This window comes from Campylobacter sp. 107, assembly GCF_002383835.1.
Taxonomy (GTDB): domain Bacteria; phylum Campylobacterota; class Campylobacteria; order Campylobacterales; family Campylobacteraceae; genus Campylobacter_D; species Campylobacter_D jejuni.
In genome coordinates this window covers 112982-169402 of record NZ_NXBA01000081.1, presented here as the reverse complement: position 1 = coordinate 169402, position 56421 = coordinate 112982, and the positions used below count along the sequence as shown (strand labels likewise).

The window sequence follows — 56421 nt, the reverse complement described above, 5'->3', positions numbered from 1 at the left end:
TTAAAGCCTTAAAAAGCCAAATTTTATACTGCTCTAGTAAAGGCTTATCAAGCCCTAAATTTTGTTCTATTCTTTGAATAAATTCTTTACTTTGTGAATTAACTCCATTAGCATAAGCTATACTACCTTTGCTAAAATGAAGTAAAACAAAACATAAAAAAGTACTAAAAAATGCTATGAAAATACTAAAAACTAAGCGTTTTAGCACTATTTACTCCACTCATAAACATTCCAAGTAAAACCCACTCCGTGATGACCTAAAGTCCTTGTTTTGATACCTTTTAAATCGTTATTATAAACCAAAGCAAAATCAAGATAGGCCAAGAAAATAAAAGGTGGATTTTCATACAAAGCATCTATAAAATCTTTATAATATTTTTTTCTCTCTTCTAAATTTGAAGTATTTCTTGCTTTTTGCAAGGCTATATCCACTTTTTTATCATGATAATGTCCAAAATTCCAACCCTCATCATTTAAAGCACTATCTTGCGAACTTTCAAATACCCTAAAAGTGTGAAAATCAGGATCCAAAGGACTTCCCCAGCCTATTAAAAAACTATCTACTTTAGAATAATCAAAACTTCCAGCAGGTTTAGCCACCACCTTGCTTACAACTCCTATTTTTCTAAATTCGCTTTGCAAAATTCCAGCCAAACTTACCCTTAAAGGATCATTACTCATCGCCCAAATTTCAAATTCTAAAATTTTCCCATCTTTTTCAAAATTTCCATCTTTATTTTTCTTAAAACCTGCACTTACAAGTAAATCCTCGGCTTTTTTAGGATCATATTTGTAAATTTTAAAATTCTTAGAATTTGCCCAAGAACGCTCTAAAGGGTGATTAGCTACAAAAGCATAATCATGTAAAAGATTTTTTACTATACTTTCTTTATCAACTGCGTAATTTAAGGCTTGTCTTACTTTTAAATCTTTTAAAAATTCATTATCAAAATTAAACATTAAAGCCCGATAATCAGCCGATTTTTCACGTAAAATTCCAAAATTTTCATCATTTTTAAAAATATTTAGCAGAGAAACATCGATTAAAGCTGCGTCTATCTTGCCATTTTTAAGCTGAGCACTAGCTATAGAAGGATCAAAAATGTGTTTTATAATAAGTCTTGGAGTTTTTACCTTATCAAGATAAAAATGTTCATTGGCTTTAAATTCAACATATTCACCTTTTTTCCATTTTACAAATTTATAAGGACCTGTACCTATAGGATTTTGATTAAAAGAGCTTGTGTTTAAATTCTCATTTTCAAGCAAATGTTTAGGAAGCATACCTATGCTTAAAGCATCTAAAAATGCAGGATAAGGTTTAAAAAGTGTGATTTTCACATGAGAAGGATTTAAAATTTCCACACTTTTAATGTCTTTAAAATTGACATAAATAGAAGAATTGTTTTTAGGATCTTTAAAGGCTTCTATACTAAATTTCACATCATCAGCACTAAATTTGACTCCATCATGCCATAAAACATCATCTCTTAAAAAAATATCATAAACAAGCCCGTCTTTACCAACATCCCAAGACTTAGCCAAATCAGGTTTTAAACTCATATTTTCATCAAAACGCGTAAGCCCTGAAAATACAAGATTAATCACTGCATCATGATCCTCACTATAAGCAGGATTTATCCTTGCGATTTCATTTTCAACTACTATAATAAGTGTATCTTTTGGGATTTTTGCTTCTAAATTCGCAAACAACAACATTGCAAAAATTAAAAATCTCAACATAAAAAACCTTTTTATTTTAATAACGCACAAAATTATAAAACAAAAAAGCTCAACTCGCAAGCCTATACGGGGGATAAAGCTATATTTTAGTTATAAATTTATATTTAAATACTATTTTAATAAATTTTTATCATTATATTATTCAAATTTTTATTTTTTGATGTTAAATTCATAAACGAAAAATTCATTATAAAGCCTATATTTATGAGTTTTAAAGTCTTAATTTTAATTGAATAAAATTATTATTTGTACTATAATCGCAATTACTTTTTGTCACATAAATGTAAGGAGATAACATGGAACAAAATCGTAGAGATTTTTTAAAATGGAGTTCTTTGTTTGGCGGCTTAACCTTAAGTCCTATAAGTCTAAGTGCAAATTTATTAAAAACTCCACCATTGATCAGCAAATGGGCTGGATGTAATGTAAATTGCGGAACAAAATGTCCTGTAAAAGTGCATACTCAAGATGGAATTATTAAATATGTCAGCACTAATAATGAAGGTGATGATAGCTTTGATAATCGTCAAGCAAGAGCCTGTATTAGAGGGCGTAGTTCAAGATATAAAGTTTACAATGCAAATCGCTTAAAAAGACCTTTAAAAAGAACGGGAAAAAGAGGCGAAGGTAAATTTATGCCTATTTCTTGGGAACAAGCTTTTGATGAAATTTCTGCCAAAATGCAAGAAATTAAAGAAAAATACGGCAATGAAGCCTTTTATATAAATTATGCAACAGGAACAATAATCAATCGCTGTACACAAGGTCCATGGGCTAGACTTTTAAGTCTTTATGGTGGTTATTTAAATTATCATAATTCTTATTCTACGGCTCAAATTTCAAATGCTATGAATTTTTTCTATGGTGGATCTCCTGCTAGCGATATATACACTTTACGCTCTGCAAAATTAGCTATATTTTTTGGAGCAAATCATGTTGAAACTAGAATGAGAGGTGGTGGAGTAGGCTATGCTTATCAAAAAGCCTTAGAAGAAAGTGGATGTAAAATAATTCACATTGACCCAAGATACAATGATTCTATGATAGGGCATTGCGATGAGTGGATACCTATAGCACCAGGAACCGATGCAGCTTTAATTGCTGCACTAACTTATGTGATGATAAAAGAAGATTTACTTGATAGAACTTTTCTTGATAAATACACCATAGGCTTTAGCGAAAATACTCTGCCACAAGATGCAGCCAAAAACTCAAGCTATGAAAGCTATGTTTTAGGACTAAGCGATGGAGTAGAAAAAACTCCTGATTGGGCTAGCAAGATTACAAAAATTCCAGCACGCCGCATAGTTCAACTTGCAAGAGAAATTGCCACCATAAAGCCTTGTTTTATAGAACAAGGTTGGGGAAGTGCAAAGACATTCAAATGGAGAACAAAATGCAAGGGCGATAGCAACTCTAGCTTGTATTACAGGAAATATTGGCATAGAAGGGACAAATACAGGATGTCGAACAGGGTCAAGTAAAACATATGATATAATGGGCATGCCTTTTAAAAATCCAATAAAAGATTCCATTCCTTGTTTTTTATTTACAGACGCTATTTATCGCGGAAAAGAAATGACAGATATTAGTGATGGGGTGCGTGGCACAACACAATTAAAACAAAATATCAAATTTATTTTCAATACAGCAGGAAATTGTCTTACAAATCAACACAGCACCATTAAAGAAGTGCATGATATTTTAAGCGATGAGAATTTGTGTGAGTGTATAGTAGATGTTAATGTAACTAGAACTCCGTCAAATAACTACGCAGATTATATCTTACCTGATGCAACTATGCTGGAGCAAGAAGATTTTATAAGACCTAGCGCAGGATATTATAGCAATAAGCCTTATATTATTTATTGTCAAAAAGCTATCGAGCCAGTTGGTGAAGCAAAACCTATTTATGAAATGTGTCTTGAACTTGCTAAAAGACTTGGCATAGAAAAAGAATTTAGCGAAGGAAGAACACAAAAAGATTGGCTAAAATACCTTTATGAAGAAAATATGAAAAAAAATCCACTTTTGCCTAGTTTTGAAGAAATGTGCGAAAAAGGACTTGTAAAATTTGAGCCTGTAAAACCTGTAGTGGCATTACAAAGTTTTATAAAAGATCCTATCAATAATCCTTTAAAAACTCCTAGCGGAAAGATAGAAATTTATAGCACAAAACTCGCACAAATGCAAAAAACTTGGAAATTAAAAGAAGGACAACAAATAGTGCCTATTCCTGTTTTTGAAAGCCAAAGAGAAGGGATTTTAGATCCATTAAAACAAAAGTATCCTTTGCAATTTTTTGGCTATCACTACAAAGGCAGAACGCATTCTAGCTTTTGGGAAATTCCACAAATTAGAGAAGCTAATCCGCAAGAAATTTGGATAAATACCATAGATGCAGAGCAAAGAAGTATCAAAACGGGCGATGTGGTGCAAGTAAGAAATGACTTAGGAATCATACAAGGCATAGCAAAAGTTACTCCAAAAATCATACCAGGTTGTGCAGTAACCCCACAAGGTGCATGGGTAAAATATGAAAATGGTATCGATATGGGAACTTGTGTAAATTCTTTGGCAAGTATAGTACCAACTGCTATTTCTAAAGGAAATGGACAACATTCTATTTTAGTTGAAATTGCAAAAGTTTAAGGAGAAAAAGATGAAATTAGAAGAAAATTCACAATTTGGTTTTATGCTAGATCAAAGCAAATGCGTAGGCTGTAGGACTTGCTCACTTTCTTGTAAGGATTATAAAAACATGCCTGTGGGGGTTAATTTTCGCCGTGTATTTGAGACTGAAGGGGGAAATTGGACAGCTAAAGAAGATGGAAGTTTTGAGCAAAATGTTTTTGCTTACTACACTTCTATTTCTTGCAATCATTGTTCTAATCCATCTTGTCTTAAAGCTTGTGCTATGGCATGTCCTTATGGCGCACCTCAATTTAACCATGAAAGTGGTCATATGAGCAAATGCGATGGGTGTTATGAGAGATTAAAAGAAGGTAAAAATCCAATTTGCGTGGACTCTTGTCCTTTTAGAGCATTAAAAGCAGGCGATATAACAAAACTGAGAGAAGAACACGGAAATTTAGCCTCTATCACACCTTTACCTGATGCTTCTATCACGCATCCGAATTTATGTATAGTGCCTGAAAAGCATAGTTTGCCTTCAGGTAATAAAAGTGCGATTTTTCATCTACCTCAAAACTACCAAGGAGTTAAAAATGACATCATTTAATCACATTTTAAGCGAAATGCCTTTGGTGTTATTTACTATTTTAGCACAAGCTGTAATTGGACTTAGTTTGGTTTATGCACCTGCATTTATAAATGGTTACAAAAATTATGCAAATTTAAAGTCTTTTGGATTAGCCTTAGGAATTGCAATGATGGTTGCTTTTATCCCTTCATTTTTTCATTTAAATGATATTACACACATTTTTAATGTATTAAATAGAATGGGTGTTTTTTATGCAAACAATGAGTGGCACATAGGCTGGATGAATAATGAAATTTTATTTGTATCTCTTGTGTGTGCTTTGGGTTTTTTACTTTATCTAAAAACTTCAAATTGGGTGTTTTATCTTACGCTAATATGTGGAATTTTAGGACTTTTCTTTATGAGTGGAGCTTATGGCTCCATGCAAGAAAGTGTGCCTACTTGGGATTTTAAGATCACTTTGCTTTATTTTTTTGCTAGTGCTATATTTTTAGGCGCTATTATTTATTATTGTTTTTTTGAAAATAGCGAACATGAAAGAAAAATGTCGTTTTTTACAGGACTTATAGGTATAGGGCTTTTAAGCACTGCTATAGTTTTGCAAACCCTACATGTAGGACAAACTTGGATTATGGGGCTTGTAAACCCTTTTGAACTTTTAGGTGGAACCTATGATTGGTTTATATCGCTTTCTTTTGCATTCTTAGGACTTGGGACTGTTGCTTGGTATTTGCATAATTATTTACATGAAAAATTTAAAAGTAAATTTTTTGCTTATTTTGCCTTACTTTGTGCATTTTTAGGGGTATTTACCACCAGAATGCTATTTTATGGACTTATAAGTACTCAAATCATGTTGGGACATTCTTAATGCAAAAATTAGCAATAGATATATTTATCAATTTTTTGCAAAATCCACCTAATCATTTTTTGCTAGAAAAACTTAAAAAAGAAGAATTCTGGCAAAATTGGTTTTTAAAAAATAATAGCAAATTGCAATGCACCGCTTTAAAGCTTTTATCATCTTCAAACGAAGATGATAAATTAATAGCAAGTGATTTTACATCTTTGTTTTTAAGCGATGTTGATTATGTAAAAGCACCGCCTTTTGCTTCTTTTTATCTTGATGAAAATAAAGAAATTTATTCAGATAATTCTGATAAAATTAAGCAAATTTTTGTGCAAAATAACTTTTTTTCTTTTTTTAATGAAGAGCCTGCAGATAGCTTGATAAATGAATTATTATTTATTAGTTTTTTAATCAAAAAACAAGATGATATAATTTTGCAAAAATTCTTAAAAGAAGAATTTTTTACTTGGTTTAACATGTGGAGTTTTGATGTTATCAATAAAGCTAAAACACATTTTTATAAAGCATTAACAATGTTAATGCAAGACTTTTTCAATCAACTAAATACAAAATTTTAACACAAGTCAATTTTTTTCTCCTTTTTAAGATATATAATATCTCTTTTACATTAAAAAGGAGAAATTATGACAAAAGAACAAATACAAATCATCAAAGATTGTGTGCCTATTTTGCAAAAAAATGGAGTAGATTTAACCAATGAGTTTTATAAAATAATGTTTAATGATTATCCTGAGGTAAAACCTATGTTTAATATGGAAAAACAAATTTCAGGAGAACAACCAAAAGCTTTAGCGATGGCGATTTTAATGGCAGCTAAAAATATAGAAAATTTAGAAAATATGAGAAACTTTGTTGATAAAGTTGCTATAACTCATGTTAATTTAGGGGTTAAAGAAGAGCATTATCCTATAGTTGGAGCTTGCCTTTTAAAAGCCATTAAAAATCTTTTAAATCCTGACGAAGCTACTCTTAAAGCTTGGGAAGTTGCTTATGGAAAAATTGCTGAATTTTATATCAATATAGAAAAAAAGCTCTATGATAAATAATATAAGCCCATTTTTTGGGCTTTAATCAAATTTTTCTACTAAATTTTTAGCTAATTCCTTTATATTCTCACCCTTTAATTCGCTGATTTCACCATTTTGAGCCAAGAAAATTCTATCAGCACTATCAAAATATGCATCATCATGTGTGATAGCAAAGATTGTTTTACCTTGCTCTTTTAGCAAAGGTAAAAGTTTTTTATAAAAAAATCTTCTAAAAACAGGATCTTGATCAGCCGCCCATTCATCAAGCACTAAAATATCCCTTTCTTCAAGCAAGGCTATAAGCATAGCTAAACGCTTTTTTTGCCCTGTAGAAAGTTTGGTTAAGGTCAGTTCATTATCTTTGACACTTGTTTTATCTTTAAGTTCTAAAAACTCCAACCAAAAAGCAATTTTTTCTTCGCTTGCAAAATTTTCTTTATTTAAGGTTTTAGTAAAAAGATGAAAATCGCTAAAAACAGCAGAAATAAGAGATCTATACTCATCTAAATTTTTATCATCTATAAGCGTATCATCAACATAAATTCCGCCTTTGCTTGGCTTAAAAAGTCCTGTCAAAAGCATACAAAAAGTGGATTTACCACTTCCATTTTTACCTATTAAAAATACCAATTCACCTTTTTTAAGTTCTATATTTACAGGATTTAAATGAAAATTTTCTTCATAAGCAAATTGAGTATTTCTAAAAGAAATTTTTTTCCATTCACTGATATAATGTGTTTTTTTAAAACCTTCTATATAATCATCTAATTCCAATTTTGCGATCTTATCCAAAGCGATTTTTGCCAAAAGCAAAGTAGGAAAAGATCCTATCATAGATACTAAAGGGGTTCGTAAAAACAAAATAGAAAGAGCTATAGTTGTAGCATCTGCAACACTTGCCCATTCAAATTTTAAAGCTAAGTAAAACTCTACACCCACTAAAGCCAAAAGAGTTACATTTGTCCAGTTGTTTGAGAGATTGTTAAAAAGATTACCTAAAGTACTATTTTTCTTTTTCAATCTTGCATTATTTTCAAATTCATCTTCATAATAAAGCTTGGCTCTATCACGATTGATCAAAAGTTCTTTATGTCCATCTAGTATATTTTGGTAATTATTTTGCAAAGCATCATCATTTTCCCTTGCCTTTCTAAAATACTGATATACTTTCATCATCAAAAAATTATTAGTAATAAAAATAACCATAATCCATACCACACACAAAGCAAAAATTTGTGGTGAAAGATAACATAAATAAACACTAGTGCATAAAATCAATATACTTGATTGTAAAAAATCAGGCAATCTTAAAAGCCCAAAAGATATATTTCTCACATCACTTCCCAAAGAAGCTAAAATTCTAGCTTTACCTACTTTAGCGACTCTTAACAAAGGGGTGTCTAAGATCTGCTTTACTACGCGCCTTTGCATTTTAAAAATAAAATTTTGTCCAAAAATACTAAGTCCAAGTTCAACTATGGTAGAACTTATAAAAAAAATCAAAAGCAAAACAATAAAATAAAAAATAGGAATGTTTTGTGCATTTTTAAGCAAACAATCATTGATAAAAACAAGAGTTAAAACTCCAACAGCGCTTGTAATAAAAGAAAAAAGCAAAAAAGAAATTAACTTTAATTTATTTTGCTTAAGTAATTCCATAATAAAAGGCATTTATAAACTCCAAAATATAATTTTAATTATAACATTTTAAGAGTGATTATCAAAATTTTATTTTATCTTTTACTATAAAAACAGCACAAATAGCTAATAACGCTAAAAAAATCATGTATATACTCATACCATATAAAAATGGATTTTCATTTTTACTCGCAAGTGTATTAAGCCAAAAAACGAGTTGCGGAGTAATACCGCCTGAAATTGCATAAGCAATATTATAAGAAAAAGAAATTCCTGAAAATCTTATTTTAGCTCTAAAAACTTCACTCATTAAAATAGGTGCGAACACATTAATCCCACCTAAAAAACAAACAATCGAATACAAAATACACACCAAAACCAAATTTTTAAGCTCATATAAAGCATAAAAATATAAAAAAGAAAAAAATACAAAAGCTAAAGAAAAGAAAATGCAAATTTTAAATAAACCAAATTTATCTACAAGATAACCCATAAAAACCCCGCCTAAAGCTATTCCCAAAATTCCTAATATCTGTAAATAACTTCCTTCAACCCCACTTAAATTTAAAATACTGGGCATAAATTTAGGCATTAATAAAACAAGCACAATAACACAACCTGTTAAAACCCAAGTCATCATCATTGATGAAAATAAATTTTTTACAATATCCTTTTCTTTAAATAAATCTTTAAGTGGAAAAGAACTAAGCGATGATTCTTTTTTCATTTGTTTAAAAACAGGAGTTTCTTGCAAAAATCTACGCAAATAAATAGAAATAATCCCAAAAATTCCACCTACAAAAAAAGCAATACGCCATGCATAAGCAGCAATTTCTTCTATGCTAAAAAAAGCATTAATGATTAGAAATACTATACTTCCTAACAAAATTCCTAAAGCCATAGCTGAATTTAAACAGCTTAAAAAGAAAGCTTTTTGTTTTTCTTGACAATACTCTCTTACAAAAACCCAAGCTCCAGGCAATTCTCCACCTATAGCTATGCCTTGAAAAATTCTTATAAGTATCAATAAAACAGGAGCTAAAAACCCAAGAGTTTCATAACCTGGAATAAAAGCTAAGACAAAGGTAGGAAGAACCATTAGTAAAATACTTAGCATAAACATATTTTTACGCCCAAATTTATCTCCAAAATGTGCCATAACTATACCACCTAAAGGACGTGCTAAATATCCAGCTGCAAATGCTCCATAAGTATTTAATAAAGCCCAAAATTCACTCATATCTTTAGGAAAAAATACATTAGCTATATATTCAGCAAAAAAGACAAAAATAATAAAATCATAAAATTCTAAAGTTCCTCCTAGCGAAGAAAGTCCTAAGATCTTAATTTCCTTTGTTTCAAATTTTGATTTTCTCATTGATTAATTACCTTAAATTTTAAAAACATTGTTTTTATTATACTATAATCATTTCCAAAATATTATCTAAAAATTTAAGGATAAATATGTTTAATTTTATAACCACTCTTTTAAAAACCAATCTTTATTTTTTAGAAGAAAAAACCACAAGCAAAAGTTCAAATCAAACCCATATAATCTCTCTTAAACAATCTGATGATGAATTTTTAAATTTATTATTTTCTTTTTTAGTGCCACAAAGCGATGAAGATAAGAATTTTATAGAAAAAACTCGCACAAAAATCAAAAGAAATGAGCATAATATTGTTCTGATAAAAAATCCAAATTTTAATGCTTTAATAGACACAGGGTTTTTGATACTATTGACACATTAAAAGAAAAATTACATATCCATAAAACCGATTTTAAAGATATCACTCATATTATCTTAACACACGCACATCCTGATCATATAGGTGCTTTAATGAGCGAAGAAAATCTTTTTCCAAAAGCTCAAATTTTAATTGATAAAAAAGAATATGATTTTTGGATCAAAAGCGATAGACAAGAAATTAAAAACACCTTGCTTAAACTTAAAAATATAGAATTTATCGATCATTCCAAAGATTTGATCTTTCAAAATTCAGGCATTAAAGCCATACCTGCTTACGGGCATACCCCAGGTCAAAATGCTATCATAATTGATGATAAAATAGTCTTTTGGGGAGATTTACTTCATCTTTATGATATACAAATCCCAAAACCTAAAATCGCTATAAAATTTGATATAGATCAAAATGAAGCTATACAAACGAGGGAAAAACTACTTAAAGAATTTAAAGAAAGAAAACTCAAAGTTATAGGGACTCATGTGCCTTTTATCAAACCTAAATTTTTAGATTAATTACTTAAAAATTACTAAAAATTAAGTAAAAATTTTAATAATTTTTGCTAAAATTATAGCCTTTTTATTTCATGAAAGGAGAAAATTTTGGCAAAAGATGATGTAATTGAAATTGATGGCACCGTACTTGAAGCATTGCCTAATGCAAATTTCAAGGTTGAACTTGACAACAAACATGTAATTTTATGTCATATTGCAGGAAAAATGCGTATGCATTATATAAGAATAATGCCAGGTGATAAAGTAAAAGTAGAACTTACACCTTATAGCCTTGATAAAGGGCGTATAACTTTTAGATATAAATAATCTAAGTTATTTAAAAGCTAATTTTAGATAAAATTAGAGTTTTTGCGACAAATTACATCGAACTATATGAAGAAGTATTTTTAAAATCCACCACTTATTTTGAAAATAGTTGGTTATTCATAAAACCTGATGTAGTCGTAAATCAAGTGGAATTCATTCAAGGAGACGCTCATGAAAGTGAGACCATCGGTTAAAAAGATGTGCGACAAGTGCAAAGTAGTTCGCCGTAAAGGCGTGGTTCGCATTATTTGCGAAAATCCAAAACATAAACAAAGACAAGGATAAACATGGCTCGTATTGCAGGTGTGGATTTACCAAAGAAAAAAAGAATTGAGTATGGACTAACCTATATTTATGGTATAGGACTTTTCACTTCAAGAAAAATTCTAGATAAAGTAGGAATTTCTTATGATAAAAGAGTTCATGAGTTAAGTGAAGATGAAGCAGCAGCTATCCGTAAAGAAATTCAAGAAAACTATATGGTTGAAGGGGATTTGAGAAAACAAGTTGCTATGGATATTAAAGCACTTATGGATTTAGGAAGCTTTAGAGGTTTAAGACACAGAAAAGGCTTACCAGTTCGCGGACAAAAAACAAAAACAAACGCAAGAACTAGAAAAGGTAAGAGAAAAACTGTTGGTGCAAAATCATAAGGATAAATCATGGCAAAAAGAAAAATCGTAAAGAAAAAAGTAGTTAAAAAAAATATAGCAAAAGGTATTGTTTATATCAGTGCGACTTTTAACAATACTATGGTTACAGTAACTGATGAAATGGGAAATGCTATCGCTTGGAGTAGTGCAGGTGGTTTAGGATTTAAAGGTTCTAAAAAATCAACTCCTTATGCAGCACAACAAGCAGTAGAAGACGCTTTAAATAAAGCAAAAGAACACGGAATTAAAGAAGTAGGCATTAAAGTACAAGGACCAGGAAGCGGTAGAGAAACTGCTGTTAAGAGTGTAGGTGCTATGGAAGGAATCAAAGTAACTTTCTTAAAAGATATCACTCCATTAGCTCACAATGGTTGCAGACCGCCTAAGCGTCGTCGTGTCTAAGATATAAGAAAAATTTAGGAGAATATTATGGCAAGATATAGAGGACCAGTAGAAAAATTAGAAAGACGCTTTGGTGTTAGCTTAGCATTAAAAGGAGAAAGAAGACTAGCTGGCAAAAGTGCACTAGATAAACGCCCTTATGCACCAGGACAACACGGAGCAAGAAAAGGTAAAATTAGTGAGTATGGACTTCAATTAAGAGAAAAACAAAAAGCTAAATTTATGTATGGAGTAAGCGAAAAGCAATTCCGTCGTTTATTTGCTGAAGCAGCAAGAAGAGAAGGAAATACAGGGGTATTACTTATCCAACTTTTAGAACAAAGATTAGACAATGTAGTATATAGAATGGGTTTTGCTACAACACGTCGTTTTGCAAGACAACTTGTAACACATGGACATGTTTTAGTAAATGGTAAAAGAGTGGATATTCCTAGCTTTAGAGTAGAAGCAGGTGCTAAAATCGAAATTATCGAAAAAAGCAAAAACAATCCTCAAATTACAAGAGCTATCGAACTTACAGCACAAACTGGAATCGTTGCTTGGGTTGATGTTGAAAAAGATAAAAGATTTGGAATTTTCACAAGAAAACCTGAAAGAGAAGAAGTTGTCATTCCGGTTGAGGAAAGATTTATCGTTGAGCTTTACTCTAAGTAATAGGGGCTAAATATGAGAAATATTACAACATCTGCTTATACGCCAACAGAATTTACAATAGAAAACATTAGTGATACTGTGGCTAAAATCAGTGCTTGGCCTTTTGAGATCGGCTATGGAATCACCCTAGCCCATCCTTTACGCCGTTTACTTTACACTAGCACCATAGGATATGCTCCAACTGCGATTCATATTGATGGCGTAGCTCATGAATTTGATAGCATGCGTGGTATGCTTGAAGATGTAGCACTTTTTATCATTAATCTAAAAAAACTACGCTTTAAAATTAAAGGCGAATCAAATAAAGAAATAGTAGAATTTAGCTTTAAAGGCTCAAAAGAAATTTACGGCAAAGATCTAAACAATGATCAAGTAGAAGTAGTAAATAAAGACGCCTATCTAGCAACAATCAACGAAGATGCTGAACTCAAATTCACACTGATCGTTGAAAAAGGTATTGGCTATGTACCAAGCGAAGAAATTAAAGAGCTTATAAATGATCCTAAATTTATAGCTTTAGATGCTTTCTTTACACCTGTAAGAGAGGCAACCTATGATATTGAAAAAGTTTTATTTGAAGATAATCCTGATTATGAAAAAGTGGTTTTAACCGTAACAACTGATGGACAAATCACTCCAAATGAAGCTTTTCAAAATGCTCTAGAAGCTATGTATAAACAATTATCAGTATTTGATAAAATTACCAATGTTAGAAGCGTAATTAAAAATCAAGCAACAAGCAATGAGTTAGAAAATACTAAATTATTGCAAAACATTACAGATTTAAATTTAAGTGCTAGAAGTTATAATTGTCTTGAAAAAGCAGGAGTAGTTTACATAGGCGAGCTTGCTTTGATGAGTGTAAGTGAACTTGCAGGGCTTAAAAATTTAGGTAAAAAATCTCTTGATGAAATTAAAAACATCATGGAAAGCATAGGTTTTCCTGTGGGAACTTCTAAGCTTAGCGATAATAAAGAAATACTTAAAAATAAAATCGCAGAATTAAAAGCACAAAACGAAGGATAAAGAATGAGACATAAACATGGATATAGAAAACTTGGCAGAACTTCATCTCATCGTGCTGCCTTATTAAAAAATTTAACTATAGCTTTAGTAAATAGCGGAAAAATCGAAACCACTCTACCAAAAGCTAAAGAATTAAGAGGTTATGTAGAAAGATTGATTACTAGAGCAAGACTTGGAGATTTTAACGCTCATAGAGCAGTTTTTGCTTTATTACAAGATAAAAACGCTACCAATAAACTAGTAACTGAAATTGCTCCAAAATTCAAAGATCGCAATGGCGGATATACAAGAATCATCAAAACAAGAATTCGCCGTGGTGATGCCGCTGAAATGGCTTTCATCGAATTTGTAGCTTAATCAAATCCTAGCTTTTGCTAGGATTAATACTTCAATTAAATATCCTAAAAATAAAAAGTTTTAAATAATTATTTTAAATAAAATTAAATTTATTTATTTTCTAAAACCCTTGCTAAAAATTCAACTACTTATGCTAATATAAGTTTTTAATTTTTAATTTCAAGGATATGTTATGCAAGAAAACACTCGTTTACGTATTGCGATACAAAAATCAGGTAGACTTTCAAAAGAATCCATAGAGCTTCTTTCAGAATGTGGTGTTAAAATGCATATCCATGAACAAAGTTTGATCGCTTTTTCTACAAATTTACCCATAGATATTTTACGCGTTAGAGATGATGATATCCCTGGGCTTATTTTTGATGGGGTTGTAGATTTAGGCATTATAGGGGAAAATGTTTTAGAAGAAAATGAACTTGAACGCCAGTCTTTAGGAGAAAATCCAAGCTATAAGCTTTTAAAAAAGCTAGATTTTGGATATTGCCGTCTTTCTCTTGCCTTACCTCAAGAAAATAAATTTCAAAATTTGAAAGATTTTGAAGGCTTAAGGATAGCTACTTCTTATCCACAACTTTTAAAGCGTTTTATGAAAGAAAATGGGATTAATTATAAAAATTGTATGCTTACAGGTTCTGTTGAAGTAGCCCCTAGGGCAAATTTAGCCGATGCGATTTGCGATCTTGTTTCAAGCGGGGCAACTTTACAAGCAAACAATCTTAAAGAAGTTAAAGTCATTTATGAATCTCGTGCTTGTTTGATTCAGAAAGAAAATGCTTTAAGTAAAGAAAAACAAGCCTTAGTGGATAAAATTATGTTGCGTGTAGCAGGAGTAATGCAAGCAAGAGAATCTAAATACATTATGCTTCATGCTCCAAAAGAAAAGCTTGATAAAATTCAAGCCCTACTTCCAGGAGTTGAAAGACCGACTATCTTACCTTTAGCACACGATGAAAAAAATGTAGCTTTACATATGGTAAGTAAAGAAAATCTTTTTTGGGAAACCATGGAGGCTTTAAAAGAAGAAGGTGCGAGTTCGATTTTAGTTCTGCCTATAGAAAAAATGTTAAAGTGAGTAAAAAATGCAAATTTTAGTATATGATAATTTAGATGAAAAACAAAAAGAAGAAGCGTTAAAACGGCCTGCTATAAGTGCGAAAGATGAAATTTCAAAAATAGTAAGTTCTATCATTAAAGAAGTGCAAGAAAAAGGCGATGAAGCTTTGATAGAACAAGCTTTGAAATTTGATAAGGCTGAAATTTCAAAGATTAAAATCACTCAAAAAGAAATCACTCAAGCAAGCAATCGTTTAGATAAAGATTTACAAGAAGCTATTTTAGTGGCTTATGAAAATATCAAAAAATTTCACGAAGCCCAAATCCCACATGAAATCGCTCTTGAAACTACAAAAGGCGTTAAATGTGAAGTTTTAACACGCCCTATAGAAAAAGTAGGACTTTACATACCAGGGGGTTTGGCACCTTTGTTTTCAACGGTTTTAATGCTAGCTATTCCTGCAAAAATTGCAGGTTGTGAAAAAATCGTTTTAGCAAGTCCTGCAAAAATCAATGATGCTGTGCTTTTTTGTGCTAAGCTTTGTGGCGTGGATGAAATTTATCAAATGGGCGGTGCAGGAGCTATAGCAGCTTTGGCTTACGGTACCCAAAGTGTTTTAAAGGTGGATAAAATTTTTGGTCCAGGAAATGCCTTTGTAACCGAAGCAAAACGCCAAGTAAGTAGCGATATAAACGGAGCAACTATTGATATGCAAGCAGGACCTAGTGAAGTTTTAGTCATAGCTGATGATTTAGCTAATAAAAAATTTGTAGCTAGTGATTTGCTTTCACAAGCTGAACATGGTGCAGATTCTCAAGTGATTTTAGTGTGTTTAAGTCAAGATTTTGCTAAAAAAGCAAGTGATGAAGTCCAAAGTCAATTAGAACTTTTGCCTCGCAAAGAACTTGCAAGCAAAAGCATTGCTAATTCACGCATTATCATAGCTAAAGATTTAAATCAAGCCTTAGAAATTTCAAATCTTTACGCCCCTGAACATTTGATCATACAAACTCAAAATCCACGAGAACTTTTAAAAAGTGTAAAACACGCAGGATCAGTATTTTTAGGAGCTTATTCCCCAGAGTCTATGGGTGATTATGCAAGTGGGACAAATCATGTTTTACCTACTTATGGACTTACTAAAACGCATTCTAGTTTAGGTTTGGCAGATTTTAGTAAAAGAATGACCGTTCAAGAGTTAAGTAAAGAAGGTTTTCTAGCTTTAGGTAAAAGTGTTGAAATTTTAGCACAAAATGAGCATTTAGATGCGCACAAAAATGCAGTAACTTTTCGTTTAGAGAGCTTAAAATGAGTCAAAAAATCCTTTTTATAGATAGAGATGGCACTTTAATAGAGGAGCCAAAAAGCGATTTTCAAATCGATACTCTTGAAAAATTGCGTTTTGAAAAAGATGCTATTCCCACTCTTTTAAAACTAAAAAAATTTGGATTTAAATTTGTTATGGTAAGCAATCAAGACGGTCTTGGAACACCAAGTTTTCCAAAGGAAAATTTTGAAATCGCTCATGAAAAAATGCTTGATATTTTAAAAAGTTGCGGTATAGAATTTCAAGATATTTTTATTTGTCCGCATTTTGAAAATGAAAATTGTGCTTGCAGAAAACCTAAAACCGCTATGTTAGAAGAGTATATCAAACACGAACTTTATGATAAGGAGCAAAGTTTTGTTATAGGAGATCGTGAGAGTGATATGATCTTGGCTTCAAATTTAGGCGTGCGTGGTTTAAAATACGGCGAACTTTCTTGGAAAGAAATAGAAAATGAAATTTTAAGTTCTTTTAGAAGCGCGAGTTATCAAAGAACTACTAAAGAAACAGATATAAAAGTAAAAGTATGCTTAAATGGGGGTAAGGTTAGCATTAAAACAGGTATTGATTTTTTTGATCACATGTTAGAGCAAATCGCTGTACATGGAGGTATAGGGCTTGAAATTTCTTGTAAAGGGGATTTGGAAATCGATGAGCATCATAGCGTTGAAGATGTAGCCTTAGCACTTGGAGCTTGTATCAAAAAAGCTTTAGGGGATAAAATCGGCATTGCAAGATATGGTTTTGCTTTACCTATGGATGAGTGTTTGGCAAGTTGTGCGATGGATTTTTGCAATCGTCCCCATTTAGTCTATAAAGCCAAATTTAAAAAATCTCATTTAGGGGCTTTAAGCACAGAAATGATCGAGCACTTTTTTTATTCTTTAAGCTATGCTATGGGCGTGAGTTTGCATTTAAAAGTTAAAGGCAAAAACGATCATCATAAAGCCGAAGGGCTTTTTAAAGCCTTTGCAAAAGCTTTGAAAATGGCAGTAAAAATAGAAAGTGAAAATTTAGCCAGCTCTAAAGGAGTGATATGAAAATCATCATCATCGATACAGCCTGTGCGAATTTAGCATCTTTGAAATTTTGTCTAGATAGATTAGGTTTTAATGCAACTATCAGTAGGGATTTAAAAGAGCTTGAAAGTGCGGATAAGCTTTTTTTACCTGGAGTGGGTACCGCAAAAGAAGCGATGAAAAATTTAGAACAATTTAATCTTATTGATTTTATTAAAAATACCAAAAAACCTTTACTTGGTATTTGTTTAGGTATGCAAATTTTAGGAAATTTTTCTGAAGAATTAAATCAAGAAACCTTAAAACTTATAGATTTTACAACCCAAAAATTTAAAGCTAAAGAAGGCTTTACTTTTCCACATATGGGATGGAATCAAGTTCATAGCTCTCATGCTTTGTTTAAAGGCTTAGAAGGGGCTTATTTTTATTTTGTGCATAGTTATTGTGTAGGACTTGGAGAATACACTATAGCAGATTGTGAGTATTCGCAAAAATTTAGCGCAAGCGTAATGAAAGATAATTTTTACGGGGTGCAATTTCACCCTGAAAGAAGTAGCGAGGCTGGGGAAATTTTAATTTCAAATTTTATTAAGGATATAGGATGACTCAAATCATACCCGCACTCGATCTTATAGATGGCGAAGTGGTGCGTCTTGTAAAAGGGGATTACGAACAAAAAAAAGTATATAAATACAATCCCTTGGAAAAATTCAAAGAATACGAAAAAGCAGGAGCGAAAGAACTTCATCTTGTAGATCTTACAGGTGCAAAAGATCCTAGCAAAAGACAATTTGCTTTGATAGAAAAATTAGCCAAAGAAGTCAGTGTCAATTTGCAAGTAGGTGGAGGTATACGCTCTAAAGCAGAAGTTAGAGCTTTGCTTGATTGTGGAGTAAAAAGAGTAGTTATAGGATCTATGGCAATTAAAGATGCGACTTTATGTCTTGAAATTTTAAAAGAATTTGGTAGTGAAGCTATAGTTTTAGCCTTAGATACGATTTTAAAAGAAGATTATGTTGTGGCTGTAAATGCTTGGCAAGAAGCAAGCGATAAAAAGCTTATGGAAGTTTTAGATTTTTATAGCAATAAAGGCTTAAAACACATACTTTGCACAGATATTTCAAAAGATGGCACCATGCAAGGAGTAAATGTAAGACTTTACAAACTTATCCATGAAATTTTTCCTCATATTTGCATTCAGGCAAGTGGTGGAGCAGCAAGCTTAAAAGACCTTGAAAACTTAAAAGGAATTTGTAGTGGGGTTATCGTAGGAAAAGCTTTATTAGACGGAGTTTTTAGTGTAGAAGAAGGGATAAGATGTCTAGCAAATTAAGTTACAAAGAACTTGCTTTAGAAATTTTAAAACAAAGCGATAAGCCTTTAAGTGCTAATGAAATTTGGCAAAAAGCTCTTGAAAAAGGCTTAGATAAAAAGCTTTCTAGTATAGGGCAAACTCCAATTGCTACTTTAGGAGCTAGAATATATGTGGATATAAAAGAATTACAACACAATTCTTTATTTATTAAAGCTTCCCAAAAACCCAGAACTTTTTGGTTAAAAGAAAGAGAAAATGAACTTTTAAAGCTTGATGATAAAAATGAAATTACCAATGAAAAACAAGAAAAAAATAAATTTCATGAAAGAGATTTACACCCCTTGCTTGTAAAATTTTTATATGAAAATTTAGATTTTAATTTAAATTGCAAAACAATTTACCACGAACAAAGCAAAAAGGGTAAGAGCGGGGAAGATAAGTGGAATTATCCTGATATTGTAGGGGTTTATTTTCCTTACGATGATTATGAAAAAGAGACCATAACACTTTTAGAAAATATCAAACAAAATAGTTATAAGCTTTTTTCTTTTGAACTTAAAATTGCTTTAAATTTTTCAAATTTAAAAGAATGCTATTTTCAAGCTGTAAGCAATTCTAGCTGGGCAAATGAAGGCTATTTGGTTGTTTTACAAGAAATTGATAGCGAAGTTTTAAGTGAGTTAAGACGCTTAAATCAAAGTTTTGGCATAGGAGTGATAAAACTTGAAAAAGATATTTCAAATTCTCAAATTTTAATTAGTGCAAAAGAAAAAGAACTTGATATTCAAACACTAAATATGCTGATTAATAAAAATCCAAATTTTAAAGAATTTATTGATGATATAAACAAACAAATTAAAGTGGGCAAAGAAGCAAAAATTCAAGCTAATTTTGATGAAATTAAAAGCGATGAAGAAATGGAAAAATATCTTAAAGAAAAATGTATTTTGGAGAAATAAATGCTTACAAAACGCATAATTGCATGTTTAGATGTCAAAGATGGCAGAGTAGTAAAAGGAACACAATTTAAAAACCATAAAGATATGGGAGATATCATAGAACTTGCTAGGTATTATTCTCAAAATGGTATTGATGAACTTGTTTTTTACGATATTGCTGCAAGCGCTAGAAAAGAACGCATATCAAGAGAATGGGTAAGTGAAGTAGCAAAAAATATAAATATTCCTTTTTGTGTTGCAGGGGGTATTAAAAGCGAAGAAGATGCAGCTGAACTTTTGGCTAATGGGGCAGATAAAATTTCTATCAATTCTCCTGCTTTAAATGATCCAAGCCTAATCACACGCCTTGCTAAAAGCTTTGGCGTGCAATGCGTAGTAGTAGGGATTGATAGTTTTAAAGATGAAAATGGAAATTTAAAAGTATTTCAATACACAGGGGATGAAAAAACAAGTAAACATAGTGGAAAAAGCACTTTAGAATGGGTTAAAAAAGTGCAAGATCTAGGTGGAGGCGAAATTGTTTTAAATATGATGAATCAAGATGGTGTTAAAAATGGCTATGATTTAGAACAATTAGAAGCTGTATATAAAATTTGTAAAGTACCTTTGATCGCAAGTGGGGGAGCGGGAAAAATGGAACATTTTTTAGAAGCTTTTAAACTAGGTATAGATGGGGCTTTAGCTGCTTCTGTTTTTCATCAAAAACTTATAGACATTAAAGAATTAAAAATTTATCTTAAAAATCAAGGCTTAAGTATAAGGATATAATATGCAAAATTTCAAAGAACTTAATGAAAAAATCGCTTGGCAAAAAGTGGATAATCTTTTACCTGTCATCATCCAAGATGCAAAAACTTGCGAAGTTTTAATGCTAGGCTTTATGAATAATGAAGCCTTAGAAAAAAGCTTAGAAAGTGGCAAAGTAGTCTTTTTTTCACGCACAAAACAGCGTCTTTGGATGAAGGGTGAAGAAAGTGGAAATTTCTTAAATATCATAGATTTAAGCTTAGATTGTGATAATGACACGCTTTTAATTTTAGCAAATCCTGTAGGGCCTACTTGTCATACGGGCGATATTTCTTGTTTTGAAAAAATTTCTAAAAATGCAGATTTTGTTTTTCTAGCCAGACTTGAAAAACTTATCAATTCACGCAAAAATGCCGATGAAAATACTTCTTATACAGCAAAACTTTTCAAAAGTGGCACAAAACGCATTGCACAAAAAGTTGGTGAAGAAGGCGTAGAAACAGCTTTAGCAGCGACAGTAAAAGATAAAGAAGAGCTTATTTGTGAAGCAGCGGATTTAATGTATCATTTAAGTGTTTTACTTACAGATGCAAATCTTAGTTTCTCAGATGTGATTTCAAAATTAAAAGAAAGACATAAAGCTTAAAGCTTTATGTAAATAAATTTATATCAATGCAAGGCTTCGTTAAGTTTGACTGCTTTTTTATTTAAAACTACTATCATAGCACCACTTATAGAATCTTGACGGAAATGTAGTCCATTTAAACCTTTAAGCTCTAAGCCTTTGTAAATTTCTTTATCAAAATTAAAATAAGGATTAAGTTTAGCAAGTTCCTCGGCATCTTTGAGTAAAAATTTCGTTCCTTCTAACACCGCAATACCTGCATCAACTATACAATTATCCCCTAAAGGAATTCCTGTAACTGAATTAGCTCCTAAAAGACAAGCCTTACCTACACTTATAGCATTGCCACTTGTTCCACTTAAAACACCTAAAATCGAAGCTCCACCACCTACATCAGAACCTTCTCCTACTATAGCACTTGAGCTAATACGCCCTTCAACCATACAAGCTCCTGTTGTGCCTGCATTAAAATTCACATAACTTGCCCCTGGCATGATGGTTGTTCCTGCTGCTAAAGATGCACCCATTCTTACTTTGGAACTTTCTAAAATTCTTGTATTATCCTCAGGGATAATATGCGCTAAAAATCTTGGGAATTTATCAACAAAATCGATTTTTGGATATTGATTGCTCATTTTTAAACGCATTTCATTTGCTCTTAAATACTCAAGCTCGATAGGCTTATCATCACTCCAAGCTACATTGCTTAAAAGTCCAAAAGCTCCATTTAGATTGATACTTCTTAAAGGTACTTTTTTAGTAGAAAGCAAATAAAGTTTTAGATAAACACTTTCTACACTTAAAGGTTCTTTATCTTCAAAAAGACAAACAAAAGCAAACTCATCGTCTTTAAATTTATCTTTGATAATCTTTAATAAATCAATATTTTGATGCCCTTCTTCTTCTAAAAAAGGTTTAAAACAAGAAAGTGCAAAATCAATATCTTCTAATTTTAAAGTTTGCACAAACTCACTCGCATTAAAATCAATCTCCACGCCCCTTTGCATAAAAGCTTCAAGCATGATTGCTGCTGAGCCAAAATTTTGCTCGTAATTAATCAAAGCAAAACTTGCTTGCAAGATTTTATTTTTATTTAGCTGTCCTCTATCAAGCCTTGCTATACCAAAAGCTTTAGGTTTTTTATAACCACGTTTTTGCTCGATTTGTTTGATTAAAAGTAAAAAATCTTCTTTAGTATTAATCATTTTCTTTTCCTTATCCACTTAATTTTTAATGCGAACACGCACTTTTTCCATTCATCACAGGTTGTATAGCAGAATTATCCGCACCACCTTCATTGTTAATCTTTTCTATAAAACTCCAAATTTTTTCGGCCGCCATTAAATAACGCCTTGAACTCACACTTTCAGGGTGATAAAAACTCACAGGCTTGCCTTCATCTCCACCTTCTCTTACTATCATTTCTATAGGAATTTGTGCTAAAACTTCACTTTTATAGGCTTTTGCCATATCTTCAGCTGTTCCTTTACCAAAAATATCATACTCTTTACCATTATCAGGACATAAAAATCCACTCATATTTTCAATCACACCCGCTATAGGAATATGAAGTTTATTAAACATATCTAAAGCTCTTTTGCTATCGTCTAAAGATACGGTTTGAGGCGTGCTTACACAAACTCCTGCAGTAATAGGAATACTTTGCGCAGAAGTAATTTGTGCATCGCCTGTTCCTGGAGGCATATCTAAAAACAATACATCAAGTTCAGGCCAAATCACATCAGCTAAAAGTTGCTCGATTGCTTTCATAATCATAGCTCCACGCCACATAAGACCTTGACCCTCTTCGATCAAAACCCCCATACTCATCATATAAACACCATGAGTTAAAATAGGCTTTAATCTCTGCCCTACTACTTCAGGCTGAGTTTTGGTTTCTCCTAGCATTCTTGGAATATTTGGCCCATAAATATCCGCGTCTAAAATCCCTACTCTTTTTCCCATTTTAGCCATGGAAATTGCTAAATTTACTGTAGTTGTAGATTTACCCACACCACCTTTTCCACTTGAAACCATGATGAAATTTTTTACTTGTGGAGCGATATTTTTTCCACTTCTTGAATTACTTTTTTCTTCAGGAATTTTTGGAGTGATGATATTAAGTTCGATATTTTTTAAAGCCAAACTCGATAAAGCTTCAGTAGCATTTTTACGAATTTCATTAGCTACTTCAGGATTTGCTGAAACGATTTCTATATCAATGAATACACCATCATCTTGAATTTTAATATCTTTTACAAAGTTAAAACTCACTATATCCTTTTCAAAACCAGGATATTTTACAGTTTTTAATTTCTCTAAAATTTGTTCTTTCATATTTTTTCCTTGTCTTTTAAAAAAATCAATTTTACTAATAAAATGATAAAATTTAGCTTTTTATAAGTGTATAATATGGTAACATTATAAAAACCAACAATATTAAAAAGAGGAATGAAAAAATGAGTGAAATTAGCCTCATTATGTTAGCAGCTGGAAATTCTACTCGTTTTAACACAAAGGTAAAAAAACAATTTTTACGACTTGGAAATGACCCTCTTTGGCTTTATGCAACAAAAAATTTAAGCTCTTTTTATCCTTTTAAAAAAATAGTTGTTACCTCTAGTAATATCACTTATATGAAAAAATTTACTAAAAACTATGAATTCATAGAAGGTGGTGATACCAGAGCAGAATCCTTAAAAAAAGCCTTAGAGCTCATAGATAGCGAATTTGTTATGGTAAGTGATGTAGCAAGGGTATTGGTGAGTAAAAATTTGTTTGATCGTTTGATTGAAAATTTAGATAAAGCAGATTGTATTACCCCTGCTTTAAAAGTTGCAGATACAACACTCTTTGACAATGAAGCCTTGCAAAGAGAAAAAATCAAACTCATTCAAACCCCGCAAATTTCTAAAACCAAATTGCTTAAAAAAGCCTTGGATCAAAACCTAGAATTTACAGATGATAGCACAGCTATAGCTGCAATGGGTGGAAAAATTTGGTTTGTTGAAGGTGAAGAAAATGCAAGAAAACTAACCTTTAAAGAAGATCTTAAAAAACTTGATTTGCCTACACCTAGCTTTGAAATTTTTACTGGCAATGGTTTTGATGTGCATGAATTTGGAGAGAATCGCCCTTTGCTTTTAGCAGGAGTGCAAATTCATCCTACTATGGGGCTTAAAGCACACAGCGATGGAGATGTTTTAGCTCACTCTTTAACCGATGCGATTTTAGGTGCTGCAGGACTTGGAGATATAGGAGAGCTTTATCCTGATACTGATATGAAATTTAAAAATGCCAACTCCATGGAGCTTTTAAAACAAGCTTATGATAAAGTCAGAGAAATAGGTTTTGAACTCATTAATATAGACATTTGCGTCATGGCACAAAGCCCTAAACTTAAAGACTTTAAACAAGCTATGCAAAGCAATATAGCTCATACCTTAGATTTAGATGAATTTAGAATCAATGTTAAAGCCACAACAACGGAAAAATTGGGTTTTATTGGAAGAAAAGAAGGTATGGCGGTGCTTAGTAGTGTAAATTTAAAATATTTTGATTGGACAAGATTATGAAAGTTTTAATTATTGAAAATGAAATTTATCTAGCGCAAAGCATTAGCATTAAACTAAGTGATGCTGGATATAGCTGTGAAATTATTAACTCGTTTGATGAATACAATGGTGAAAAATACTATGACATTATACTGCTTTCTACAAATACTAATAATTTTCTAAAAGCCGTAGGTCAATTTAAACATAGTATTATTATTTTGCTTATTTCTTATATAAGTACAGATACAGTTTCAAATCCTTTGAAATTAGGTGCTAGTGATTATATTCAAAAACCCTTTATGATAGAAGAGCTGATTAGAAAAATAAAGCATTATCAGGATTTTAGAAAACTTTCAATCCTTAATAAAGCTTATCAAAGCTATATCAAATCAAGATTAGAAACAATCAAAATTCCAGAGTATAATTATAAAAAATTAAAACTTCCATTGATATTAAAATCCAACAAGCAAAGCAGCGCTGATGCTTTTGTTTTTAATTATGCAAATGAATGTGACATTACTCTTTCTTTTATTGATTTAACATCTACAAATTCAGTTGAAAAAGTTATGAAACTTCCCACAGAAAACAATCTTTTATTTTTGAGTAATTTTCAAGCATTAAAAGCAGCAGAAAAGGAAAAACTCCTAGATTTTATACAAAACAAAAATGTTATTTTGCATACCAATTCAAATACAGATGATTTAAAAATAAACTGCATTAATTTAAATGATAATGAAAAAAATATCAATAGCAATGAAATTTTAACTATAGATGAGTATGTAAAATATGTTATTATAAATTACCAAAATATATTTCCTGATACCGATCTTTCAAAAAAATTAGGCATTTCACGTAAATCTTTATGGGAAAAAAGGAAGAAATATGAAATCAGCAAGAAAAAATAAAAACATTATCATAGATCAAAATGAATTTGGCATCTTATCACTTATTAAAGAAGGTTTGCTAGGCACTTGCACTCATTTAATGAATGAAAAAGAAGTCAATGAAATCATTAAATCAGGAAAATTTAAAGGAGAAAGCTTTCCCTATCCCTTAAGCTTTGCACCAAAAAATGCCGAAGAAGCACTAAATGATATAAAATCTGGCGATAGAATCGATCTCATGCTAGATGAAAAAGTAGTAGGACATATAGATTTTAAAAGCCAATTTAAAAATAATAAAAATTTTTCTGATATTTTCAGTCCTAACACTTGCTCTTTAGAAGACATGGGAACAACTTGCATAAGTGGAAAAATAGAAATTTATAATTCTCAAATTGAAAAAATAAAAGAGAATTTTCAACAAATCAAAAACAATCTTAATGCACAAAAAATTACTGCTATAGTTTCAAGTTTTGATCCTTTGCATCGTGCCCATGAAAGAATGTTTCGTTGGACTATTGATAAAGCAGATTTAGTTGTAATTTTTCTTGTAGAATCTTTTGATGTAAATGGGTTTGAATTCGAACTTAAAGAAGCATATTTGAAAAAATTTATTCAAAACTATCTTCCACCGGATAGAATTTTCATTTTTCCATTAAAAAATATTAATATTTTTCACGCTCATTTAAATCCTGGCTTAGAAAGTATTATCGCAAAAAGTCTAGGTTGTACCAAACTAGTAGTAGGACAAAATCATACAGGACTTGGAATGTTTTATGATGATAACCAACCAAAAACCATACTTGATGATTTTTCCAAGGACTATGGCATAGAAGTGATCGTTTTGCCTGAATTTGTATTTTGCGATCAATGTCGCATGATTGTTAGCACAAGATCTTGCCCTCATGGTTGTCATCACCATTTGCACTATAATTCTCAGTCTTTAAAAGATTTACTAAGAGCGGGTATCATTCCTCCAGCAATTTTCATGCGCAAGGAAGTATCTAGTGTTATTTTAACTTCTCTTTTTCCAAATAGATTAAAAAATATGCAAAAAATTTATAATGAGCTTTTTCCAACTGATGGAATTTTAGAATACAAAAATGATGAAGAATTTTATCAAAAACTTTTAGAAATTCATCAAATGTCTTATATGGTGTAATAAAATGCAAAAATTATTTTTAACTTTTTTTTATTCAGGTTCTGTAAAAAAGGCAAGTGGGACTTTTGGTACTATCGCTGCTTTAATACCTGCTTTTTTTATACTTAAATATCTCGGGATTAACACTTTGTTTTTACTAAGCATTTTAATTTTTGTTGCAAGTATTCGTGTTATAGATGATTATGAAAAAAAAACAGGAATTCACGATGACAAACACATAGTTATCGATGAGGTTGCTGGAGTTTTTCTTGCTTGTGCTATTGCAGCAAGTGTTGAAAACTCGATAGTCAATTTTATTTTGGCTTTTGTTTTATTCAGACTCTTTGACATTACAAAACCTTCTATTATTGGTAAGATAGATAAAAAAGTCAAAGGCGGACTAGGTGTAATGCTTGATGATATGTTAGCAGGATTGTTTGCTGGACTTTTAAGTGCGGTAATTTATGGATTTTTACTTAAATTTAATTTAGTTTTTTGGGATATAAATTTAAAAGACTTATTTTGAAATTTTGCTTAAATTAATTAAATTTTAAATTTTATTCTTATATAATTTAGTCTTTAATTTCAAAAAAGGAAAATATAAATGGCAAACCATAAATCTGCTGAAAAAAGAGCAAGACAAACTATTAAAAAAACAGAAAGAAATAGATTCTATAGAACAAGACTTAAAAATATAACTAAAGCCGTAAGAGAAGCTGCAGCAAATGGAGATAAAAATGCTGCTAATGAAGCTTTAAAAGTAGCTAATAAAAGCATTCATGCTATGGTAAGTCGCGGTTTCATTAAAAAACAAACTGCTTCTCGCCGTGTAAGCCGCTTAGCCCTTTTAGTAAATAAAATCGCATAATTTTCTATATAGTTTTTAATGTTAGCTAGCAAACTAGATCCTTTTTTAAAACGCTTTGAAGAGTTAAATTCTCTTCTTAGCAGTTCTGATATAATCAACGATATCAGTAAAATGACTACACTCTCTAAAGAACAAAAAAATTTAGAACCTATCGTTTTAAAAGCTAAAGAGTATTTAAAAACTTTAGACAATATAGAAGAAAATAAAGCTTTGCTAAACGATCCAGAACTTGGGGAACTTGCGAAAGAAGAACTAAAAACTTTAGAAGAATTAAAACCAAAGCTTGAAGAAGAGATTAAAATTTTACTTCTTCCTAAGGATCCCAATGATGAAAGAAATATTTTTCTTGAAATTCGTGCAGGCACAGGTGGCGATGAGGCATCTTTATTTGTAGGAGATCTTGTAAAAGCTTATGCAAGATATGCTGAAAATCGTGGCTATAAACTTGAGATTGTAAGTTCTAGTGAAGGAAGTGTAGGTGGATTTAAAGAAATCATCATGCTTGTTAAAGGAACAGGAGCTTATTCAAGACTTAAATATGAAGGTGGAACGCACCGTGTTCAAAGAGTTCCTCAAACAGAATCCCAAGGACGCGTGCATACTTCTGCTATCACCGTGGCAGTAATGCCAGAAGTTGATGATATAGAAATCGAAATCAATCCAAACGATCTTAAAGTTGATGTTATGCGATCTTCAGGACATGGTGGACAAAGTGTAAATACTACTGATTCAGCTGTTCGTATCACTCATATCCCTACAGGTATAGTTGTAGTCAATCAAGATGGAAAAAGCCAACACAAAAATAAAGAAAGTGCGATGAAAGTCCTAAAAGCAAGGCTTTATGAAATGCAAGAGAGTGAAAGACTGGCAAAAGAAAGTGAAGTAAGAAAATCACAAGTAGGAAGCGGAGATAGAAGTGAACGCATTCGCACTTACAATTTTCCACAAAATCGTATCAGCGATCATAGAATAAATCTTACTTTATATCGCTTAGATGCCATTATGCAAGATGGGCTTTTTGATGAAATCATAGAACCTTTAATCACTCATCATCAAGCCCAAGCTTTACAAGAACAAAATTTATAAGATTTTATATAAATTAATGCTTATGTAGGAATTTATGTGGATTTCCACTAGCACCTACATGTGTAACATTTCCATTTTCTATATCATAAGCTTGACCAAAACCTTTTACAAAGCGTCCTTTTTTAAATTCAAGCTTTACTAGATGAAAATCAAGCATCTTGCGTATAGTTTTAATGCCTCCTTCTCCTCCGGTTTGTTTTTCAAACTCATCATAAATTTGATCAAATCTTTCACCTCTCTCTAAAAAGCTTGCATTTACTCTATAGCGCAATCTTTTGCGAAGTATCACAGAAGCGGCTTTACTCTCATCCTCTAAAAACATTATTTCTATATTGTTTGGATTTACTTTGATGTTGTTAAAATGTTCGCTTACTTCACTTATATAAATATAATTTCCCCATTGTGTGCTTACAAAAGGTGCATACGAGCAAACAACTTCTCCATTTGCATTTAAAGTTGCCAAAGCTACAGAATTAAAACTTAGCATAAATTCATTTAATTCTTTTTCTACGCCACTAAAATTTTGCTCGCTCTTTGCACTCATGCAAAGGGATATTATAGCATCTTTAATCGTGTTTTCATCGGCTTTTTTGGGAAATTCCACTCGTAAATTTTCTTTATCATTGTAAACAAGATCTAAGCCATTAAAATCAACACTTTTTAGAAAAACATCTTGTACTTGCTCAATACCACCAAATTTTTTACAAAGATCGACTAAATTTGATTTATGATGATCATTCATATGAGAAATAATGCTTTCAAAATTCATTTTTATCCTTTCTTGATTTTAAAATAAAATATTAAAAAAAATGGTATCAATTATCAAATTAAAAAGCACTTAAAATATATAAATTATCTATTTTAACAAAAATTTATACTAGATTAAGTTAATAAAGGATAAATTTATTTCTAAATTATTATGATATAAATTATCATTATTTATTTTATTTAAGGAGTAAAATTTGCACCCAAATAAAAAAGCTTTTAAATTATCTTTATTTGCATTATTGCTAATAACTAATTTAAATGCACAAGAATCAAATAAAGCTATCAATCTACAAAAAGTTGTTGTTAGTACAACAGGTTTTGAACAAGATGCGGATTCAAATTTACGCAATGTAATCAGCATAGAAGGCAAAGATCTACAAAATAAAGGTTATGTTTCCTTAGAACAAGCCTTAGAAAGAATTTCGGGCATTAGTTTTGTAAATTTTGGACTTGGACGCAATATAGATATGCGTGGACAAGGAAATAAATCCAATATAGCTGTAAAAGTTATGATTGATGGGCATGCTATTAATGTTCTTGATAATTCCCATGGTGTAACCCCGCTAGATAGTATCAATTTAGATAATGTAGAACGCATAGAAATCATACCTGGGGGTGGATCTGTGCTTTATGGAAGTGGTACTAGAGGGGGCGTGATTAATATCATTACAAAAAAACAAAAATCAGATGCTTTTGCTATAAATTTAAAAAGCAATGCTTATGATCATGGTGGACTAAGTGGAAATTTAGGTATCAATGGCGCCAAACAAATAAATGAAAATTTAGATTTTAGCTTTGATATACAAAGTTTTAACCTTGATGGATATCAAGAAGGTTATAATGAAAAAGGTTATTTTATCAACACAAAAACCTATATTGATATCAATGATAATAGCGATTTAACTTTGGGGTATAATTATTTTAAAAGCAAAAATACCAGCAGTGGCTATCTAACAAAAGCACAAGCTCAAAGCGATACAACTCAAAAAGGCAATAGTGACAATATCACACAAATCAATCGCCCTGAAATTTCTTTGGATTATCATTACTATTTTGATGATATATGGGAATTTAACCTAGAAGCTTTTTGGCAAAATCAAAAGATCAATTATCTAAAAGATGTTTCTACAATGAGCTACATGAATATGAGTCTTCCTGTATATCAAAATGGAAGTGGTTTTGAAGACACACTTACAGGGATAAGTTTAAAAAACAAACTAAATTATGCAAATAATTCTTATTTTATTTTTGGTTATGAATTTGCAAACCATGATGCAAAAAGAAAGAGTTTGGTGTATTATAGCGTTCCAAGTGTCATAAATTATCACAGGATGACAACTTTAATGGATATGACTAAACAAAGCCATTCTATTTTTGCTCTTGATTCTCATAATTTTAATGAATTTTTTACTTTATCCGGTGGAGCTAGATATGAATTTAGCTCTTATAATACCGATAGATCTTATAGAAATGAAATGAGTATGAACGGAAGACCCCCATCGCCTACTATCATAGACTCAACAACACTTTTTGATACCAATAAAAACGCCAATAATTTTGCTTTTGAAATCACTCCAAATTTTAAATACTCAGACACAGGAAAGCTTTATATCAAATACGAAAGAGGTTTTGTCTCTCCAAATCCAGCACAATTTGTCAACAAGGATAAAAATTCACAAAAGTATTATTCTGCAAATTTAAATCCTGAGATCTTTGATACCTTTGAACTAGGTATTGATGATTTTTGGTGGAATTTTTACGGCTTTAATCTAACTTTATTTTACACCCTAAGCAAAGATGAAATTTCTTATCTTGGAAACCCTCATTCTACTAGTGGATCTTGGTGGAAATATTATAATATAGATCAAACTCGCCGTTTAGGAGTAGAATTAAGCCTGAGTCAAAATTTTTTAGATGATGATTTAATCTTTAGAGAAAGTCTAACTTATCTTGATGCTAAAATTTCTAAAGGTGTTAATGACGGCATGAGAATTCCTTATGTTTCAAAAATCAAAGCCACAGCTGGGATTGAATACGCTTGGAATAAAAATTTCTCAAATTTTATTGATTTAACCTATTTTTCTAGAGCAAAAGATGGTGGAACTATAGATGAAAATACAGGAAAAATGTCTAAAAATTCTTGGATAAGGGATTATTTTTTAACAGATATTGGCATGAAATATAATTATAAAAAATTACAAATTTTAGCAGGAATTCGCAATCTTTTCGATAAAAGATACTACACCTATCAAGACAGTATAAATGATCAATACCTAGTTGGAAATGGCAGAAACTACTATGTTGAATTTAAATACACATTCTAAAATTTTAGTGATTATAGGGCTTTTGGTAGCTTATATAATCGCTTCCTTTACAGCACTTTGCTTAGGAGATGAGAATTTAAATCCAAAAGAGCTTTTTTCATATATCTTTAGCCAAGATGAAATTTTAAGACAAATAATCATAGATGGACGCTTACCACGGATTATAATGGCGATTTTAATCGGTATGCTTTTAGCTAGTAGTGGGGCTATCACTCAAAATGTATTTTCAAATCCTATAGCTGATCCTTATATCATAGGTATAGCTTCTGCGGCAACCTTTGGAGCGGTTTTGGCGTATTTGTTAAAATTGAATGATTATTATTATGGAATTTTAGGTTTTGTTTGCTCTGCCTTTTTTGCCCTAGGAGTTTTTAAAATTTCTTCTAAAGCTTCTATAGCAACTTTACTCATTATCGGCATAGCAGCTTCATCTTTTTTAGGGGCTTTTACTTCTTTTTTCACTTATCTTATAGGCGAGGATTCTTTTAAAATAGTCGCTTGGCTTATGGGAAATATAGGCAATGCTTCTTGGTTTCGTGTGGGAATTTTAATCTTGCCTTTAATTTTTTGTTTGTTTTATTTTTACGCTCATAAAAACGAATTAAACATACTTTTAAGCGGAGATGATGAAGCTAGAAATCTAGGGGTAAATGCTCAAAAATTAAAGATAAATTTACTCATTGTCTCATCCTTGGCTGTATCTTTTGCGGTTGCTTTTAGCGGACTTATAGGCTTTGTTGGACTCATCATTCCTCATACTATAAGACTTTTGCTTAAAAATTATAATAATGCCTTAGTTATCCCTTTATGTACAGCATTTGGAGGATTATTTTTACTTATTTGTGATACTTTAGCAAGAACTCTTTTAGCTCCTGTGCAAATTCCGATTGGAATTTTAACTGCATTTTTTGGAGCTCCTATTTTTTTATACTTAGCTTTAAGCGCTAGGAGATTTTTATAATGCTAAAAATACATAATTTAAGCTTTGCTTATCACCAAAAAGATTTACTAAAAAATATTCATTTAGAACTTAAAAACCAAGCTTTTATAGGAATTTTAGGGCCAAATGGCTCAGGCAAAAGCACTCTTTTAAAACTTATACTTAAAAATTTAAGTCCAAATAAAGGAGTGATAAGTCTTTTTAACACAAATATCAAGGATTTTTCTCTTAAAGAATTTGCCAAAATTTGCGGATTTGTGCCTCAAAAATCAGAATTAAACACCCCTTTAAAAGTCATCGATGTGCTTTTAATGAGCAAATATGCGAATTTAAAACACGCTTTTAGTTCTTATTCTAAAGAAGATATTTTAGAAATTAAAGAATTTGCTAAGGATTTAAGACTAGAAAATTTTCTAGAAAGAAACATACTTTCTTTAAGTGGGGGTGAATTTCAAAGAATGCTTTTAGCAAGAGCTTTGCTTAAAAAGCCAAAAATTCTTTTTTTAGATGAACCCACTTCAGCCCTTGATTTAAACTATGCTATAGAGCTTTTAAGTCTTTGCGAAAAACTGGTTAAAGAAAAAAATATTGCCATTGTTGCTATCTTACATGATTTAAATTTAGCTTCTATGTTTTGTGATAAAATCCTTTTTTTAAAAGAAGGGGAAATAAAGTATTTTGGAACGATCAAAGAGCTTTTTACTCAAGAAATTTTAAAAGAAATTTATGATTTAAACTGCGAGATTATTTATAAAAATTCTAAACCTTATATTTTAGCTTTAAAGGAGAAAAAATGAAAAAAATTTTAATTATTATAAGTTTGTTTTTAATCACACTAAATGCAAAAGAACGCCTTGTAGTGCTTGATCCTGCAAGCATAGAAACCCTTTTTATGCTTAAGGCTAAGGATCAAATCGTAGGCATTGCCAATTTGCAACACTCAAATATCTATCCCAAAGATCAAACCTCAAAACTTACAAGCGTAGGTACTTTTTCAAATCCTTCGCTTGAAAAAATAGTAGCATTAAAACCAAGTTTGGTGATTTTAAGCTCTTATTCTTTAAATTTAGAAGAAGGACTTAAAAATTTTGGTATCAAAAGTATCAATTTAAAAGCCGAGCGTTTAGAAGATATAACAAAAAATATCACAACCTTAGGCCAAATCACCAAAAAAGAAAAAGAAGCAGAGCTTTTAAAACAAGAATTTGCTCAAAATTTAAAAAAATTAAGTGATAAACCCTTAAATAAAAGTGCGATTTATCTCTATTCTAGCAACCCTTTAATGGCCTTTAATGATAATTCTTTAATAGCTGATATTTTAAGACTCATAGGGATTAAAAATTTAAGTCCGCAAAGTCGAATTTCAAGACCTGTTATATCAGCAGAATACATACTTAAACAAAATCCAGACATACTCATTCTTGGAATGGATGCCAAAAATAATCTTTTAGATACAAATGCTTTATTGAAAAATACCAAAGCAGTTAAAACAGGAAGTATTTATTTTAACAAAGATACACATATATTATTACGTCTTAGTCCTAAGATAATAGATAGAATTCAAGAATTTAAAACAAAGCTAGAAAATAACAATTTTTAATCACTCAATCTTGCTTTAAAAAATTCGCAAGTTTGACAAAGTTTTTCTATGCGTTTATCTTCTTCAAAAGCTTTTTTCATCATCTTTATACGCGGTGATTTAAAAAGCTTATCAAAGTTATTTTCAAAAACATTTCCCAAGTTAATATCTGCTTTAGTATCCAAACAGCAAGGCACTAAACTTCCATCACTTAAAATCCCAATTTGCTCTTTTAAAGCATGGCATTTTCCTTTTTTATAAAGGGGTTTATCTTTTAAATTTGGCCATTTAAAAAGTTTATTTTGATGAAGCAAAATATGTCTTTGCAAGCGATTTTTACTTAAGCTTGCATTGATCTTGGCTTCAAATTCTTTGGCTAAAAACTCATAAATTTTTAAATTTGACTTAGGTGCCTTAAAATTAGCATCTAAATTCCAAAGTCTTAGATTGATAAAAGAAAGGCTTTTTTGCTCTAAATGCTTTTTGCAAAGTTCTAAAATAGGCTTAAAATACTGTTCTAAAGAAATTTTGCTTTGACTTAAAAAAGACATTAAAGAAATATTGATTTGATGGATATTCTCATACCCTAACAATAAAGCTTGATTTTTAGAATTTAGATAAAAGCCACTTGTAGTGATTTCAAGTTTCATAGCTTCACCTTTTGCGATTTTTAGATAATTTTCCAAATTAGGTAAAAGCAAAGGATCACCCAAAAGATGAAAGGTAAAAAGCTCAGCTTTATTAGAAATTTTATGAGCTAAGTTTTGAAATTTTTCTTCACTCATTACCCCGCGAATTCCTTTTTGAGAAGGACAAAAATCACATTTTAAACCACAAATATCACTTAATTCTATATATATTTTTTTAAATTTCATTATATTTCCTAGAGTAAACATTTTACCAAAATTTATGAAATTTATTAAAAATATGTAACATTTTTATCAATATTTTTATCTTTTTTATTTCTCTTCTTTATTTTTAAATATATTAAACAAAAATCACACTATACTTAAATAAAAATCTAAAATGAAGGAAGGGTTTATGCAAGAGCTTACTTGCACGAAAAAAATTCGCTCTATTATTGCTGCAAGTAGTGGAAATTTAGTAGAGTGGTTTGACTTTTATATCTATGCTTTTACAGCAACTTATTTTGCTCATACTTTTTCAACTTCAGATAATCCTGTTATCCAGCAAATCAATGCCTTTGGGGTTTTTGCAGCAGGATTTTTTATGCGTCCTATAGGCTCTTGGCTTTTTGGCTCTTTAGCTGATAAAGTAGGTCGTAAGAAATCTATGGTTATATCAGTGGTTTTAATGGCTTTGGGCTCTTTTATGATAGCAGCCTTACCAAGCAAAGATACAGTGGGCGATCTTGCTATTATCTTACTTTTAATAGCAAGACTCATTCAAGGTCTTAGTGTAGGTGGGGAGTATGGCATAGCAGCTACTTATCTTTCAGAACTTGCTACAGAAGGAAAACGCGGTTTTTACTCATCTTTTCAGTATGTAACCCTAATAGGTGGTCAACTTTTGGCCGTTGCAAGCATTAGTATAATGTTTTTATTTTTTAGCATTGATGATGTGAAAGATTATGCTTGGAGAATACTTTTTGTAATAGGCGGAATTTTAGCACTAGGCTCGCTTTTTGTAAGAAAAATGATGAATGAAAGTGCTACAAAACTTCGCCAGCATGAAGATCGTGGTACTTTAAAAGCATTATGCAAATCTTGGAAACCTTTTTTAATGGTGCTTGGGGTTACTTCTGGAGGTTCTTTAGCTTTTTATACTATTACAACTTATACTAAAACTTTTATGGAAAATACGGGTATGGATAAAATGCTTGTTAATAATCTTTTCTTAGGTGCTTTATTTATACTAATGATCATTCAACCTCTTTTTGGATATATAGGAGATAAAATAGGTCACAAACGATCTTTAATTGTATTTTGTATTTTGGCATTAGTAGGAATTTATCCTATTTTTTCACTTATAGCCAATAACGCACAAAATAATCCTTCTTTGACATTTATGTTGGTGGTATTATTGTTTGTTATTTTAAGTTTTTATACTTCAGTTGCTGGGATTTTTAAAGCAAAACTTTTTCCTGAACATGTAAGAGCTTTAGGTACAGGTTTGGGTTATGCTATTTCAAATGCTGTTTTTGGAGGATCTGCTCCTTGGGTTGCTTTACAATTTAAAAATGCAGGTATAGAAAATGGCTTTTTTATCTATATAGCTATTTTTACAATCATCATGCTTATAGCTACTTTGTGTTTGCCTAAAAAATCAGAGCTTAATTAATTTTAACGCTTTTAAAGAAAGTACCGAAAGTGCGGTACTTTCTAACTCTTTTAAGGTTTGAAATTCATAATTTTTATTTTCATTATTTAAAATTTGATAATAAACCTTGATATTAAGTTTATACTTAGTATAGCCGTGCTTAAACTCCCCTACAAAACTCATATCTTTAGAAAGTTTATATTCTCCTTCTTTAAAAAAAGGAAAATTATACATACCTTTATAAAGCTTATCTTGGCTTTTCTGTATCGCAAATTTTTTATTAAATTCAAACAAAAAAAGATTTAAATTTAAACTCTCATAAAGTATTTTTTTAGCTCTTGGATAAAACTCTGTATTAAATTTGCCTTGACAAAAATCATACAAAGGACAAATCCCACACTTTGCATTTTTACCCACACAAACCAAAGCCCCTATATCAAGCAAAGCTTGGTTGTGATCAAAGGCATGATTTAAATTTAAAAGCTCTTTAGCTCTTTTTTCAAGTTCTTTCATGCTAGGATTTTCCAAAGCAAAAAGACGAGAAAGCACACGGCGTATATTGCCATCAACAAAAGAAACCTTTTGATCGTAGCCAAAACAAGCTATAGCGCCTGCTGTATAAGCTCCTATACCACTTAATTTTTTTAGATCCTCAACTTCTTTAGGTAATTTAGCCCCAAACTTATCCACGCATTCTAAAGCTACCTTTTTTAAATTTCTAGCACGAGTGTAATAACCAAGTCCTTGCCAAGCCTTTAAAAGCTCGTCTTCATTAGCATTAGCCAAACTTTCTAAAGTAGGAAATTTTTGCAAAAAGGGGGAATAAAACCTTTCTAAAACTGATTTAACTTGAGTTTGCTGAAGCATAATTTCGCTGATATAAACCCCATAAGCTCTATCAATATGCTTTAAACTTTCATCACAATTTTGACTTTGTAAATTACGCCAAGGCAAAGTTTTGCGTCCATTTTTTTCATACCAAAGAAGTAAATTTTCTTGTAGTTTTTCAAGCTCTTTTTTTTGCATAAATGAGAGTATAACAAAAAATTTTAAAATTTTTTGCTAAAATTAGCTCAAATTAAATTATTAAGGATATCCATGTTAGCTTTTTTTAAAGGTTTAGGTGTAGGTTTTTTATGTTTATTACTTTTTGTTGCAGGAGTAGTTTTTAATGTAGAATTTTTAGGCAAAAAAGACTCTAATCATGATTTATATTTTTCAAGAAATATAGAAGTAAGCAATACGCTAAAACCCGATATTTTATATGCAAATATTAATTTTTGGGCAAATGAAAATTTAAGTTCAAAAATCACATTAGACAATAGTGAAAAAGCCGAAATCACAAATACTTTCAATCAAATTTTAGAACGCTCAAAAAAAGAAAATTTTTGTAGCGGAGGAAGTTTTTCTTTAGAACCTAATTTTTCCTACAAAGATGGTATACAAACTCCAAAAGGTCAAAGATTTAATGCGAATTTAGAATGTGAATTTAAAGAAAATCAACTTGCAGATTTTAACAAGCTTTTAAATGACATCAATTCTATCATAGCTAAAAATAATTTCATTAGCGTTTCAACACCAGCCATACAAACAAGATTTTCAAAAGATACACTAAACAACAACAAAGAAAATCTTTACAAAGAGCTTTTAAAAACATCATACGAATATGAAAAAACTTACTCTTTAGATCTTAATAAAACTTGTATATTGAAAAATTTACAAGTAAATACAAATGCCAATATTGCACCTAGAATGCTAAATGCGAAATCTGACAATATAGAACTTTCATCTCCAATTATCAGCGAAAAAGAACAAATTTTAAATGCAAAAGCTTTATTTATTTGCAAATAACTTATAGCAAAATAAACTCCTTTTAAGTTTATTTTGCTATACTTTTATCTTCAATTCTTTCAGAAATTTATGCGGGAATAGCTCAGGGGTAGAGCACAACCTTGCCAAGGTTGGGGTCGCGAGTTCGAATCTCGTTTCCCGCTCCATAATCACCCGCCCGGGTGGTGGAATTGGTAGACACAAGGGACTTAAAATCCCTCGGAATTTTTCTTCCGTGCCGGTTCAAGTCCGGCCTCGGGCACCACTTTTTCAACATTATCAGGGCGACATAGCCAAGCGGTAAGGCATGGGCCTGCAAAGCCTTGATCTCCGGTTCGAATCCGGATGTCGCCTCCAAAAGGCAAAACTTTACTTTATCGGGAGATGGCTGAGTGGTCGAAAGCGGCGGTCTTGAAAACCGTTGAGGGTCACACCTCCAGGGGTTCGAATCCCTTTCTCCCGGCCACCAAAACTTTCTAGTTTATCAAGCTTATATCATTCCTAATTTAAAGGATACTACAAATGAAAAATAATACTTCAATCTTATTTCGTTATATCCTAAAAAACTTAGAAAAACTATGGCTAATATAATTAAAAATAAGAAATACAAATGGAAAATTTAGAATTTGTTATCTTAAAACAAAAATATAAAATTTTAAAAATATGTCAAATTTTAAAATATAAGGTAGGCAAATGAAAGAATTTTATATGAATTTAGCCTTAAATGAGGCTTGGAAATATCAGTTTTTAACCTATCCAAATCCGGCCGTAGGCTGTGTAATCTTAGATAAAAATGAAAAAATTTTAGCCATAAAAGCTCATGAAAAAGCTGGATTGGCTCATGCAGAACTTAATGCCATAGCTCATGCTTTTAAAAGCTTAAGACCTGAAATTTCATTGCCCAAAGAAGCAAACGCCTTACATGAGTTTATTTGCAAAAACCATCAAGGTGTATTTAAAGATAGCATAGCTTTTGCAACGCTTGAGCCTTGCTCTCATCAAGGAAAAACACCTCCTTGTACAAAACTCTTTAGCGAGCTAGGTTTTAAAAAAATTTTCATCAGCGTTAAAGATGAAAATAAAATCGCAAGCGGTGGGGCTGAATTTTTAAAAAAACAAGGTATAGAGGTTGAATTTGACATACTTAAAGAAGAAGGAAAAAAACTTTTAAAACCTTTTTTAAAATGGCAAAAAGGGCAATTTAAACTTTTTAAATTAGCCCTTTCTATGAACGGCTCACCTTTTGGCAAAATCGTAAGCAATGAGCTAAGTCGCACTTATGCACATGAAATTAGAGCGGTGATTGATTTGCTTGTAGTCGGCGGAAAAACCATAAGAAAAGATTGCCCTATATTAGATGCTAGGCTTTGCAAAGCAAAAGCGCCTAATCTTTGTATCTTAAGCCGTCAAAATATAGATAATTTTGATAAAAATATCCCTTTATTTAAAGTTCCAAACCGCCAAATTTATACCCAAATTCCAAGTGAAGCTAAATTTTTAATGTATGAGGGTGGAGAAAATTTTCTCAAAATCTTTAAAGATGAAATAGATATGTTTTTGATTTTCCAAAGTTCAAGTTTAAATGATGAAAAAAATGTTACAATACCTTTAAATTTCAAGCCACTTTACAGGAATTTTTTAGGGAGTGATACTTATGGCATTTATGAACTTTAGTGGATTTTTTTATGCGAGAAATGATTTAAGATTATTTAAAATAGAAAAGAAAAATGAATCAAAATCCTTTTTTTACAAGGACTACACCCTATCAAGCTACAAAGATGATTTAAATTTAAACAATGAAATCTTTTTTTATCAAAGTTTAAAAGAAGACTTATTTAAGGAAAATGATGAAATTTTAGTTTCAAATTTGGGTAAAAAGATCATACTTTTTAGAAATTTCACTCAAAATTGCGATAATTTTAATGAAGCAAAATTAAAACAAATATTGCTTTTATTTTTTTTATTATTAGCGAGTGTATTTTTTGCAAGTTTGGCTATGATTAATGAATTTGGAGCCATAGATCTTCTTTTTTTAATGATTTGCTTATTGCTTTTAGTGATGGGAGTAATCAATCTTGGCTTGCTTTTTAAGCAAATTCGCATTCTTAAAAGTTTTTCCAAAGAAGAAATGAAAGAATTTTTAAGTCAAAGAATGAAAAAATACACTAAAGTGTAAAAACACTTTAGCATACTGTTTTTAAATTTGTAGCAAGACCACCTAAAGAAGTTTCTTTATATTTATAATTCATATCTTTTCCTGTTTCATACATGGTTTCTATAACCTCATCAAGGCTTACCATAGGAGTGGATTTGCGTGTCATTGCCATTCTAGCAGCACTTATAGCCTTAATGGCTCCAAAGGCATTTCTTTCTATGCAAGGAATTTGCACAAGTCCTGCAACTGGATCGCAAGTTAGACCTAGATGATGTTCCATTGCCATTTCAGCAGCATTACATGCTTTAAAAGCATTAGCTCCTAAAACTGTTGCCATAGCCGCAGCTGCCATAGAACTAGCACTACCAATTTCTGCTTGACAACCTGCTTCTGCTCCGCTAATACTTGCATTTTTCTTATAAAAAGAACCTATAAGCATTGCTGTTAATAAAAACTCTATAGCCTTTTCATCACTAAAACCTATAGTATGATTTTTAAGATAAAGCATAACAGCAGGGATAACAGCACATGCTCCATTTGTTGGTGCGGTTACGACTTTTGCTCCGCTAGCATTTTCTTCAGCAATCGCAATAGCATATAAAGAAATAAAATCGATAATACCCATAGGATCAGCTGTCATCGCTACTCTTTCTTTAAGTCCTTTAGCTCTACGCTTTAAATGAAGTTTTCCAGGCAAATAATCTTCATTCGGGTGCGTACCATTATAATACACTTCTTGCATCACTTCCCAAATTTCAAGACAATAAGCACGAATTTCCTCTTTAGTGTGAAATTGCAATTCATAACGATAAGAAAGCTCTGCCAAATCCCAATCTCTTTTATCGCAAAGCTCTAAAGCTTCTTTAGCGTTATTAAGCTCTATATCTAGTTTTTTCTTTTTATTTTGGTTAGAATTTTTACCCTTTTTTTCTAATTCCGCAGCTGTTAAAACAAAGCCTCCACCTACAGAATAATAAGTTTCCTCATCAACTAACCCACCTTTACAATCATAAGCTTTAATTTTCATACCATTCTCATGTAAAGGTAAAAAATCTTTAGAGAATATCAAATCTTTTTCATAATTAAAACTAAGTTTTTTCTCGCCACAAAAATCAATTTGAGCATTTTCAATAGCATTTTTATTTACTTCATCTTGTATTGCCGCACTTAAATTTTTAGCTTCTAAGCCATTTAACCCCCAAATCACAGCCTTATCACTCAAGTGTCCTTTGCCTGTTAACGACAAAGAACCATAAAGAGTAACCTCAACTCTATCAATTTCATCAAGCTTTTTAGCAACTTTTTTACAAAATAAATTTCCAGCAAGCATAGGCCCTAAAGTATGAGAAGAAGAAGGGCCAACACCTATTTTAAAAATGCTTAAATTACTCATTTTTTATCCTTAATTTATAAAAGATCATGAATTGCAGCAGAAATTGCAACTATCCCCATTACCAAAACAAAAAGATCTAAAAATTTATTACGAAACCTTGCCAAAATATCAAAACGATAAATACAATAAAGCGGCATTAAGAAAAGCAAAATAGCCAAAACAGGACCACCAATAGCCTCGATAATTCCTATAACACTTGGATTTTTATACGCAACAAACCACGCGATAGCAAAGGTAATGATCGCTGTTAAAGTTTGAGCGAATTTACCTTGAATTCTACCATTACTTGCTTTATATAAAATACCATTTAAGCCTTCTTGAGAACCAAGATAATGCCCTAAGAAACTTTTGCTAATAGCCACAAGTGCAACAATAGGTCCAACATAAGCTAGTAAAGAAACTTCAGGAAATTTATTTGCTATAAAAGTAAGAATATTGATATTTTGATCTTTTGCTGATGCAAAATCTTCTGGTGTAAAGGTTAAAGCACAAGAAAAAACAAAAAACATTACAACAAAAACCATAAGAATAATTGCCAAAGAAATAATTTTTCTAGCGCGAGGTTCAGCATAACCACCATATTCTTTTTTACAATAACAAGCAAGTGAAGAAATGATAGGAGAGTGATTAAAACTAAATACCATCACAGGAATAACAAGCCATAAAGTAACCCAAAAATTACTTGTTGAAATTACGGAAAAATCAACATTTGCAAATAACGATAAATTCCATTGTGGAATTAAAAGCAATGAAAAAATAAATAAAAATATAATAAAAGGAAAAACAAGAAAACTCATTGCTTTTGTTACAACATTTTCACCAAGAATAGAAATCAAAACCAAAACTCCAACAATCAAAAAACTCACCCACCAACGAGCAGCATGAGTAAGATCTGCATTGAAATTGAACTGATTAATTAAGAACTCAAGCAAAGTTGTTGTAAGATTAGCACTATAAACCAATAAAATAGGCAAAATAGCAAAAAAATACAAAAGTGTAATTAAAAATCCACCGCCCTTGCCAAAATAACTTTCTGCAACAAAAGTAATATCATCTTTTGGATTAGAACTTGAAAGCACAAAGCGACATAAATTTCTATGAGCTAAGTAAGTCATAGGAAAAGCTAAAACAAGTATAACTAACAAAGGTATCAATCCACCAAGCCCAGCACTAATAGGTAACAAAAGTACGCCGGCTCCAATAGCTGTTCCAAAAAGAGATAAAACCCACCTTGTATCGTGACTAGTCCATTTAGGAGTATTCATTATTCTTCCTTAAATTTAAGATTACATCTCTTTTATTTTAGCAAAATATTTATAAATAATTATTTTTTAAAAAAAATATTTTAAATCTTATGTAACATTTTGTAAATTTAATTTTATAAAAAAACAATCACTTGTATCAATAAAGTATTATTTTAAAACTAAATATATTTTGGGTTTTGCAATCAAAAAATAAAAATTTGGAAGACTATGCTTCCAAATTTTTGCATCAAATTTTCTAAGGGAGTTAAATTTTCAAAAATTAATCTAATTTTTGACCTAGGATATTTCCTTGCATATCTGTATAAACTTCCATATTGTTATTAAACTTAAATTTATAACCATTAATTTCTTTGTCTACTTCAAGAATTTGAGCATTTGGTTGAGTTGCACTCACTTTTTTCATAACATTAGGTAAGATAGTATGTGGCAAAGCCTTATATTTTCCATCAACTTCTTTCCACTCTCCATTGATCATAAAATCAATTTCAGTTCCATCATTTAAAATCACATCATAAGAATCTATATCTTTTTTCACCAAACCAATTTGAGCGGTTTTAAAATTTTTAGAAATAAATTCTTTGGCATTATTTGGAAGTTCGCTAGCAGGAACAACCATATCTTTAGCTAAAAGCACCGTAGTACCCAACAAAGCAAGTAAAGTTAGTTTTGCTTTCATAATTTCTCCTTTTTTTGTCTTGGTTGGCGAAAGTTTAACTCAAAACTGTGAAGTGAATGTGAAACTTAAAAAATAATTTTCAAGCTTTCATTCTCAACACTTATACCTTGACTTTTTATAAATTTTATTTCTTTTCCATCTTCAAATTTTAAAATATCTTTATCTTTTAGATTAATATCATAAGTTAAAATATGCAAAACAATATCATAAATACAAAAGAAAAGTTCTTTTTCTTCTATGTTTAAATCACAAACTTCAAGTTCTAATTTATCAAAATTTCTAAGCCCATAAGTATAAGCATTAACTCCATTTTCACTAGGATAAACACTAACATATATCCAATTATATACCGGCAAGCGATTATCATCTAACATTTTTGCATTTTCGATATAAAAACTGGGCTCTAAAACAACTGCACCTGTATAAAAACCTAAAGCATGTTTATTATCCAAACATAAAGCTGCAATTTTCGTAAACATTTTAGCTTGTTCTAATTTGCTTTGATCTTGACTTAGCACCGCTATAAGAAGATGAGCTTTATGTTTTTTAGTTTGCTCTAAGGCATCTTTCCACATAAAATTAAAATTTGCATAGTATTCTGCTTCGTGATTAGGTATAGGATTTTTAATCAAATTTAGAGTAACTAACATATTTTCATATGAAAAAATCACGCCCTCTTTGGTAAAATTTTCATCAGCTATTTTTATATTAAATTTATCTTCTAAAATGCTTTTTAACTCCAAAAAATTAAAATCAACTTCATCAAGAAGAACAAAAGAGGTAAAATTGTGATTTAAATCTATAGTCATGTTAAACCCTATTAAATTTTTATAAATTATAACCTAATAAAAATAAATACTATAAACAAGAATTTCTTAAAAATTATGATAATTGATATTAATTATAAATTTATTTTTTATATAGTATAATCTTTTAAAATTTATAAGTATATTTTTGGAGAAAAACGTGGAATTTCTAAAAGATTACATCGATTTAATTATCTTTTTAATTCTAGGAATTATGGCATTTATAGCTTTTTGGTGTGTCGTAGAAAGAATGCTATTTTTTAGAAAAATTAACTTTAAAAATTATGAGAATCAAGAGCAATTTGATGATGCGATTAGTGAAAATTTAACCACTATATATATCATCTATTCCAATGCCCCTTATATAGGACTTTTAGGCACTGTAATAGGCATCATGGTTACATTTTACGAAATGGGCTTGGCGGGCAATATAGATGTCAAATCTATAGTCGTGGGACTTTCTTTAGCTCTTAAAGCTACAGCCTTAGGACTTTTGGTTGCTATTCCTGCTTTAATGGCTTATAATGCCTTACTTAGAAAAGTTTCCCTCTTAAGCAATGCTTATAAGGCAAATAAAAATGCTTAAACTACCAAAAAATGAAGGTTTAAATATAGTTCCATTTATAGACATTATGCTTGTTTTGCTTGCTATAGTGCTTAGTATTTCAACCTTTATTGCGCATGGAAAAATTCAAATCTCACTTCCTTCAAGTGAAAATGCTACCAATATAAGCAATAATGAAAAAAAACTTCTTATAACCATAGACGAAAAAAATACTTTTTATTTAAATGATAAATTAGCTGATTTAAATGAAGTTCAAAATGCTATTTTTTCACTTGATAAAAAAACCATAGTAGAACTAAAAAGCGATAAAAATGCTAAATTTGAAAGCTTTGTAAAAATTATAGATTTTTTAAAAGCCAAAGAACATGAAAATTTTCAGATTCTTACTGAGAAAAACAAATGAAAACTTTATTTTTAAATCATAAATACCAAGCTTCTTATATAACTTTTATAGTCTTTATACCTTTGCTTTTTGTCATTTTTCACTCGAATGACTTTTTTAAAATGGAAATTAAAAATGAAGATTCTTTTTCTTTGGCAATAAAACAATTTATCCAAACCAATCCAACAAATGAGACCAAACCAACAGAATCCATTATAGAACCTATCAAACCAAAACCTCAGCCAAAAGTTATTAAAAAAACTCCTGAAAAAATTCAAAAAAAGATAAAAAAAACACCCCCACACCCAATACCAAATAAAACCCCAATAGCACCAACTCAAGAAGTTAAAACTTTTGCAAAAACAACTGATATAAATGTCAAACCTAAGATCACTCAATTAACACAAGGAAAAGATAATCACCCTGTATTAAAAGAAATTCAAAAAGCTATACAACAAGCACAATTTTATCCAAGGCAAGCAAAAAAAATGCGTATGCAAGGAACTGTAAAAGTAGAATTTTTATGGAAAGAAAACAAAACTTTAGCAGATTTAAAAATCATAGAAAGCTCAGGATATGATTTATTAGATAAAAGTGCTTTAGAAAGCATAAGAAAAGCTTCTTTAAATTTTCCATACTATAACGGGGATTTAAGAATTACACTACCTATTATATATGATTTTAAAACCCTAAGAGGATAAAATTATAATTTGCTACACTCTCTTATCTACAATTTGCGCTTCTTGATTTTCAATTTTATTTTGAAAATCTTTACTTAAATTCTGACTTAATTCTTGCAAAGATTTTTGCTTCAGTTTTTCAAATTCTTCAGGATTGCTTGCCTTAAGCTTTGCCTGCTCATTAGCACTTAAAGCATTTAAACCTTTTTCTTGGGCTTTTTGAAGCAAATCTTCGTCTTCTTTTTCTTTGATATTATTTTCCTTATCATCTTTTTTATTGATTTTTTGCGGATCTATGGTTTTCATAGCACTAGCTCCACTACCTGATGCTTCTTTAATGTCGCTTAAAATTTCTCTCATGCTAGGTTCTTTAACATCACTATCATCAACTTTACCATCTTTATTTACATCTTTATCAATAAAAAAATTTAATTTTTCTTCTATATTTGCATCATCAGATATTTTTTCATCGCTTGTTTTAAAACCTAAATTTTGCATACTTTGTTGAAGGGTATTTGTATTAAAATTTAATTTTACACTTTGTTGTTTATTATTTAAATTTGAATTTAAAGAACCAAAATTATCTTTTACACTTTCAAACCAATTTGAAACAAATTGATTTGCTTCGCCATTAAGCCTTATACTACCATCATTTCTAGCAATATAATTCATATAAGAACCAAAATTTTTTTGTAAACTACTATAATTTTCATCGCTTAAATTTAAAGCTATAAGTTCACCTTGCTTATTTTCAAAAACAACCTTAACACCATCGCTATTTAAACTCGAAAGATCTTGCACGGGAATTTTATCTTGATCTTCTTTCTTTAACACGCTAAGCTCTTTTTTATCAACATTATTATTTAAAGAATGAGTCAAACTAGCAGAAGTATCGATTTTCATTATTTATCCTTTTTTACATTTTGCAAATAAGCCTAAACGACACATTTTTCTCTCATGTGAATTTTTTAAAGAATTACACTTTTTAAGTTCTTGCTCGTAGTTAGTACAAGAATTTGCAAAAGCAAAAGAACTCAAAATGCTTAAAACCAAAATTATTTTTAACACTTTCTAATCCTTATTTTAAAGATTTTTTAGTTAAAATTATATCTTTTATAATCGACAAAATCTTAAAAAATTTTATATTCTTAGAAAGGAATCAATGAAAGCATTAGCTCTTTTTAGCGGTGGGCTTGATAGTATGCTTGCAATGAAACTCATCACTGCACAAGGCATAGAAGTTAAAGCTCTAAATATCAACATAGGCTTTGGAAGCACAAGCGATAAAAGCGAAATCATGAAAAAGCGTGCAGCAATGGTAGGTGCGGATTTTGAAATGATAGATGTAAGAAATTCCTATCTTCAAGAAGTGCTTTTTAATCCACAATATGGCTATGGCAAACATTTTAATCCTTGTATAGATTGTCATGCTTTTATGTTTAAAACTGCTCTTGCTATGTTAAAAGAAGAAAATGCAAGTTTTATCATCACAGGAGAAGTTTTAGGACAACGCCCTATGAGTCAAAGAAGTGATGCAATGGCAAAGGTTAAAAAACTTGCTCTTGATGAAGAAGATTTAATCTTGCGTCCTATGTGTGCAAAAAACCTACCTCTAACCAAACCTGAAAGAGAAGGTTGGGTAGATAGAGAAAAACTCGAAGGCATTATTGGAAGAAGTCGTAAAAGACAACTTGAACTTGCAGCTAAATTTGGCTTAGAAGACTTTGAAAGCCCAGGTGGAGGTTGCTTGCTAACTCTTGATAGTTTTGCTAAAAAAATTCGAGATTTCATAGAATTTGACAAAGATATGCAGGTTAATGACGCACAACTTTTAAAATATGGTCGTCATTTAAGATTACCCAATGGAGCTAAAATGATCATAGGTAGAAATGAACTTGAAAATACTCTTTTAAAAGGTTTAAAAACTCCTAAATATGAAGCAATAGAAATTGGGGATTTAATCGGAGCTTACTCTTTGGTAGATGAAAAAATTTCAGAAAAAGACTTAGAACTTGCCTTAAAAATAGCCCTTACCTATACTAAACACGAAGCAGGAAAAAGCTATGAACTTAAATTTAAAAATCAAGCTTATACAAGCATAGCTTTTGAAAATAAGGCTGATATTAATCAATTTTTTATTAGTTAAAGTATAAAGTATTTAGCAAAACAAGCGATATAGTATTTGAATCTTTTCAAAATATTGCAATCAAGCCCATGAAAATGGGCTTTTTTTATTTTAATCCATAAGCATTTTTTAAATTGTTTAAATTCGCACTCGCATTCAAAAGCAAACAATCAGCCAAAACTAAACGCACCATAGCACTAGCTACAACACTTCCTCTAACACCTACACAAGGATCATGCCTACCTTTGAGTTCAAATTCCAAATTATTGCCAAATTTATCTATACTTTCTTGCTTGGAAAAAATAGAAGGAGTAGGTTTAAAATAAGTTTTTAAAATAAGATTTTCTCCATTTGAAATTCCTCCTAAAATTCCTCCGCTATGATTGCTTAAAAACTTGCCATCTTTTAAAGCATCATTATTACACGATCCGCGCATTTTGCTTGCATTAATACCTTCGCCTATTTCAACTGCTTTAACAGCATTAATTCCCATTAAAGCATGAGCTAATTTAGAGTCTAACTTATCATAAAGAACTTCTCCAAGTCCTATAAGCATACCACTAACTTTTGTAAAAACAGCAGCGCCTACGCTATCTTTTGAATTTCTAGCATTTAAAATTTCATTTTTAAAGTCACTTTCTAGTTTTGGATCAAGGCAAAAAATTTCACTTTTCTTAGCAAATTCAAAATCAAATTCTTTTTCTTTCAAATTTGATACAAAAGTTCCTACCCCAAAAACACCACTTTGAATACAAATGCCAAATTCACGCAAAAGCATCGCTGCAACTGCACCACCAGCCACTCTAGCAACACTTTCCCTAGCACTTGATCTACCCCCACCCCTATGATCTCTTATGCCATATTTATAAAAATAAGTAAAATCCGCATGAGCAGGACGAAATAGATCTTTTAAATTATCATAATCCTTAGAATGGGCATTTTCATTAAAAACCACTATAGCTATGGGATGACCCGTTGTATATCCTTCAAAAACCCCGCTTAAAACCTGAGCTTTATCGCTTTCTTTTCTTGGTGTTGCAAATTTACTTCCGCCTTTGCGTTTATCAAGCTCATTTTGCAAAAATTCTTCATCAAATTTAACTCCAGCAGGTATTCCATCAATAATACATCCAACAGCCACACCATGAGACTCACCAAAACTTGTAAATTTCAATCTCGTACCAAAGGTATTCACTATAAAGCTCCTAATTTCTCAAGTGCAATTTTTGCTGCCATTTGCTGTGCTTCTTTTTTGCTTCCTGCAATAGCTCTTGCAAGTTCTTTACCATCAAGCATTAAAGCAATTTCAAATTGCTTTAAATGATCAGGGCCAAAAGCACGCACTGTTTCATACTGCGGAGTTTGTCCAATTTTTCCCTGTGTAATCTCTTGTAATTTTGTTTTATAATCTTTTATAAGAATTTTTGCATCAATTTGAGGGAAATTTTTTTCTATAAGCCTTAAAGCAATAGTTTTTGCAAACTCGAACCCAGCTTCTAAATGTATAGCACCTATAATGGCTTCTAACGCATCTGAAAGTATAGAAGGCTTTTCTTTTCCTCCATTGTTTTCCTCAGCAACACTCATAAGAATAAAATCGCCCAAATTTAAACTATTTGCAATTTTTGCAAAAGACTTTTCATTCACTAAAGCTGCTCTAAGCTTAGATAAATCTCCTTCGGCATCTTTGGCGAATTTATGAAAAAGGTATTCACCTACAACTAAATCAAGCACGGCATCACCTAAAAATTCCAAGCGTTCGTTGTTGTAAGATTTTTTAAAACTTTTATGGGTTAAAGCATGTATAAGAAGATTTTTATCTTTAAATTCATAAGTTAAACTCTGCTCTAGCTTTTCAATGTTTTTCATCATTTTCCCTTGCAATTTTCAAAGCAGCTTCACGCGCCAATGTATCACACCTTTCATTTTCCAAATGTCCATTATGTGCTTTTACCCAAAAAGCCTTAATCTTATGAGATTTTGCCACTTTAATATATTCCTTCCATAAATCTATATTTTTTTTACCTTTAAAATCCTTTTTTATCCATCCTTCTAGCCATTCATTAATACTTTGAACCATTAGGTTAGAATCTGTAAAAAGCGAAATTTCACAAGGCTCTTTTAAAGCCTTCAAAGATTCAATAATTGCCATTAGCTCCATTCTATTGTTAGTGGTATTAGCCTCAGCTCCAAAACCTTCCTTTTGATACTCCTTATAACGCAAAATATAAGCCCATCCGCCAAAACCTGGATTGTTAAGACATGAGCCATCTGTATAAATTTCAATGTGTTTCATTGTTTTTCACTTCATAAATAATTTTACAAGTATTAAACTCATAACAAACAGGACAGTGATAAAAAAACAAAGGCATTACATTTTTACACTCAGAACAACGATATGAAAATTCTAACCCCGCATTAAAAGAATTATCTTTTAAAATTTTTAACATTTTAAAGTTAGAATTTTTAAAAACAAACTGGTGCGTATCATCATGCTTTGAAATTTTACCCAAAGCATAAAAGAATTCTAAAAAATCTTGATTTTCTAAATTAAACGCTTCATTTTCTCTATAAAGCAAATCACAAATATCAAAAAAATTTTGCCCTAAAAACATATGATATTTTTCAAAAACTAAACGCCCCAACATAGGATTATCTTCTATTTTAAATTCTAAAAGTTTTTTCTTTTTTTCTTCATCAGTAATATTAAAAGTACAAAGTTCTAAAGCTTTGATAAAATCACGCTCTTTTTGTACATCTTCATTAAGCTCAAAAAGACATTCTAAAAGTTCTAAATTTTCTTTATAAGAACGAAGTTTTAAATAAACAATTTTTAAAAGTTTTAAGGCTTGTATATTTCTTGGACGCAGTTTTAAAGCTTGTAATAAAACTTCTTTTGCACGCTCTAAAAATCCTGCTTTAAAATAAACTTTTGCTAAAGAAAGGAAAATAAATTCTCTTTCTTGTTTATCTTTACATTTTTCAAGAGCAATCAAATAAATTTGAGTTGCTTTTTCAAATTCCCCGCTTTTAGTAAAAATTTCAGCCAAAAAACTTAAATTTCCAAAACTCAAGCTACTATTTCTTAATAACTCTTTATGAGCGTTATCCATTTCAAATTTTTTTATAAATTTTTCAAGCTTTTGTTCTTCATCTTTGCTAGCAAATATTTTCCAAATATAATTTGCAACAGCTACGACAAATACTAAAATGGTTAAAATTATAAGCCCTACTAAAGGGTCTCTGTATTCTACAAAGAAAAAATCCATAGTCTCGCTCTAAAAATTTTATGCCAAATTATAGCCAAATCTTTGTATAATTTTAACAAGGTTTGTAAAATGATAACTAAAGAAAGTATAGAAAATTTATCCCAAAGACTTAATATTGTTGATATTATAGAAAATTATATTGAAGTAAAAAAACAAGGCTCTAGTTTTGTGTGTATCTGTCCTTTCCATGCAGATAAAAACCCGTCTATGCATATCAATCCTACCAAAGGTTTTTATCATTGTTTTGCTTGCAAAGCTGGTGGAGATGCTTTTAAATTTGTAATGGATTATGAAAAATTAAGTTTTGCCGATGCAGTTGAAAAAGTTGCAAGCCTTAGTAATTTTACTTTGAGCTATACAAAAGAAAAACAAGAAAATAAAAAAGAGCTAAAGTCTATACTACCAAGCTTAAATGCGTATTTTAAAGATAATCTCAAACACCACAAAGAAGTCTTAACCTATCTTTACCAAAGAGCTTTAAATGACAAAGATATAGCCAAATTCGAATTAGGTTTTGCAGGAGCAAGCGAAGATAGCATAAGATTATTGCAAAATCAAAAAATTCCTTTAGAAGATGCTATGAGTGTTGGGGCTTTAAAAAAAGATGAAAATAATGAATTTTACGCAAGTTTTATATGGCGTGTCACCTTTCCAATCTACGATCATAAAGACTTATTGGTAGGGTTTGGAGGGCGTACTTTAAATCCCAATGTACCGGCAAAGTATGTAAATTCACCCCAAAATATACTTTTTGATAAAAGTAGAATTTTTTATGCTTTTAACATCGCTAAAGAAAATATAGCCAAAAAAAAAGAAATAATAGTATGTGAAGGATACATGGATGCAATAGCTTTTCACAAAGCAGGGTTTAACAATGCTGTAGCAGTTCTTGGAACAGCATTAACCGAACATCATTTACCCTTAATCCGCCGTTATGATGCAAAAGTGATTTTATGTTTTGACAATGATGAAGCAGGATTAAAAGCTGCGACACGATCTGCATTTTTATTAAGCACAAACAAAATAGACGGTAAAGTGGCAATTTTGCAAGGCGGAAAAGATCCTGCCGAGCTCGTAGCAAAAAATGAAAGCACAAAACTCCATAATATACTCGATGAAGGAATAGAGCTTGGTGAATTTTATATCAGACGCTTAATATCCACTCATTCCATAATTTCTGCTCTTGATAAACAAAAAGCTTTAGAAACTATACAACAATTCACCTTTAATCTTGAACCTTTAGTGGCAAATTCTTACACTAGTCTAGTTTCAAATTTATTAAAAGTGGATGAAAAATTTATTGTCTTATCACAAAATTCAAAAAAAACCATACAAACCCCTTTAATTTCTCAAAATAAATACAATTTTCCTAAAGAAAAAATTCACATTGCAGAATTAGAACTTATAGCTTTTTTAAAACAGCATCCAGATATATGTAACGATTTTAAGCAAATTAGTGATAGTGTTTGTTTTAAGCATAAGATTTTATTAGATAAAATTTTAGAAAAAAAAGGTTATGAAGATAGCGATATTAGAGAATTTGAAAGTAAAAATATTCGAAAAAATTTAAACTATAGCGAATTCTTGTTAGGTATTTGTAAGGTTAATTTAGCTTTTTTAAACAATGTAAAAATTAAAAATTCTACACTCGCATTAAAAAAACAACTTTTTACGCTTATTGATAAAAATTTAAATCTTTTAATTAAAAATTTAAATACCGAAGAATTAAATAATTTTTTAAAAGAATATTTAAGCTTCTTAAAATATGAAAAAAACGAAGAAATTCTCCAACAATCATTTAGAAACTTAAATGGAATTTTTGGTAACAAAAACTTTACAGCTTATGATTTAGGATTTAGCATACAAAATAATGACGAACCTTTTTAATTTATTTAAATTTCAAGCCTTAATTTACCTTTTTTTAAACACAATCACGCTAAAGTATATAAAAATTTTTAAGGATAAATTATGATGCCTTTTAGTGATGAAGAGCTTGTAAATCCTGTTAAAGCAAGTTTAGAAAAGAGCTTGCCTATGCTTGAACGTGATGGCGGAGGGCTTGAATTTTTAGGAATTAAAAATGGGATCGTTTATGTCCATTTAATAGGAGCTTGTAAAGGCTGCGCATCGAGTGGAACAACGCTAAAATACGGTCTTGAAAGGCAACTTAAGATTGATATTCATCCAGAAATCACTATAATCAATTTAAATGGCGGAGCAGACGAATTTGCAAAATTATAAAAAACTTGGAATTGAACATTTTTACAAAAAAGATTTTAAAACTGCAAAAATGTATTTTTCTATGGCTTATGAAAAACGCAAAAATAAACGCTTGCTAAATTTTATCTGCCTTTGCGATCTTGCTTTAAAATCTCCCAAAGAAGCTTCTTTACTTTTTGATTTTTATATAGAACATTACAAAATCTCTAGTATCGATAAAGACTTAGAAGAAATTTTAAGTACAATTGAATTTAAAAAACAAGAAAACAAACAGGAAAACGAATTTGAAGATGGGCATGCGTTAAATTATCAAGATTTTTTAAAAAGCGAAGAAGAACTTGGCTTTCAAAAAAGTTTTGAAAATATCATTAACAGCACTAAATTAGTTATTGATAATCGTGATGATTTTTTAGATTTTTTGGAAAAATTACTTGATAATGGCTATAAAGATATGACTTTAAATTACATAGAAAATGTTATGCCTCATTTTTGGGCAAATGATAGATTTATCAAACTCCAAGAAAAACTCATGGGATTTAAAAGTGAAATTAAAACTTGAAAATTCATTCATTACAGATAACACCTTAGAGTGTGAAAAAGAATGCTTTTTTTTGCAAACCACACAAAATGCTAAATTTCACGCTCAAGCCTTAGAAAAAGGTGCAAAAATCATTGATGTAAATGAGTGTAAAAAACTTTTAAAAATCGATGAAAAGATTCAAATCATAGGAATCACAGGAACCAATGGCAAAACCACAACCGCAGCAGCGATTTATTCTATCTTATTGGATTTAGGTTATAAGTGTGGGCTTTGTGGGACAAGAGGAGCTTTTATCAACGATGAACAAATCGATGAAAAATCCTTAACCACCTCCCCTATTCTTAAAACCTTAGAATACCTACAAATAGCCACTCAAAAAAAATGTGATTTTTTCATCATGGAAGTAAGCTCACACGCCTTAATTCAAAACCGCATCGAAGGCTTAAATTTTGCTGCTAAAATTTTTACCAATATCACTCAAGATCATTTAGATTTTCACGGTACTTTTGAAAATTATAAAGAAGCAAAAGAACTTTTTTTTACCGATGAGAGTTTAAAATTTATCAACAAAGATGCTTTGGCTATTAAATTTAATGTGCGTAATGCTTTTACTTATGGCATAGAAAATCCTGCTTTATATCAAATCAAAGCTTATTCTTTAGAAGAAGGCATTAGTGCTATTGTAACAAATAAAAATCAAACTTTTCACATAGACTCGCCCTTGCTAGGACTTTTTAATCTTTACAATCTTCTAGTTGCTAGTGCTTGTGTGAATGAACTCGTAAAGCCTGATTTAAAAGACTTGGAAAAAGCTATCAGTGGATTTGGCGGGGTTTGTGGCAGGGTAGAACAAGTAGCAAAAGGCGTGATTGTAGATTTTGCTCATACGCCTGATGGCATTGAAAAAGTGCTTGACACTCTTAAAAATAAAAAACTCATCGTTGTTTTTGGAGCAGGTGGAGATAGAGATAAAACCAAACGCCCTTTAATGGGAAAAATCGTCGAACATTTTGCAAAAATTGCTATCATTACAAGTGACAATCCACGCAGTGAAGAACCAAAAACCATCATGGAAGAAATTTTATCAGGCTTTACTAAAAAAGAAAAAGTTTTAATGATAGAAGATAGAAAAGAAGCTATAAAAAAAGCTTTAGAACTAAAAGAAAATGACGATTTAGTCGTTATTTTAGGCAAAGGTGATGAAACTACTCAAGAAATTAAAGGGATAAAATATCCTTTTAGTGATAAAGTAGTTGTTAATGAAATTTTAAAAAATCAAGGATAATCAATGTTTGAAAATATGGATTTTTCTAAAATGGGAGAACTTTTAAATCAAGTTCAAGAAAAAGCAAAAAATATAGAACTAGAACTTGCAAATCGTGAATTTAGTGCCAAAAGTGGAGCAGGACTTGTTAAAGTAAGTGCCAATGGAAAGGGTGAAATTATCGATGTTAGCATTGATGATTCTTTACTTGAAGATAAAGAATCCTTGCAAATTTTACTTATTTCTGCAATTAATGATGTTTTGGCTATGGTTGCGCAAAATCGTTCAAGTATGGCGAATGATGTTTTAGGCGGTTTTGGAGGTATGAAATTATGAAAAAAATTTTAATTATTTGCATGCTTTTTACTTTGTCTTTTGGTATAGAAAGACCTAAATTTGAAGATTTTTTAGCAGGTTATGAAAGAAATAAGGCAAGCATGCTCAACTATGAAGGAATGCCAGCTTTTGCACTCAGTGAAAATTTACTTGCTGTGTTAAAACAGCCTAATGCTAAGCTTAACAAATATGTAAAATACGATCCATTTTTAAATTTATATCTTGTAAGAACTGACTTTAGCCTAATCCCTACTCCTATGGGTGATGAAGAAAAACTTACTCGTA

The 56421-nt window shown here is 30.7% G+C and carries 64 protein-coding genes, 4 tRNA genes and 1 pseudogene (2 of these 69 only partly in view); 50 read left to right on the top strand and 19 right to left on the bottom strand.

Going from position 1 to position 56421, the window contains the following annotated elements:
- Positions 1-208: the 5' portion of an ABC transporter permease gene (locus tag BGS40_RS08870; RefSeq protein ID WP_052793982.1), read on the bottom strand. The gene continues 737 nt to the left of window position 1, outside the view; 208 of the gene's 945 nt are visible here — the first part of the coding sequence; its start codon is at positions 206-208; its stop codon lies off the left edge, out of view.
- On the bottom strand, positions 208-1743 hold the full coding sequence (locus tag BGS40_RS08865) for an ABC transporter substrate-binding protein (protein WP_096738632.1): 1536 nt from the start codon (positions 1741-1743) through the stop codon (positions 208-210). The genes BGS40_RS08870 and BGS40_RS08865 overlap by 1 nt, the downstream gene beginning before the upstream one ends.
- A gap of 296 nt (positions 1744-2039) precedes the next feature.
- On the opposite strand from BGS40_RS08865, the gene BGS40_RS09855 reads away from it, so the two are divergent.
- The 6 genes from BGS40_RS09855 (at position 2040) to cgb (ending at position 6883) form a co-directional block, all read left to right on the top strand.
- Positions 2040-3227 carry a molybdopterin-dependent oxidoreductase gene (locus BGS40_RS09855; protein WP_251824447.1) on the top strand — a complete coding sequence of 396 codons (1188 nt, stop codon included), beginning with the start codon at positions 2040-2042 and terminating at the stop codon, positions 3225-3227.
- The gene (locus BGS40_RS09850) at positions 3112-4395 is read left to right on the top strand and encodes a molybdopterin dinucleotide binding domain-containing protein (RefSeq protein ID WP_257841731.1); all 1284 of its coding nucleotides are present in this window, start codon (positions 3112-3114) and stop codon (positions 4393-4395) included. The genes BGS40_RS09855 and BGS40_RS09850 overlap by 116 nt, the downstream gene beginning before the upstream one ends.
- A 10-nt stretch (positions 4396-4405) precedes the next feature.
- Positions 4406-4984, top strand: coding sequence for a 4Fe-4S dicluster domain-containing protein (locus BGS40_RS08855; protein ID WP_096738631.1), 579 nt, complete (start codon positions 4406-4408; stop codon positions 4982-4984).
- On the top strand, positions 4971-5837 hold the full coding sequence (locus BGS40_RS08850; RefSeq protein ID WP_070306359.1) for a dimethyl sulfoxide reductase anchor subunit family protein: 867 nt from the start codon (positions 4971-4973) through the stop codon (positions 5835-5837). Before BGS40_RS08855 ends, BGS40_RS08850 begins: the two co-directional genes overlap by 14 nt.
- Positions 5837-6394, top strand: a complete 558-nt coding sequence (locus tag BGS40_RS08845) for a TorD/DmsD family molecular chaperone (protein WP_096738630.1) — start codon at positions 5837-5839, stop codon at positions 6392-6394. Before BGS40_RS08850 ends, BGS40_RS08845 begins: the two co-directional genes overlap by 1 nt.
- Before the next feature lie 66 nt (positions 6395-6460).
- Entirely contained in the window at positions 6461-6883 is a 423-nt protein-coding gene (cgb, locus tag BGS40_RS08840; protein ID WP_002871946.1) for a single-domain globin Cgb, read from the top strand.
- A 21-nt stretch (positions 6884-6904) separates the two neighbouring features.
- On the opposite strand, the gene BGS40_RS08835 is transcribed toward cgb, so the two are convergent.
- Both BGS40_RS08835 and BGS40_RS08830 read right to left on the bottom strand, forming a co-directional pair.
- Positions 6905-8536, bottom strand: a complete 1632-nt coding sequence (locus tag BGS40_RS08835; protein ID WP_096738629.1) for a multidrug ABC transporter permease/ATP-binding protein — start codon at positions 8534-8536, stop codon at positions 6905-6907.
- Positions 8537-8585: 49 nt separating this feature from the next.
- Positions 8586-9881, bottom strand: a complete 1296-nt coding sequence (locus BGS40_RS08830; RefSeq protein WP_032591131.1) for an MFS transporter — start codon at positions 9879-9881, stop codon at positions 8586-8588.
- 86 nt (positions 9882-9967) lie between these two features.
- On the opposite strand from BGS40_RS08830, the pseudogene BGS40_RS08825 reads away from it, so the two are divergent.
- The 16 genes and pseudogenes from BGS40_RS08825 (at position 9968) to hisIE (ending at position 21229) form a co-directional block, all read left to right on the top strand.
- Positions 9968-10764: pseudogene (locus BGS40_RS08825) on the top strand (MBL fold metallo-hydrolase).
- A gap of 87 nt (positions 10765-10851) precedes the next feature.
- The gene (gene infA / locus BGS40_RS08820; RefSeq protein WP_002781436.1) at positions 10852-11070 is read left to right on the top strand and encodes a translation initiation factor IF-1; all 219 of its coding nucleotides are present in this window, start codon (positions 10852-10854) and stop codon (positions 11068-11070) included.
- A 171-nt stretch (positions 11071-11241) separates the two neighbouring features.
- Positions 11242-11355, top strand: coding sequence for a 50S ribosomal protein L36 (gene rpmJ, locus BGS40_RS08815; RefSeq protein WP_002781429.1), 114 nt, complete (start codon positions 11242-11244; stop codon positions 11353-11355).
- A 2-nt stretch (positions 11356-11357) separates the two neighbouring features.
- Positions 11358-11723: a 30S ribosomal protein S13 gene (gene rpsM / locus BGS40_RS08810; protein ID WP_002800121.1), complete on the top strand. Its 366-nt coding sequence runs from the start codon at positions 11358-11360 to the stop codon at positions 11721-11723.
- Between the two features lie 9 nt (positions 11724-11732).
- Positions 11733-12125 (top strand): 30S ribosomal protein S11, encoded by a 393-nt coding sequence (gene rpsK, locus BGS40_RS08805; protein ID WP_002779544.1) that lies wholly within the window; start codon positions 11733-11735, stop codon positions 12123-12125.
- 27 nt (positions 12126-12152) lie between these two features.
- Positions 12153-12779: a 30S ribosomal protein S4 gene (rpsD, locus tag BGS40_RS08800; protein ID WP_002856574.1), complete on the top strand. Its 627-nt coding sequence runs from the start codon at positions 12153-12155 to the stop codon at positions 12777-12779.
- Between the two features lie 12 nt (positions 12780-12791).
- On the top strand, positions 12792-13805 hold the full coding sequence (locus tag BGS40_RS08795) for a DNA-directed RNA polymerase subunit alpha (protein ID WP_002855748.1): 1014 nt from the start codon (positions 12792-12794) through the stop codon (positions 13803-13805).
- 3 nt (positions 13806-13808) lie between these two features.
- The gene (gene rplQ / locus BGS40_RS08790; RefSeq protein WP_002868307.1) at positions 13809-14162 is read left to right on the top strand and encodes a 50S ribosomal protein L17; all 354 of its coding nucleotides are present in this window, start codon (positions 13809-13811) and stop codon (positions 14160-14162) included.
- Positions 14163-14334: 172 nt separating this feature from the next.
- Positions 14335-15234 carry an ATP phosphoribosyltransferase gene (hisG, locus tag BGS40_RS08785; RefSeq protein WP_002866577.1) on the top strand — a complete coding sequence of 300 codons (900 nt, stop codon included), beginning with the start codon at positions 14335-14337 and terminating at the stop codon, positions 15232-15234.
- Positions 15235-15241: 7 nt separating this feature from the next.
- Positions 15242-16528, top strand: a complete 1287-nt coding sequence (gene hisD, locus BGS40_RS08780) for a histidinol dehydrogenase (RefSeq protein ID WP_096738628.1) — start codon at positions 15242-15244, stop codon at positions 16526-16528.
- Entirely contained in the window at positions 16525-17583 is a 1059-nt protein-coding gene (hisB, locus tag BGS40_RS08775) for a bifunctional histidinol-phosphatase/imidazoleglycerol-phosphate dehydratase HisB (protein WP_002858024.1), read from the top strand. Before hisD ends, hisB begins: the two co-directional genes overlap by 4 nt.
- Positions 17580-18167: an imidazole glycerol phosphate synthase subunit HisH gene (gene hisH, locus BGS40_RS08770; protein WP_002862245.1), complete on the top strand. Its 588-nt coding sequence runs from the start codon at positions 17580-17582 to the stop codon at positions 18165-18167. The genes hisB and hisH overlap by 4 nt, the downstream gene beginning before the upstream one ends.
- The gene (gene hisA / locus BGS40_RS08765; protein WP_052782053.1) at positions 18164-18895 is read left to right on the top strand and encodes a 1-(5-phosphoribosyl)-5-[(5-phosphoribosylamino)methylideneamino]imidazole-4-carboxamide isomerase; all 732 of its coding nucleotides are present in this window, start codon (positions 18164-18166) and stop codon (positions 18893-18895) included. Before hisH ends, hisA begins: the two co-directional genes overlap by 4 nt.
- A complete protein-coding gene (locus BGS40_RS08760) occupies positions 18880-19836 on the top strand; it encodes a COG2958 family protein (protein ID WP_057042808.1) in 957 nt (318 codons plus the stop codon). The genes hisA and BGS40_RS08760 overlap by 16 nt, the downstream gene beginning before the upstream one ends.
- Positions 19837-20604 (top strand): imidazole glycerol phosphate synthase subunit HisF, encoded by a 768-nt coding sequence (hisF, locus tag BGS40_RS08755; protein WP_052782055.1) that lies wholly within the window; start codon positions 19837-19839, stop codon positions 20602-20604.
- A 1-nt stretch (position 20605) separates the two neighbouring features.
- Positions 20606-21229 carry a bifunctional phosphoribosyl-AMP cyclohydrolase/phosphoribosyl-ATP diphosphatase HisIE gene (gene hisIE, locus BGS40_RS08750; protein WP_052797914.1) on the top strand — a complete coding sequence of 208 codons (624 nt, stop codon included), beginning with the start codon at positions 20606-20608 and terminating at the stop codon, positions 21227-21229.
- Between the two features lie 23 nt (positions 21230-21252).
- On the opposite strand, the gene BGS40_RS08745 is transcribed toward hisIE, so the two are convergent.
- Positions 21253-22413, bottom strand: a complete 1161-nt coding sequence (locus BGS40_RS08745) for a tetrahydrodipicolinate N-succinyltransferase N-terminal domain-containing protein (protein ID WP_087691714.1) — start codon at positions 22411-22413, stop codon at positions 21253-21255.
- A 25-nt stretch (positions 22414-22438) separates the two neighbouring features.
- Entirely contained in the window at positions 22439-23545 is a 1107-nt protein-coding gene (locus BGS40_RS08740) for an Mrp/NBP35 family ATP-binding protein (RefSeq protein ID WP_002868831.1), read from the bottom strand.
- Between the two features lie 122 nt (positions 23546-23667).
- Here BGS40_RS08740 and BGS40_RS08735 point away from each other — a divergent pair, with 122 nt between their 5' ends.
- The 6 genes from BGS40_RS08735 (at position 23668) to prfA (ending at position 28738) form a co-directional block, all read left to right on the top strand.
- A complete protein-coding gene (locus BGS40_RS08735) occupies positions 23668-24783 on the top strand; it encodes a bifunctional 2-C-methyl-D-erythritol 4-phosphate cytidylyltransferase/2-C-methyl-D-erythritol 2,4-cyclodiphosphate synthase (protein WP_002888515.1) in 1116 nt (371 codons plus the stop codon).
- Entirely contained in the window at positions 24780-25667 is an 888-nt protein-coding gene (locus tag BGS40_RS08730; RefSeq protein ID WP_002851295.1) for a response regulator, read from the top strand. The genes BGS40_RS08735 and BGS40_RS08730 overlap by 4 nt, the downstream gene beginning before the upstream one ends.
- Positions 25645-26805, top strand: a complete 1161-nt coding sequence (locus tag BGS40_RS08725) for a sulfate adenylyltransferase (protein WP_002888517.1) — start codon at positions 25645-25647, stop codon at positions 26803-26805. The genes BGS40_RS08730 and BGS40_RS08725 overlap by 23 nt, the downstream gene beginning before the upstream one ends.
- A 4-nt stretch (positions 26806-26809) precedes the next feature.
- Positions 26810-27310 carry a phosphatidylglycerophosphatase A family protein gene (locus BGS40_RS08720; RefSeq protein ID WP_002851418.1) on the top strand — a complete coding sequence of 167 codons (501 nt, stop codon included), beginning with the start codon at positions 26810-26812 and terminating at the stop codon, positions 27308-27310.
- 78 nt (positions 27311-27388) lie between these two features.
- Positions 27389-27652: a 30S ribosomal protein S20 gene (gene rpsT / locus BGS40_RS08715; RefSeq protein ID WP_002856547.1), complete on the top strand. Its 264-nt coding sequence runs from the start codon at positions 27389-27391 to the stop codon at positions 27650-27652.
- An 18-nt stretch (positions 27653-27670) separates the two neighbouring features.
- On the top strand, positions 27671-28738 hold the full coding sequence (gene prfA / locus BGS40_RS08710) for a peptide chain release factor 1 (protein WP_052802943.1): 1068 nt from the start codon (positions 27671-27673) through the stop codon (positions 28736-28738).
- 13 nt (positions 28739-28751) lie between these two features.
- Here the strand turns inward: prfA and BGS40_RS08705 are convergent, their stop codons facing one another.
- Positions 28752-29507: a HugZ family heme oxygenase gene (locus BGS40_RS08705; protein WP_002856189.1), complete on the bottom strand. Its 756-nt coding sequence runs from the start codon at positions 29505-29507 to the stop codon at positions 28752-28754.
- A gap of 193 nt (positions 29508-29700) precedes the next feature.
- On the opposite strand from BGS40_RS08705, the gene BGS40_RS08700 reads away from it, so the two are divergent.
- The 4 genes from BGS40_RS08700 to BGS40_RS08685 are packed head-to-tail and all read left to right on the top strand — an operon-like array spanning position 29701 to position 34370.
- The gene (locus BGS40_RS08700; protein ID WP_096738627.1) at positions 29701-31830 is read left to right on the top strand and encodes a TonB-dependent receptor; all 2130 of its coding nucleotides are present in this window, start codon (positions 29701-29703) and stop codon (positions 31828-31830) included.
- The gene (locus BGS40_RS08695) at positions 31805-32791 is read left to right on the top strand and encodes a FecCD family ABC transporter permease (protein ID WP_002851460.1); all 987 of its coding nucleotides are present in this window, start codon (positions 31805-31807) and stop codon (positions 32789-32791) included. Before BGS40_RS08700 ends, BGS40_RS08695 begins: the two co-directional genes overlap by 26 nt.
- Positions 32791-33567 carry an ABC transporter ATP-binding protein gene (locus tag BGS40_RS08690; RefSeq protein WP_087691712.1) on the top strand — a complete coding sequence of 259 codons (777 nt, stop codon included), beginning with the start codon at positions 32791-32793 and terminating at the stop codon, positions 33565-33567. Before BGS40_RS08695 ends, BGS40_RS08690 begins: the two co-directional genes overlap by 1 nt.
- Positions 33564-34370, top strand: a complete 807-nt coding sequence (locus tag BGS40_RS08685; RefSeq protein WP_052786600.1) for an ABC transporter substrate-binding protein — start codon at positions 33564-33566, stop codon at positions 34368-34370. The genes BGS40_RS08690 and BGS40_RS08685 overlap by 4 nt, the downstream gene beginning before the upstream one ends.
- On the opposite strand, the gene BGS40_RS08680 is transcribed toward BGS40_RS08685, so the two are convergent.
- A complete protein-coding gene (locus BGS40_RS08680; protein WP_052782061.1) occupies positions 34367-35224 on the bottom strand; it encodes a radical SAM/SPASM domain-containing protein in 858 nt (285 codons plus the stop codon). The two genes, BGS40_RS08685 and BGS40_RS08680, sit on opposite strands and share 4 nt — an antisense overlap.
- A gap of 166 nt (positions 35225-35390) precedes the next feature.
- On the opposite strand from BGS40_RS08680, the gene BGS40_RS08675 reads away from it, so the two are divergent.
- On the top strand, positions 35391-36650 hold the full coding sequence (locus tag BGS40_RS08675; protein WP_096738626.1) for an MFS transporter: 1260 nt from the start codon (positions 35391-35393) through the stop codon (positions 36648-36650).
- Here the strand turns inward: BGS40_RS08675 and mutY are convergent.
- Positions 36636-37655 carry an A/G-specific adenine glycosylase gene (gene mutY / locus BGS40_RS08670; protein ID WP_096738625.1) on the bottom strand — a complete coding sequence of 340 codons (1020 nt, stop codon included), beginning with the start codon at positions 37653-37655 and terminating at the stop codon, positions 36636-36638. The two genes, BGS40_RS08675 and mutY, sit on opposite strands and share 15 nt — an antisense overlap.
- A gap of 72 nt (positions 37656-37727) precedes the next feature.
- On the opposite strand from mutY, the gene BGS40_RS08665 reads away from it, so the two are divergent.
- From BGS40_RS08665 to BGS40_RS08635, 7 genes are all read left to right on the top strand, one after another.
- Positions 37728-38480 (top strand): hypothetical protein, encoded by a 753-nt coding sequence (locus tag BGS40_RS08665; RefSeq protein WP_087691711.1) that lies wholly within the window; start codon positions 37728-37730, stop codon positions 38478-38480.
- 71 nt (positions 38481-38551) lie between these two features.
- Positions 38552-38626 (top strand) — tRNA-Gly (locus tag BGS40_RS08660).
- A gap of 9 nt (positions 38627-38635) precedes the next feature.
- Positions 38636-38724: transfer RNA gene (locus BGS40_RS08655), tRNA-Leu, on the top strand.
- 18 nt (positions 38725-38742) lie between these two features.
- Positions 38743-38816, top strand: a tRNA-Cys gene (locus tag BGS40_RS08650).
- Positions 38817-38837: 21 nt separating this feature from the next.
- Positions 38838-38925, top strand: a tRNA-Ser gene (locus BGS40_RS08645).
- Between the two features lie 227 nt (positions 38926-39152).
- A complete protein-coding gene (ribD, locus tag BGS40_RS08640) occupies positions 39153-40133 on the top strand; it encodes a bifunctional diaminohydroxyphosphoribosylaminopyrimidine deaminase/5-amino-6-(5-phosphoribosylamino)uracil reductase RibD (RefSeq protein WP_096738624.1) in 981 nt (326 codons plus the stop codon).
- A complete protein-coding gene (locus tag BGS40_RS08635) occupies positions 40114-40635 on the top strand; it encodes a hypothetical protein (RefSeq protein WP_002892096.1) in 522 nt (173 codons plus the stop codon). Before ribD ends, BGS40_RS08635 begins: the two co-directional genes overlap by 20 nt.
- A 7-nt stretch (positions 40636-40642) precedes the next feature.
- Here BGS40_RS08635 and BGS40_RS08630 read toward each other — a convergent pair whose 3' ends face one another.
- The 4 genes from BGS40_RS08630 to BGS40_RS08615 all read right to left on the bottom strand — a co-directional run bounded on the left by BGS40_RS08630 (position 40643) and on the right by BGS40_RS08615 (position 44757).
- The gene (locus BGS40_RS08630; RefSeq protein ID WP_002892094.1) at positions 40643-42007 is read right to left on the bottom strand and encodes an L-serine ammonia-lyase; all 1365 of its coding nucleotides are present in this window, start codon (positions 42005-42007) and stop codon (positions 40643-40645) included.
- A gap of 14 nt (positions 42008-42021) precedes the next feature.
- Complete coding sequence (locus BGS40_RS08625) at positions 42022-43272, bottom strand: serine/threonine transporter (protein ID WP_002843382.1); 1251 nt, start codon at positions 43270-43272, stop codon at positions 42022-42024.
- A 259-nt stretch (positions 43273-43531) separates the two neighbouring features.
- A complete protein-coding gene (locus BGS40_RS08620) occupies positions 43532-43948 on the bottom strand; it encodes a PepSY-like domain-containing protein (RefSeq protein ID WP_002843383.1) in 417 nt (138 codons plus the stop codon).
- A 65-nt stretch (positions 43949-44013) separates the two neighbouring features.
- Entirely contained in the window at positions 44014-44757 is a 744-nt protein-coding gene (locus tag BGS40_RS08615) for a DUF4261 domain-containing protein (protein WP_052817423.1), read from the bottom strand.
- A 157-nt stretch (positions 44758-44914) separates the two neighbouring features.
- Between BGS40_RS08615 and exbB the strand changes: the two genes are divergently transcribed.
- From exbB to BGS40_RS08600, 3 genes are read left to right on the top strand one after another with little or no spacing between them, the layout of a single operon-like run.
- Entirely contained in the window at positions 44915-45340 is a 426-nt protein-coding gene (gene exbB / locus BGS40_RS08610; protein ID WP_002851166.1) for a TonB-system energizer ExbB, read from the top strand.
- Entirely contained in the window at positions 45333-45722 is a 390-nt protein-coding gene (gene exbD, locus BGS40_RS08605) for a TonB system transport protein ExbD (protein ID WP_002851470.1), read from the top strand. Before exbB ends, exbD begins: the two co-directional genes overlap by 8 nt.
- Complete coding sequence (locus BGS40_RS08600) at positions 45719-46402, top strand: energy transducer TonB (RefSeq protein WP_052817425.1); 684 nt, start codon at positions 45719-45721, stop codon at positions 46400-46402. Before exbD ends, BGS40_RS08600 begins: the two co-directional genes overlap by 4 nt.
- Before the next feature lie 12 nt (positions 46403-46414).
- Here the strand turns inward: BGS40_RS08600 and BGS40_RS08595 are convergent, their stop codons facing one another.
- Positions 46415-47284 carry a hypothetical protein gene (locus tag BGS40_RS08595; RefSeq protein ID WP_096738623.1) on the bottom strand — a complete coding sequence of 290 codons (870 nt, stop codon included), beginning with the start codon at positions 47282-47284 and terminating at the stop codon, positions 46415-46417.
- 3 nt (positions 47285-47287) lie between these two features.
- The gene (locus BGS40_RS08590; protein WP_052782069.1) at positions 47288-47449 is read right to left on the bottom strand and encodes a hypothetical protein; all 162 of its coding nucleotides are present in this window, start codon (positions 47447-47449) and stop codon (positions 47288-47290) included.
- Between the two features lie 94 nt (positions 47450-47543).
- Between BGS40_RS08590 and BGS40_RS08585 the strand changes: the two genes are divergently transcribed.
- Positions 47544-48527, top strand: coding sequence for an MnmA/TRMU family protein (locus tag BGS40_RS08585; RefSeq protein ID WP_002899699.1), 984 nt, complete (start codon positions 47544-47546; stop codon positions 48525-48527).
- 85 nt (positions 48528-48612) lie between these two features.
- On the opposite strand, the gene aroC is transcribed toward BGS40_RS08585, so the two are convergent.
- From aroC to BGS40_RS08565, 4 genes are read right to left on the bottom strand one after another with little or no spacing between them, the layout of a single operon-like run.
- Positions 48613-49701: a chorismate synthase gene (gene aroC, locus BGS40_RS08580; RefSeq protein ID WP_096738622.1), complete on the bottom strand. Its 1089-nt coding sequence runs from the start codon at positions 49699-49701 to the stop codon at positions 48613-48615.
- On the bottom strand, positions 49701-50375 hold the full coding sequence (gene rnc / locus BGS40_RS08575) for a ribonuclease III (RefSeq protein ID WP_002851153.1): 675 nt from the start codon (positions 50373-50375) through the stop codon (positions 49701-49703). The genes aroC and rnc overlap by 1 nt, the downstream gene beginning before the upstream one ends.
- The gene (gene rnhA / locus BGS40_RS08570) at positions 50362-50802 is read right to left on the bottom strand and encodes a ribonuclease HI (RefSeq protein ID WP_002851277.1); all 441 of its coding nucleotides are present in this window, start codon (positions 50800-50802) and stop codon (positions 50362-50364) included. The genes rnc and rnhA overlap by 14 nt, the downstream gene beginning before the upstream one ends.
- Positions 50789-51775, bottom strand: a complete 987-nt coding sequence (locus tag BGS40_RS08565; RefSeq protein ID WP_002909216.1) for a CDC27 family protein — start codon at positions 51773-51775, stop codon at positions 50789-50791. Before BGS40_RS08565 ends, rnhA begins: the two co-directional genes overlap by 14 nt.
- 69 nt (positions 51776-51844) lie before the next feature.
- Between BGS40_RS08565 and dnaG the strand changes: the two genes are divergently transcribed.
- The 6 genes from dnaG to BGS40_RS08535 form a co-directional block, all read left to right on the top strand.
- Positions 51845-53662, top strand: coding sequence for a DNA primase (gene dnaG / locus BGS40_RS08560; protein ID WP_096738621.1), 1818 nt, complete (start codon positions 51845-51847; stop codon positions 53660-53662).
- 81 nt (positions 53663-53743) lie between these two features.
- Entirely contained in the window at positions 53744-54016 is a 273-nt protein-coding gene (locus BGS40_RS08555) for a NifU family protein (RefSeq protein WP_052782074.1), read from the top strand.
- Positions 54003-54554: a hypothetical protein gene (locus BGS40_RS08550; RefSeq protein WP_002851410.1), complete on the top strand. Its 552-nt coding sequence runs from the start codon at positions 54003-54005 to the stop codon at positions 54552-54554. The genes BGS40_RS08555 and BGS40_RS08550 overlap by 14 nt, the downstream gene beginning before the upstream one ends.
- Positions 54538-55821, top strand: a complete 1284-nt coding sequence (locus BGS40_RS08545) for a UDP-N-acetylmuramoyl-L-alanyl-D-glutamate--2,6-diaminopimelate ligase (RefSeq protein WP_002867548.1) — start codon at positions 54538-54540, stop codon at positions 55819-55821. Before BGS40_RS08550 ends, BGS40_RS08545 begins: the two co-directional genes overlap by 17 nt.
- A 3-nt stretch (positions 55822-55824) precedes the next feature.
- Positions 55825-56136, top strand: coding sequence for a YbaB/EbfC family nucleoid-associated protein (locus BGS40_RS08540; protein ID WP_002851172.1), 312 nt, complete (start codon positions 55825-55827; stop codon positions 56134-56136).
- Positions 56133-56421 carry the 5' end (the start) of a PDZ domain-containing protein gene (locus BGS40_RS08535; protein WP_002874465.1) on the top strand. The gene runs 806 nt beyond the window's last position, so the window shows 289 of its 1095 coding nt (coding positions 1-289); the start codon lies at positions 56133-56135; its stop codon lies off the right edge, out of view. The genes BGS40_RS08540 and BGS40_RS08535 overlap by 4 nt, the downstream gene beginning before the upstream one ends.

What these genes read in the sequence shown, in the direction of transcription:
- BGS40_RS08865 (WP_096738632.1), bottom strand. Translation starts at nt 1,743, where the DNA reads ATGTTGAGATTTTTAATTTTTGCAATGTTGTTGTTTGCGAATTTAGAA.
- BGS40_RS09855 (WP_251824447.1), top strand. Translation starts at nt 2,040, where the DNA reads ATGGAACAAAATCGTAGAGATTTTTTAAAATGGAGTTCTTTGTTTGGC.
- BGS40_RS08855 (WP_096738631.1), top strand. Translation starts at nt 4,406, where the DNA reads ATGAAATTAGAAGAAAATTCACAATTTGGTTTTATGCTAGATCAAAGC.
- BGS40_RS08850 (WP_070306359.1), top strand. Translation starts at nt 4,971, where the DNA reads ATGACATCATTTAATCACATTTTAAGCGAAATGCCTTTGGTGTTATTT.
- BGS40_RS08845 (WP_096738630.1), top strand. Translation starts at nt 5,837, where the DNA reads ATGCAAAAATTAGCAATAGATATATTTATCAATTTTTTGCAAAATCCA.
- cgb (WP_002871946.1), top strand. Translation starts at nt 6,461, where the DNA reads ATGACAAAAGAACAAATACAAATCATCAAAGATTGTGTGCCTATTTTG.
- BGS40_RS08835 (WP_096738629.1), bottom strand. Translation starts at nt 8,536, where the DNA reads ATGCCTTTTATTATGGAATTACTTAAGCAAAATAAATTAAAGTTAATT.
- BGS40_RS08830 (WP_032591131.1), bottom strand. Translation starts at nt 9,881, where the DNA reads ATGAGAAAATCAAAATTTGAAACAAAGGAAATTAAGATCTTAGGACTT.
- rpmJ (WP_002781429.1), top strand. Translation starts at nt 11,242, where the DNA reads ATGAAAGTGAGACCATCGGTTAAAAAGATGTGCGACAAGTGCAAAGTA.
- rpsM (WP_002800121.1), top strand. Translation starts at nt 11,358, where the DNA reads ATGGCTCGTATTGCAGGTGTGGATTTACCAAAGAAAAAAAGAATTGAG.
- rpsK (WP_002779544.1), top strand. Translation starts at nt 11,733, where the DNA reads ATGGCAAAAAGAAAAATCGTAAAGAAAAAAGTAGTTAAAAAAAATATA.
- rpsD (WP_002856574.1), top strand. Translation starts at nt 12,153, where the DNA reads ATGGCAAGATATAGAGGACCAGTAGAAAAATTAGAAAGACGCTTTGGT.
- BGS40_RS08795 (WP_002855748.1), top strand. Translation starts at nt 12,792, where the DNA reads ATGAGAAATATTACAACATCTGCTTATACGCCAACAGAATTTACAATA.
- rplQ (WP_002868307.1), top strand. Translation starts at nt 13,809, where the DNA reads ATGAGACATAAACATGGATATAGAAAACTTGGCAGAACTTCATCTCAT.
- hisG (WP_002866577.1), top strand. Translation starts at nt 14,335, where the DNA reads ATGCAAGAAAACACTCGTTTACGTATTGCGATACAAAAATCAGGTAGA.
- hisD (WP_096738628.1), top strand. Translation starts at nt 15,242, where the DNA reads ATGCAAATTTTAGTATATGATAATTTAGATGAAAAACAAAAAGAAGAA.
- hisB (WP_002858024.1), top strand. Translation starts at nt 16,525, where the DNA reads ATGAGTCAAAAAATCCTTTTTATAGATAGAGATGGCACTTTAATAGAG.
- hisH (WP_002862245.1), top strand. Translation starts at nt 17,580, where the DNA reads ATGAAAATCATCATCATCGATACAGCCTGTGCGAATTTAGCATCTTTG.
- hisA (WP_052782053.1), top strand. Translation starts at nt 18,164, where the DNA reads ATGACTCAAATCATACCCGCACTCGATCTTATAGATGGCGAAGTGGTG.
- BGS40_RS08760 (WP_057042808.1), top strand. Translation starts at nt 18,880, where the DNA reads ATGTCTAGCAAATTAAGTTACAAAGAACTTGCTTTAGAAATTTTAAAA.
- hisF (WP_052782055.1), top strand. Translation starts at nt 19,837, where the DNA reads ATGCTTACAAAACGCATAATTGCATGTTTAGATGTCAAAGATGGCAGA.
- hisIE (WP_052797914.1), top strand. Translation starts at nt 20,606, where the DNA reads ATGCAAAATTTCAAAGAACTTAATGAAAAAATCGCTTGGCAAAAAGTG.
- BGS40_RS08745 (WP_087691714.1), bottom strand. Translation starts at nt 22,413, where the DNA reads ATGATTAATACTAAAGAAGATTTTTTACTTTTAATCAAACAAATCGAG.
- BGS40_RS08740 (WP_002868831.1), bottom strand. Translation starts at nt 23,545, where the DNA reads ATGAAAGAACAAATTTTAGAGAAATTAAAAACTGTAAAATATCCTGGT.
- BGS40_RS08735 (WP_002888515.1), top strand. Translation starts at nt 23,668, where the DNA reads ATGAGTGAAATTAGCCTCATTATGTTAGCAGCTGGAAATTCTACTCGT.
- BGS40_RS08730 (WP_002851295.1), top strand. Translation starts at nt 24,780, where the DNA reads ATGAAAGTTTTAATTATTGAAAATGAAATTTATCTAGCGCAAAGCATT.
- BGS40_RS08725 (WP_002888517.1), top strand. Translation starts at nt 25,645, where the DNA reads ATGAAATCAGCAAGAAAAAATAAAAACATTATCATAGATCAAAATGAA.
- BGS40_RS08720 (WP_002851418.1), top strand. Translation starts at nt 26,810, where the DNA reads ATGCAAAAATTATTTTTAACTTTTTTTTATTCAGGTTCTGTAAAAAAG.
- rpsT (WP_002856547.1), top strand. Translation starts at nt 27,389, where the DNA reads ATGGCAAACCATAAATCTGCTGAAAAAAGAGCAAGACAAACTATTAAA.
- prfA (WP_052802943.1), top strand. Translation starts at nt 27,671, where the DNA reads ATGTTAGCTAGCAAACTAGATCCTTTTTTAAAACGCTTTGAAGAGTTA.
- BGS40_RS08705 (WP_002856189.1), bottom strand. Translation starts at nt 29,507, where the DNA reads ATGAATTTTGAAAGCATTATTTCTCATATGAATGATCATCATAAATCA.
- BGS40_RS08695 (WP_002851460.1), top strand. Translation starts at nt 31,805, where the DNA reads ATGTTGAATTTAAATACACATTCTAAAATTTTAGTGATTATAGGGCTT.
- BGS40_RS08690 (WP_087691712.1), top strand. Translation starts at nt 32,791, where the DNA reads ATGCTAAAAATACATAATTTAAGCTTTGCTTATCACCAAAAAGATTTA.
- BGS40_RS08685 (WP_052786600.1), top strand. Translation starts at nt 33,564, where the DNA reads ATGAAAAAAATTTTAATTATTATAAGTTTGTTTTTAATCACACTAAAT.
- BGS40_RS08680 (WP_052782061.1), bottom strand. Translation starts at nt 35,224, where the DNA reads ATGAAATTTAAAAAAATATATATAGAATTAAGTGATATTTGTGGTTTA.
- BGS40_RS08675 (WP_096738626.1), top strand. Translation starts at nt 35,391, where the DNA reads ATGCAAGAGCTTACTTGCACGAAAAAAATTCGCTCTATTATTGCTGCA.
- mutY (WP_096738625.1), bottom strand. Translation starts at nt 37,655, where the DNA reads ATGCAAAAAAAAGAGCTTGAAAAACTACAAGAAAATTTACTTCTTTGG.
- BGS40_RS08665 (WP_087691711.1), top strand. Translation starts at nt 37,728, where the DNA reads ATGTTAGCTTTTTTTAAAGGTTTAGGTGTAGGTTTTTTATGTTTATTA.
- ribD (WP_096738624.1), top strand. Translation starts at nt 39,153, where the DNA reads ATGAAAGAATTTTATATGAATTTAGCCTTAAATGAGGCTTGGAAATAT.
- BGS40_RS08635 (WP_002892096.1), top strand. Translation starts at nt 40,114, where the DNA reads ATGGCATTTATGAACTTTAGTGGATTTTTTTATGCGAGAAATGATTTA.
- BGS40_RS08630 (WP_002892094.1), bottom strand. Translation starts at nt 42,007, where the DNA reads ATGAGTAATTTAAGCATTTTTAAAATAGGTGTTGGCCCTTCTTCTTCT.
- BGS40_RS08625 (WP_002843382.1), bottom strand. Translation starts at nt 43,272, where the DNA reads ATGAATACTCCTAAATGGACTAGTCACGATACAAGGTGGGTTTTATCT.
- BGS40_RS08620 (WP_002843383.1), bottom strand. Translation starts at nt 43,948, where the DNA reads ATGAAAGCAAAACTAACTTTACTTGCTTTGTTGGGTACTACGGTGCTT.
- BGS40_RS08615 (WP_052817423.1), bottom strand. Translation starts at nt 44,757, where the DNA reads ATGACTATAGATTTAAATCACAATTTTACCTCTTTTGTTCTTCTTGAT.
- exbD (WP_002851470.1), top strand. Translation starts at nt 45,333, where the DNA reads ATGCTTAAACTACCAAAAAATGAAGGTTTAAATATAGTTCCATTTATA.
- BGS40_RS08600 (WP_052817425.1), top strand. Translation starts at nt 45,719, where the DNA reads ATGAAAACTTTATTTTTAAATCATAAATACCAAGCTTCTTATATAACT.
- BGS40_RS08595 (WP_096738623.1), bottom strand. Translation starts at nt 47,284, where the DNA reads ATGAAAATCGATACTTCTGCTAGTTTGACTCATTCTTTAAATAATAAT.
- BGS40_RS08585 (WP_002899699.1), top strand. Translation starts at nt 47,544, where the DNA reads ATGAAAGCATTAGCTCTTTTTAGCGGTGGGCTTGATAGTATGCTTGCA.
- rnc (WP_002851153.1), bottom strand. Translation starts at nt 50,375, where the DNA reads ATGAAAAACATTGAAAAGCTAGAGCAGAGTTTAACTTATGAATTTAAA.
- rnhA (WP_002851277.1), bottom strand. Translation starts at nt 50,802, where the DNA reads ATGAAACACATTGAAATTTATACAGATGGCTCATGTCTTAACAATCCA.
- BGS40_RS08565 (WP_002909216.1), bottom strand. Translation starts at nt 51,775, where the DNA reads ATGGATTTTTTCTTTGTAGAATACAGAGACCCTTTAGTAGGGCTTATA.
- dnaG (WP_096738621.1), top strand. Translation starts at nt 51,845, where the DNA reads ATGATAACTAAAGAAAGTATAGAAAATTTATCCCAAAGACTTAATATT.
- BGS40_RS08555 (WP_052782074.1), top strand. Translation starts at nt 53,744, where the DNA reads ATGATGCCTTTTAGTGATGAAGAGCTTGTAAATCCTGTTAAAGCAAGT.
- BGS40_RS08540 (WP_002851172.1), top strand. Translation starts at nt 55,825, where the DNA reads ATGTTTGAAAATATGGATTTTTCTAAAATGGGAGAACTTTTAAATCAA.